The 57,671-nt window shown below is 43.3% G+C and carries 46 protein-coding genes (2 of these 46 running past the window's edge); 24 read left to right on the forward strand and 22 right to left on the reverse strand.

All coding sequences use genetic code 11. The annotated features are described in order from the left end of the window. From BDE36_RS06765 to BDE36_RS23965, 4 genes are all read left to right on the forward strand, one after another. A protein-coding gene (locus BDE36_RS06765; protein WP_141814254.1) for a hypothetical protein crosses the window boundary here: on the forward strand, positions 1–438 show its 3' portion. 78 nt of this gene lie to the left of the window's left edge; the window shows 438 of its 516 coding nt (coding positions 79–516); its start codon lies off the left edge, out of view; it ends in the stop codon at positions 436–438. 522 nt (positions 439–960) lie between these two features. Beyond that, positions 961–1,440, forward strand: a complete 480-nt coding sequence (locus tag BDE36_RS06770; RefSeq protein WP_141814255.1) for a MarR family winged helix-turn-helix transcriptional regulator — start codon at positions 961–963, stop codon at positions 1,438–1,440. Next, a complete protein-coding gene (locus BDE36_RS23960) occupies positions 1,406–2,746 on the forward strand; it encodes a PEP/pyruvate-binding domain-containing protein (RefSeq protein WP_211360912.1) in 1,341 nt (446 codons plus the stop codon). Before BDE36_RS06770 ends, BDE36_RS23960 begins: the two co-directional genes overlap by 35 nt. Before the next feature lie 22 nt (positions 2,747–2,768). Further along, positions 2,769–4,055: a PEP-utilizing enzyme gene (locus BDE36_RS23965; protein WP_211360913.1), complete on the forward strand. Its 1,287-nt coding sequence runs from the start codon at positions 2,769–2,771 to the stop codon at positions 4,053–4,055. Positions 4,056–4,183: 128 nt separating this feature from the next. Here BDE36_RS23965 and BDE36_RS06780 read toward each other — a convergent pair whose 3' ends face one another. Both BDE36_RS06780 and BDE36_RS06785 read right to left on the reverse strand, forming a co-directional pair. Further along, positions 4,184–4,666 (reverse strand): YdeI/OmpD-associated family protein, encoded by a 483-nt coding sequence (locus BDE36_RS06780; protein ID WP_141814256.1) that lies wholly within the window; start codon positions 4,664–4,666, stop codon positions 4,184–4,186. Between the two features lie 25 nt (positions 4,667–4,691). Further along, positions 4,692–5,720 carry a hypothetical protein gene (locus tag BDE36_RS06785; protein ID WP_141814257.1) on the reverse strand — a complete coding sequence of 343 codons (1,029 nt, stop codon included), beginning with the start codon at positions 5,718–5,720 and terminating at the stop codon, positions 4,692–4,694. Positions 5,721–6,073: 353 nt separating this feature from the next. Between BDE36_RS06785 and BDE36_RS06790 the strand changes: the two genes are divergently transcribed. Continuing rightward, positions 6,074–7,837 carry an NPCBM/NEW2 domain-containing protein gene (locus tag BDE36_RS06790; protein WP_141814258.1) on the forward strand — a complete coding sequence of 588 codons (1,764 nt, stop codon included), beginning with the start codon at positions 6,074–6,076 and terminating at the stop codon, positions 7,835–7,837. A 70-nt stretch (positions 7,838–7,907) separates the two neighbouring features. On the opposite strand, the gene BDE36_RS06795 is transcribed toward BDE36_RS06790, so the two are convergent. The 6 genes from BDE36_RS06795 to BDE36_RS06820 form a co-directional block, all read right to left on the reverse strand. Beyond that, positions 7,908–8,744 (reverse strand): SDR family oxidoreductase, encoded by an 837-nt coding sequence (locus BDE36_RS06795; RefSeq protein ID WP_141814259.1) that lies wholly within the window; start codon positions 8,742–8,744, stop codon positions 7,908–7,910. 284 nt (positions 8,745–9,028) lie between these two features. Next, complete coding sequence (locus BDE36_RS06800; protein ID WP_141814260.1) at positions 9,029–9,718, reverse strand: SDR family NAD(P)-dependent oxidoreductase; 690 nt, start codon at positions 9,716–9,718, stop codon at positions 9,029–9,031. Positions 9,719–9,729: 11 nt separating this feature from the next. After that, positions 9,730–11,016 carry a TolC family protein gene (locus BDE36_RS06805; RefSeq protein WP_141814261.1) on the reverse strand — a complete coding sequence of 429 codons (1,287 nt, stop codon included), beginning with the start codon at positions 11,014–11,016 and terminating at the stop codon, positions 9,730–9,732. Between the two features lie 53 nt (positions 11,017–11,069). Continuing rightward, a complete protein-coding gene (locus BDE36_RS06810; RefSeq protein ID WP_202618156.1) occupies positions 11,070–14,180 on the reverse strand; it encodes an efflux RND transporter permease subunit in 3,111 nt (1,036 codons plus the stop codon). A 60-nt stretch (positions 14,181–14,240) separates the two neighbouring features. Then, positions 14,241–15,272, reverse strand: a complete 1,032-nt coding sequence (locus BDE36_RS06815; protein WP_141814262.1) for an efflux RND transporter periplasmic adaptor subunit — start codon at positions 15,270–15,272, stop codon at positions 14,241–14,243. 234 nt (positions 15,273–15,506) lie between these two features. Further along, positions 15,507–17,780, reverse strand: a complete 2,274-nt coding sequence (locus tag BDE36_RS06820; RefSeq protein WP_141814263.1) for a glycosyltransferase — start codon at positions 17,778–17,780, stop codon at positions 15,507–15,509. Between the two features lie 177 nt (positions 17,781–17,957). Here BDE36_RS06820 and BDE36_RS06825 point away from each other — a divergent pair, with 177 nt between their 5' ends. The 10 genes from BDE36_RS06825 to BDE36_RS06870 all read left to right on the forward strand — a co-directional run bounded on the left by BDE36_RS06825 (position 17,958) and on the right by BDE36_RS06870 (position 28,137). Next, the gene (locus BDE36_RS06825) at positions 17,958–19,421 is read left to right on the forward strand and encodes a glycoside hydrolase family 130 protein (RefSeq protein WP_141814264.1); all 1,464 of its coding nucleotides are present in this window, start codon (positions 17,958–17,960) and stop codon (positions 19,419–19,421) included. A 147-nt stretch (positions 19,422–19,568) separates the two neighbouring features. Then, the gene (locus tag BDE36_RS06830) at positions 19,569–20,474 is read left to right on the forward strand and encodes an AraC family transcriptional regulator (protein ID WP_141814265.1); all 906 of its coding nucleotides are present in this window, start codon (positions 19,569–19,571) and stop codon (positions 20,472–20,474) included. A gap of 125 nt (positions 20,475–20,599) precedes the next feature. Further along, the gene (locus tag BDE36_RS06835; RefSeq protein WP_141814266.1) at positions 20,600–21,139 is read left to right on the forward strand and encodes a TetR/AcrR family transcriptional regulator; all 540 of its coding nucleotides are present in this window, start codon (positions 20,600–20,602) and stop codon (positions 21,137–21,139) included. Between the two features lie 51 nt (positions 21,140–21,190). Then, a complete protein-coding gene (locus tag BDE36_RS06840; RefSeq protein ID WP_141814267.1) occupies positions 21,191–21,427 on the forward strand; it encodes an acyl carrier protein in 237 nt (78 codons plus the stop codon). A 428-nt stretch (positions 21,428–21,855) separates the two neighbouring features. Next, positions 21,856–22,443 carry an RNA polymerase sigma factor gene (locus tag BDE36_RS06845; RefSeq protein ID WP_161987568.1) on the forward strand — a complete coding sequence of 196 codons (588 nt, stop codon included), beginning with the start codon at positions 21,856–21,858 and terminating at the stop codon, positions 22,441–22,443. Between the two features lie 2 nt (positions 22,444–22,445). Continuing rightward, positions 22,446–23,417: a FecR family protein gene (locus tag BDE36_RS06850; protein WP_141814269.1), complete on the forward strand. Its 972-nt coding sequence runs from the start codon at positions 22,446–22,448 to the stop codon at positions 23,415–23,417. Next, positions 23,395–24,315, forward strand: coding sequence for a hypothetical protein (locus BDE36_RS06855; protein WP_141814270.1), 921 nt, complete (start codon positions 23,395–23,397; stop codon positions 24,313–24,315). The genes BDE36_RS06850 and BDE36_RS06855 overlap by 23 nt, the downstream gene beginning before the upstream one ends. Continuing rightward, positions 24,312–25,598: a hypothetical protein gene (locus tag BDE36_RS06860; RefSeq protein WP_141814271.1), complete on the forward strand. Its 1,287-nt coding sequence runs from the start codon at positions 24,312–24,314 to the stop codon at positions 25,596–25,598. Before BDE36_RS06855 ends, BDE36_RS06860 begins: the two co-directional genes overlap by 4 nt. A 48-nt stretch (positions 25,599–25,646) precedes the next feature. Further along, positions 25,647–27,065, forward strand: a complete 1,419-nt coding sequence (locus BDE36_RS06865) for an alkaline phosphatase family protein (protein ID WP_161987569.1) — start codon at positions 25,647–25,649, stop codon at positions 27,063–27,065. 13 nt (positions 27,066–27,078) lie between these two features. Then, positions 27,079–28,137, forward strand: coding sequence for a lysylphosphatidylglycerol synthase transmembrane domain-containing protein (locus BDE36_RS06870; RefSeq protein WP_141814273.1), 1,059 nt, complete (start codon positions 27,079–27,081; stop codon positions 28,135–28,137). Between the two features lie 132 nt (positions 28,138–28,269). Here BDE36_RS06870 and BDE36_RS06875 read toward each other — a convergent pair whose 3' ends face one another. The 10 genes from BDE36_RS06875 to BDE36_RS06920 form a co-directional block, all read right to left on the reverse strand. Further along, positions 28,270–29,778, reverse strand: coding sequence for an alpha-amylase family protein (locus tag BDE36_RS06875; RefSeq protein WP_141814274.1), 1,509 nt, complete (start codon positions 29,776–29,778; stop codon positions 28,270–28,272). Positions 29,779–29,925: 147 nt separating this feature from the next. After that, positions 29,926–31,884, reverse strand: a complete 1,959-nt coding sequence (locus BDE36_RS06880) for a glycoside hydrolase family 97 protein (protein ID WP_141814275.1) — start codon at positions 31,882–31,884, stop codon at positions 29,926–29,928. Positions 31,885–31,926: 42 nt separating this feature from the next. Continuing rightward, positions 31,927–32,889 (reverse strand): BT_3987 domain-containing protein, encoded by a 963-nt coding sequence (locus BDE36_RS06885; RefSeq protein ID WP_161987570.1) that lies wholly within the window; start codon positions 32,887–32,889, stop codon positions 31,927–31,929. Positions 32,890–32,987: 98 nt separating this feature from the next. Then, on the reverse strand, positions 32,988–34,088 hold the full coding sequence (locus BDE36_RS06890) for a glycoside hydrolase family 43 protein (RefSeq protein WP_161987571.1): 1,101 nt from the start codon (positions 34,086–34,088) through the stop codon (positions 32,988–32,990). An 89-nt stretch (positions 34,089–34,177) separates the two neighbouring features. Beyond that, positions 34,178–34,876, reverse strand: coding sequence for a DUF6377 domain-containing protein (locus BDE36_RS06895; RefSeq protein ID WP_141814278.1), 699 nt, complete (start codon positions 34,874–34,876; stop codon positions 34,178–34,180). 160 nt (positions 34,877–35,036) lie between these two features. Further along, positions 35,037–36,962, reverse strand: coding sequence for a RagB/SusD family nutrient uptake outer membrane protein (locus BDE36_RS06900; RefSeq protein WP_141814279.1), 1,926 nt, complete (start codon positions 36,960–36,962; stop codon positions 35,037–35,039). Between the two features lie 11 nt (positions 36,963–36,973). Next, positions 36,974–40,381, reverse strand: coding sequence for a SusC/RagA family TonB-linked outer membrane protein (locus tag BDE36_RS06905; protein ID WP_141814280.1), 3,408 nt, complete (start codon positions 40,379–40,381; stop codon positions 36,974–36,976). Positions 40,382–40,587: 206 nt separating this feature from the next. After that, the gene (locus BDE36_RS06910) at positions 40,588–41,544 is read right to left on the reverse strand and encodes a FecR domain-containing protein (RefSeq protein WP_141814281.1); all 957 of its coding nucleotides are present in this window, start codon (positions 41,542–41,544) and stop codon (positions 40,588–40,590) included. A 127-nt stretch (positions 41,545–41,671) separates the two neighbouring features. Then, a complete protein-coding gene (locus BDE36_RS06915) occupies positions 41,672–42,235 on the reverse strand; it encodes an RNA polymerase sigma-70 factor (RefSeq protein WP_202618155.1) in 564 nt (187 codons plus the stop codon). 84 nt (positions 42,236–42,319) lie between these two features. Beyond that, positions 42,320–43,330, reverse strand: a complete 1,011-nt coding sequence (locus BDE36_RS06920; RefSeq protein ID WP_141814282.1) for an LLM class flavin-dependent oxidoreductase — start codon at positions 43,328–43,330, stop codon at positions 42,320–42,322. A gap of 149 nt (positions 43,331–43,479) precedes the next feature. Here BDE36_RS06920 and BDE36_RS06925 point away from each other — a divergent pair, with 149 nt between their 5' ends. The 4 genes from BDE36_RS06925 (at position 43,480) to BDE36_RS06940 (ending at position 46,956) form a co-directional block, all read left to right on the forward strand. Then, positions 43,480–43,884, forward strand: a complete 405-nt coding sequence (locus BDE36_RS06925) for an ester cyclase (protein ID WP_141814283.1) — start codon at positions 43,480–43,482, stop codon at positions 43,882–43,884. Positions 43,885–44,220: 336 nt separating this feature from the next. Next, positions 44,221–44,889 carry a DUF6266 family protein gene (locus tag BDE36_RS06930; RefSeq protein WP_141814284.1) on the forward strand — a complete coding sequence of 223 codons (669 nt, stop codon included), beginning with the start codon at positions 44,221–44,223 and terminating at the stop codon, positions 44,887–44,889. A 1-nt stretch (position 44,890) separates the two neighbouring features. Then, positions 44,891–45,523, forward strand: coding sequence for a DUF6266 family protein (locus tag BDE36_RS06935; protein ID WP_141814285.1), 633 nt, complete (start codon positions 44,891–44,893; stop codon positions 45,521–45,523). A 194-nt stretch (positions 45,524–45,717) separates the two neighbouring features. Continuing rightward, a complete protein-coding gene (locus BDE36_RS06940) occupies positions 45,718–46,956 on the forward strand; it encodes a BamA/TamA family outer membrane protein (protein WP_235904316.1) in 1,239 nt (412 codons plus the stop codon). Between the two features lie 37 nt (positions 46,957–46,993). Here the strand turns inward: BDE36_RS06940 and BDE36_RS06945 are convergent, their stop codons facing one another. Further along, entirely contained in the window at positions 46,994–48,682 is a 1,689-nt protein-coding gene (locus BDE36_RS06945; protein WP_161993416.1) for a TlpA family protein disulfide reductase, read from the reverse strand. A gap of 325 nt (positions 48,683–49,007) precedes the next feature. Here BDE36_RS06945 and BDE36_RS06950 point away from each other — a divergent pair, with 325 nt between their 5' ends. The 3 genes from BDE36_RS06950 (at position 49,008) to BDE36_RS06960 (ending at position 53,106) form a co-directional block, all read left to right on the forward strand. Next, a complete protein-coding gene (locus tag BDE36_RS06950) occupies positions 49,008–50,462 on the forward strand; it encodes a phytoene desaturase family protein (protein ID WP_141814287.1) in 1,455 nt (484 codons plus the stop codon). A 225-nt stretch (positions 50,463–50,687) separates the two neighbouring features. After that, entirely contained in the window at positions 50,688–51,959 is a 1,272-nt protein-coding gene (locus BDE36_RS06955) for a thioredoxin family protein (RefSeq protein ID WP_141814288.1), read from the forward strand. 196 nt (positions 51,960–52,155) lie between these two features. Then, positions 52,156–53,106 (forward strand): tetratricopeptide repeat protein, encoded by a 951-nt coding sequence (locus BDE36_RS06960; RefSeq protein WP_141814289.1) that lies wholly within the window; start codon positions 52,156–52,158, stop codon positions 53,104–53,106. Here BDE36_RS06960 and BDE36_RS06965 read toward each other — a convergent pair. Together BDE36_RS06965 and BDE36_RS06970 are read right to left on the reverse strand one after the other, a co-directional pair. Then, positions 53,103–53,849, reverse strand: coding sequence for a hypothetical protein (locus BDE36_RS06965; RefSeq protein WP_141814290.1), 747 nt, complete (start codon positions 53,847–53,849; stop codon positions 53,103–53,105). The genes BDE36_RS06960 and BDE36_RS06965 overlap by 4 nt on opposite strands. 83 nt (positions 53,850–53,932) lie before the next feature. Next, complete coding sequence (locus BDE36_RS06970; protein WP_141814291.1) at positions 53,933–54,937, reverse strand: LacI family DNA-binding transcriptional regulator; 1,005 nt, start codon at positions 54,935–54,937, stop codon at positions 53,933–53,935. 139 nt (positions 54,938–55,076) lie between these two features. Between BDE36_RS06970 and uxuA the strand changes: the two genes are divergently transcribed. Further along, positions 55,077–56,279, forward strand: a complete 1,203-nt coding sequence (gene uxuA, locus BDE36_RS06975; RefSeq protein ID WP_141814292.1) for a mannonate dehydratase — start codon at positions 55,077–55,079, stop codon at positions 56,277–56,279. 8 nt (positions 56,280–56,287) lie between these two features. Then, entirely contained in the window at positions 56,288–57,115 is an 828-nt protein-coding gene (locus BDE36_RS06980; protein ID WP_141814293.1) for an SDR family oxidoreductase, read from the forward strand. 68 nt (positions 57,116–57,183) lie between these two features. Here the strand turns inward: BDE36_RS06980 and BDE36_RS06985 are convergent, their stop codons facing one another. After that, on the reverse strand, positions 57,184–57,671 hold the 3' end of the coding sequence (locus BDE36_RS06985; RefSeq protein WP_141814294.1) for a glycoside hydrolase family 2 TIM barrel-domain containing protein. The gene runs 2,023 nt beyond the window's last position; only the last 488 of its 2,511 coding nucleotides appear in the window; its start codon lies beyond the right edge, outside the window; it ends in the stop codon at positions 57,184–57,186.

Here is a 57,671-nt window from a genome sequence, read left to right on the forward strand (position 1 = left end):
CTTCAGCTATTTAACGGACTTATAGCAACTGATGCGACTTATGCCAGGGCGTATTTTCAGTTGGGGATTATTAATTACTATTATATCAAGGATTATCAGGCTGCAGGTTATTATTTCAGCCAATGTATCGAAGCGGAACCAGGTTTTCCGGATGTATACGAGGATTTTATGAAGCTTCTTGTCTTCCTCAATATGGAAAAGAAGGCAAAGGTTATTGCTTCTAAAGCGATATTGGTCGCAGGAGTACAGCAAAGACTGATTTATCAGCAACTGGGGCTTCTTGAAGAAAAATGTCAAAATTGGAATGCTGCGCTCGAGTGTTATAAAAAGGCTTATGTGTGTTCTTTAGAAAAAGAGGACGCAGAGGATTCAAAAGCAGACATAGAGCGTGTGAGAGATAAAATTTCAAGGGAAGCTAAATTTGTATATAATTATTAAATTCAATGGCGCAGGTTAACCTGTGCCATTGAATATTTTCGAGCCGGGACCCGGTATACTCCCTGGGCCACCAATCATTCAATTCTTTTAAAAACCTTTCTACAACCTTTTCTACTGGTGCTGTAATATTCAGTTGTTTAGAGGTCCTTTTCATTGTTGGAACGCTTTTGTACAACATAACAATTAAACGGAAAAAAAGACTGCGTCGCTGCCTAGTTTGACGTTACTGATCCGTTAGGATTTAAGGATGAACTTTTTTTAATAGATCCGTTTTGAATATGGAATACGTATTGTTCAGAATCTGGCATTTCAATAATTCTTGTCAGATCTATATCAATATTAAACTCTTTATCCGAACCACAAGTATTCGGCGATCGGTTATAGATAACGAGGTTCACTTGTGCCGGATAGGATAAGAGTATATGCATCGGTCTTATCTTCCTTTGAAGACGGTTTTATAATTAAAATATAAATATTCCCTTTATCTTTGTAACTAAGATATTTTTTAAATAAGATAATTAGATGGAAAGCGAACTCCTCAAAGAAGTCAGAAGATTAAGTCAGCATTATGCCTTCAACTCGATTCAAATGCATGAGGCTGTTGCCCGTCGGGCTGGACTGTCAGGCACAGATCATAAATACTTAGGATTCATCATGGAGAAGGGGCAAATGACAGCGGGTGAGTTATCCAGGCTGACAGGCCTTACCACGGGGGCGGTTACTGGCTTAATCGACAGGTTTGAAAAGAAAAACCTGGTGAGGAGGAAACTGATTGCGAACGACAGGAGAAAAGTGATTATTGAGCCGATCACCGAAAATATAATGTCTCTCTTAGTGCCGCTATATACAACGTTTCGTGAAAAGTCGGCAAAGCTTATGGCGTCTTTTTCGGAAGATCAAATCAAAACTATTGAAACCTATTTTTCAGGAGCTATTGAAATAATGAAAGATGTAACAGCAGCTCTTAATGAATCAACTAATAGTCAAAGCAATGGGAAATAAAGCCTATACCCTTGGGTTCAAAGAAATAAACCAAACGAATTTACCATTAGTTGGCGGCAAAGGTGCTAACCTGGGAGAGTTGATGCGAATCGACGGCGTTGAAGTACCTGATGGTTTTTGTGTAACGACGAATGCTTACAAGCAGGCTGTTTCTTACAATCCTGTATTTGAGAGGCTGTTCCGTCAGATGTCAGCTTTGAAATCAGACGATCGGAAAGCTATAAATGAAATGGGGGAAGCGATCAGGAACGCCATTGAAGAGATTCCTGTTCCAAAATCAATCATGGACGGGGTCAGGAAGCATCTTGAAAACAACGACAGGCTTCAACCATATGCCATCCGGTCAAGCGCAACAGCGGAGGACCTGCCTGAATTTTCCTTTGCAGGCCAGCACGACACCTATTTGAATGTAATAGGTGAAGAATCCGTATTGAATCATATCCGAAAGTGCTGGGCCTCCTTATTTACTGATCGGGCTATTGTTTATCGCTTAAAAAACAAATTCGACTATTCAAAAGTGTATCTCGCTGTTGTAGTACAAAAAATGATCTTTCCAGACACGGCGGGAATAATGTTTACCGCAAATCCTCTCAATGGGAACAGGAAGATGTTAAGTATTGACGCTGGTTTTGGACTGGGTGAGTCGCTCGTGTCGGGGCTTGTAACTCCCGATAACTATACCGTTCGTGATGGGAAGATTACAGAAAAGAGAATCTCAGCCAAAACACTGGGAATCTATCCTTCAATGGGTGGAGGAACTGCGGAACAGCAAATTGCTCCCGAACAAATAAATGTTCACGCGCTGGAGGATGATCAGATATTACAACTGGAACGTATTGGCAGAGAGATCGAATTGCATTTCGGTAGTCCGCAAGACATTGAATGGTGTATTGCTAATGATTTGGTTTACATCCTCCAAGCCAGACCGATTACCAGTTTATATCCGGTTCCTCAGGCAGAAGACCAGAACAACCATGTCTATATATCAGTGGGACATCAACAGATGATGACAGACCCTATGAAACCATTGGGATTGTCCTTATGGCAGCATAGAGCAGCCCGACCAATGTTCGAGGCTGCCGGGAGATTATTTGTTGATGTCGCAGATAGCCTGGCTACGCCTGCAGGCAGAGAGAATTTATTGACTGCAATGGAGCAGCATGATCCGCTTATTAAAGAAGCGCTTATTGAAATTATAAAAAGGGAAGATTTTATAAAGGCGATACCCGACGAGGGAAAAGTGCCGGTTCCCGTCAAAGCTGAAAAGAATCTGTTGCCCGAAGATATTTTTATCGCAGGTAGTTGATGGTCCCGAAATCGTAGCGGCTTTGATCAGAGATGCAGAAGAATCGCTTGAAGCGCTAAAAAAAGATATTATAGCTGAATCTGGAACGGGGCTCTTTGATTTCATTCTTGAAGATATCAGGCAATCGAAACAACTGATATTTCACACACAGCACATGGGGGTACTCCTTGCAGCAATGAATGCATCATCGTGGCTCAATGACAAAATGCTCGAATGGCTCGGTGAGAAAGGTGTAGCAGACGTGCTGACACAATCCGTATCAAATAATATTACTTCCAAGATGGGTTTAGAATTACTGGACCTTGCGGATATGATTCGACCACATGAAGAAATAATAACGTACCTGCAGCAGGTAAAAACAAATGGCTTTTTAAATGACCTTCAGAGGTTCCCCGGTGGCGAGGATGTTCGATCAGCAATCGTAGCCTTCCTCGAAAAGTATGGGATGCGTTGTGCCAGTGAAATTGATATCACAAAAACACGCTGGAACGAAAATCCATCGATACTTCTTCCAATAATCCTGACCAATATTAAAAACTTTGAATACGGAGCAGCCAAACAAAAGTTTGAGAAGGGATTGCAGGATGCCTTGAAGAAAGAAGAAACATTATTGGAACGATTGAAATTACTGGCCGATGGAGAAAAAAAGGCGAAAGACACGAAGGGAATGATCGACCTTTTCCGGAATTTCGCAGGGTATCGCGAATATCCAAAATATATCATAGTCAGCCGTTTTTTCGTATATAAACAAGCTTTAATGAAAGAAGCTTTGGCGCTAACGAAAGCTGGCGTGATTTCAGATATCGACGATATATTTTATCTCACATTTGAGGAGTTTCGTGAAGTCGTTCGCACGCATATCATAGACAAAAAACTTATCCACCAGAGAAAGGAGGCTTTTGAGCACTATCAGAGGCTTACTCCACCACGCGTTATAACGTCTGAAGGGGAAACTGTTTCCGGTAAGTATAAACATGAAGATTTGCCTTCGGGGGCGATTCCGGGTCTCGGTGTTTCCTCTGGGATCGTTGAGGGACGGGCACGCGTTGTATTAAACATGGAAAATGCAGATTTAGAAGACGGTGATATACTGGTTACCTCATTTACCGACCCTAGCTGGACCCCCTTATTTGTTACGATCAAAGGCTTAGTTACCGAAGTCGGTGGCTTGATGACCCATGGGGCGGTAATTGCGCGCGAGTATGGACTACCTGCAGTTGTGGGAGTAGAAAATGCTACCAAGGTCATTAAGGATGGGCAGAAAATCCGTATAAATGGTATGGATGGATTCGTTGAGATCGATATATAAATGACAATTAAAACCTATGATCGACTTATAGCAATACTGGAATCTGGTAAGAATAACTGCAAACAATATCCTAACTGTAGAAAGCTGTTGGTGCGGTTCATTGAGATGAACACCGGCAAATCTTCTGGTCAGGGTTTTTCCCTTCCAATAAATCTGTTCTTGCCTAATAAAAATCCGATAGCCTTTTCAACGTTGTTTACTACGCTTGCTTCAGATTTCAAAAATGAAATGTAGCGAATGATCTCTTTTCGCGTTGAGGGAGAAAGGCTTTCGAATACCTCATTTGCCTCTTTGTTCCTGTTTAAGGCTTCTATGAGTTTAGGATGAGGGGATATAGTTCTGTCTTTGGGGTCATATTGAATAGTTATTTCGATGGTTTCTCCAATTCTTTTAGGCGAATTTGGAAGGATTGTCGTGTTAATGTATAGTCTCCATTCTCCGCTATATCTTACCAACGTTTGAATGTACTCCTTACCATTTACTGTTCCCGATACAGGAATTTGTCCTTTGCTTTTTTTCGCCTCGGAGAAAATATTTGCTAATATTTCCTCCGGTACATATACAAAAGGATTGATGCCTATGATGTCCAGCTTCGCTTTAAATGCTTGCATATCTTCTTACAGATTCAATTGCTGCTTATGATTTACGGCTAAAAACAAGCTTATTTTCCGTTAACACTTCCCCCGTCAGGTAATATTTATCCTTTCCTGCATCAAGAACTATAAACTTGTTTTCCTTGAAAAACTTTTCCTGGTATATTTCCCATTCACCAACAGAAATATCTGTAAGCTGATATACTTTATAGTAAACCTCTCTGCTGAATATATTCCTGCTATACAGGTAACAATAATTGTCCCGGAATTCTACCTTGTTGACAATATGATTCAAAAGTTTGGCGGTACGGATCGAAGGATATGCTATCAGGGCAGAGAACGAAAAGCCAATTACCACAGAAGCAGTTAAAATTGCCCAAAAGGTCATATTACTTGCAACTCCCCCCGCAATTATCATAAATAATAACAAAGCGATCCGAATCGGACATCCATAAAACAGTTGGTCCTTCACTTCTCTTTCCTGAGCATATAAGCCATAAGAAATGTTTTCGGCTCTGCTTTTTACTATCTTAGATTGCCCCCTTTCTTTGATATCAAGTTTATCCAGAATCAGTTCAGACTCGTCCCAATACTCATCAATAAAATAAAGTTTGCAGCCCGAGGCGTAAAATATTATATGCTCTTTCCCTTTGAGTGCGGCTGTGCCGACTTTGGGAAGCGGGATAATTTTAAGATCCTGAAGTTTAAAACATATCTCCCCCGCATCTCCTCCTGCAATAGCCGGCAACTTAAAAAAGCCCTTGTCTCCCCCGATTGTTATACCAGTGATAGTGCCTTTTAGGATTAACTTAGCCGCTTTTAAAGGTGTGAGTACAAATACGGTAAGAAAAACTATTCCCATTGACACACTAAATCCGATTTGTCCGAAATTAACGATGCCATTCTCATTCCATGAATCCCAGCAAGCCAGGAAAACAACAATTAATATTATTGGAAAACGAACGGTTGCAAACGACCTTATTTTCTTTTTAAGACTTGAAATTCCAGCTATACCGCTTTCATTGATTGTATAGTTCATATAATTGATTGATGCAACTTTTATCGAAGACATGAAATTATTTTTGCTGTCCTTCTATCACTCCTTTCGGACTTTATCATGTGATAAACTTTGTCCGTCTTCTGCTACAGTTGTGATGTTGTCCAAAGCGCGTAATCGGCTCCTCATTTAGGTTTCTGGGTTATTCTCCCAAAAGTAACAAATAAGGGTGAATTGTAGTAAATTTATAACTTCATTGCTCTGGAGCCGCTTCCACTATGGAGAGAGTTGTCGACGGTACACCGAAAGGATGAACTTCCCTTAGTGATTAAATTACTTTTCTTTATTTACTTTTTACTCACACTGTATAACGTGTTATTATCATTAAATTAGCCGGTAGTAAACCTAAATTCTTTAAAGTCTTTCAAATGAAGTTCCTAAGATTATTATCCCTTTCTATTGTTCTTTACATCAATAGCTATTCACAGTCAGCTCAAACCGCGCAGAGTGTAATATCGGATGCAAAAAAAGCGGTTGAAACCTACAATAAGGATATGCCCAAGGCCAATAATGTAGTTAAGGTGGTATATTTTCATGGCAAAGGACACAAGCTATCAGCTGGCTGGGAGGAGCGTTTAACGCGAATATTGACAGCTGTAAGTGATTATTACAGGGATGAGTTCGGTCGGTATGGTATAAAATCCGACGGAGTGAATTTCGATAAATCTGGCAACAAGTATGTCATCACTGTAGTTGAAGGGGACTTCGATTCGAAGAGCTATAATGTAAATTCGTCCGCTCAGTTGCAAACGGAAATATCAAATAAAACACGCGGAAAAATCGACTTTTCTGATGATCATATACTGGTAATTACCGGACTGTATTATATGAAAGATAAGGAAACCTACGTTTTTAACTCGCCTTATATGGGTACAGGGTCATCAGTGCGCGGAGTAAGCTTTGCCGCGGATTGTCCATTGCTGGATCCAAAGCTGCTTACCGATAAGGTTAATGCTATTAAGTTCTCTGAGCCGAACAAAGCAGATAGAGAATGCAGTGTCGCTGAATTTAACAGTTGGTACATCGGCGGTATAGCGCATGAAATGGGACATATGTTTGGCTTGTTTCACGACTTTGGTAATCCATTCGAATTGACGGCGTCATCAATATCTTTAATGGGAGAGTATGGTAGCCGCCATTTTAAGGGTGATGCCTGGGGCGACACCCAAACTTCTTATATTTCGGGAGCGGGAATATTGCAGCTACTTAGCCATCCCGTGTTTACCGGGTATTCTAAATACAAAAAGAGTGATGTAGAACTCTCACTCAACGATATTCATTGTAGCATTGCCGGTGACAGCATTTTCTTAAAAGCGGATCTTGCCAGCAATTTACCGCCCTATGCACTCTCTGTCTTAATTAGTCCTTTGAATAGGACAGAATATTTCAATGAAAGTGCCGTTTACTCCATTCCGGGTACCGGCCCGATTAGTGTACCCCTAAAGAAGTGGAACGAGGGAAACTACCGGATGTATTTAATCTTCATGCTTCCTAATGGAGTAGTGTACCCGTTTTTCAAACTTTTTGCTGTTGGGCAAAATAGTGCAGAGATCAAAGAACTTCCAGGCAGAAAGATAGTAGATGTGAAAGAGCTATATAGTCGCGTATCGGCAATGGAAAAGACGCCCGAAATCAAGAAAAAGCTCAGAATACTGGAAAGTATTATTAATCCCAGCCCATTCGCCGATCCGATCACCTATGGTGGCGACAGTCTTTACCTTTCGGATGCAAAGTGGGAAGTAGCCAATGTCGGATGGGAAAAACCCGCTCGTAATTATTTTACTATAGAATCCGAGAATGTTTTTTTTCTTGTAAACCGGGGTGAGATTTTTGAAAAAGGATTGTTTGCACATTCACCGTCAATTTATTCGTTCCGACTGGATAAGAAATGGACGCGTTTTTCAGCTATTATAGGCTTGAGAGATTATGCCCATCAGCAAGGATCGGCAAGGTTTACTTTAATCGGCGACGGTAAAGTACTTTACCAGTCGCCGATAATGAGAGTAGGCCAGCAGAGTCGGGTGGAGATCAGCATCAAGAATATCAGTAAACTCGAGCTGAAGGCCGAGGGTACTGAAGGACATAATTACAACTCCTGGGCTATCTGGGCAAGTCCATTGATTAGTCGATAAAAAAGTTTTGTTCTTGCTGCTCATTGCGCGAGAACATTGCTTGCCGACATAGGTACCGGAATGATTTATTTTAGCCAGCGGTATTATTATTCCCCTGAGCTTTAACCGAAACATCCTGCCATTTTTCCCAGGTCTCCATACGTTTCTGATATTGATCCTTCGCCCATTGAAGAGGCTGTTCACCCAAGAATATTCGTAAAGGCGGTTCCTCTGCATCGACAATTTGAAGTATTGCTTCGCTGGTAGCTGCGGGATCGCCCGGTTTGAAAGTTCCCCTTAGTTTGGCCCGTTCTTCCCTTAACACATCATAAGCAGGCTTCGGCGTGGCATGCACGGCAGAGCTGCCGCTCCAGTCAGTGCCATAACCTCCCGGTTCGATTAGCGTAACGAAAATGCCCATGCCTGCCACTTCTTTGCTTAATGATTCAGAAAAGGCCTCAAGAGCCCATTTCGAGGCATGATATAGACCCAGGCTGATGTTGGCTATAATTCCGCCGATGCTTGATACCTGCAGGATCCGCCCGTTTTTTTGCTCACGCATAAAAGGCAGTGCCGCCTGCGTAACCCATAAAGCCCCAAAGAAATTGGTTTCCATCTGATCTCTTGCCTCTTTTTCACTAATCTCTTCAACCATCCCAAAGAGGCCGTATCCGGCATTGTTAATTACAATATCTAATTTGCCAAAGTGTGTTCTTGCTTCTTCAACGGCTGCGAAGCAGGCGTCCCGATCCGTTACATCCAGTTGCAGAGGCAGCAGCAGGTCTCCGAATTCGCTTTTCAGATCAGCTAAGGCATCCACGTTGCGGGCCGTGGCTGCAACATTATCGCCACGTTGCAGAGCTGCTGTTGTCCATTCTTTCCCAAATCCGCGTGATGCTCCTGTAATGAACCATGTTTTCTTTTCCATAACTAATAGAAGATAAGAGTATAAAACTTATCGTTAGTAAATTGACAACAATGAATAACTAAAAACAGGAATTTTAGTTTTAGGTATGCTCAGAAAGAAAGATATTGTTTGGCATGGTTGCCGAGCTTTTGGCGGCTTCGACACATGTTTTGTTTCGGCGATGTTTATCGGAATTGGTTTGGGTCGCTACCTCGGTATCAGGCTGGGGGATGGGAACATGCTGTCAGGTTCCATACGGTAAAATAATCGGTGCCTGGCCTGGAAACAGCAGTGCTCGATTAAGCCTACAGCTGGTTCATCTTTATACTAATAGATTGTCCATTGAGAGTATAGGATTCATCGCTTGCAAAAAACAATGTCAGGTATGCAAGATCTTCAGCGTGTCCGGGAATTTCTTTATTGTTGATGTCTTGTGCTGTATTCTGGCTATCGATAATAATATGATTTGCCCTGATTCGATATCTCCTAAGAATGCGTGAAGATATCCGGTAAAGGCGTTCTGACTGAATACGATGACTCATTTCCATCGCGGTATCTTTTCCGGGGAAATTGATGGATATATTTACAATGGCGCCATCCAGTTCGTTCCGCTTTTCCCGTACAAAGCATTTGGAGGCTTCAAAATATTCTGTGAGAATGGAATTTCTCCAGTTTGAAGAAGGGAATAGAGATGCGTTAAGGAGGATTTTGTTTTTCGGCAGATATGGATTGTTAATCAGAGTATCAACACTTCCAAATTCTTCTTTCGCGAACCTGAATATCTCTTTCCAATTAACTTTGCCCGGGCGTGAAGTGTAATATAAAAAATGTCCTCCTTTGGCGTTGACTTCCTGCGACATCTTTGCCAGGATAGTTCTGTCATGCCCGCATGCCACTATATTAGCACCTTCCCGTGCCATCAGCATAGTTTGAGCAATCCCTATTTCCGTGGAGGCTTGAGTGATTACAACGGTTTTCTCATACATCCGGTTCATATATCTGCTATTTATGGAGCTAATTCACCTATGGACTTTTCGTAAACGGCTTTGTTTACTTTATATTCGATACGGGCATCAATAAGCTTACTGTAAGCTTGCTGCCAGATGGCCTGAGCCTCCAGAACATCTTTCCCAACTATTGTACCTGCTGTCAATCGATCTTGTGCCAGCTTCAAATTTTCTGTAGCTTGCTTTAGCGATAGTTCTGAGTATTTAATCTGGTTTGCAGATTGTTTTAGCTGCAGGTAAGCTCCCTGCACCTCAATATTAATAAGCTCCTTTGTTTCATCAAGCCGCGCCTGCTGAGCCGCAATTTTGTAGGATTGTTCCCTGACTTTTCCGGCCTTCTTCCCCCAATCAAAAACGGGGATGCTGATACTTGCCAAACTATAATAGGAGGCCATGAAGTTGGAGCCATCTTTTATGTTGACAGACTTTCCTGCGGTTGTTAGTCCGCTAGCTGCCAGGGCAATTGTTGGGAGGCGGTCGCCCTGAAGTATTTTCTGCTGAAGCTGTTCCGCTTCCAAGGCATTGGTAAGAGCTTTTATCTCGGGCCTGTTTTGCGTAGCATTTTCAGCCATCTTTTCGGGAAGCAGAAAATTACCGGATACTGAATCCGTGACGTCATAATCAGTATATCCAGGATTCCCTATTATTTGTGCCAGATTTAATTTAGCCAGCACTAAGCCGTCGCGGGCCTTATCCAGATTCAGGTTGGCTTCGTTTAAGTTAACCTGCACCTGCAAAAGGTCATTTTTATAGCTAAGTCCTGCATTAAAGGAGTTTTCCAGGTCTTTTCGTAACGCTTCAAGCATCGTTTTGAACCTGGTAGCCAGAACAATCTTTTCTCTCACCTGTACTATACGCCAGTAACCCTCTTCTGTCTGAAGCAGCACATCAGCTTCTGTAATTTTTTTTTGTTCTTTTGTAGCTTCGACTGCCTTACCGGCTGCAGCTTTGCCATTCTGTATTTTTCCACCAGCATAAACAGGTAAACTTGCATTAAGTGTTCCGCTGGCTATAAGCTCGGGGACAGCACCGTTTAACGCTCCTCCGATTGGTTTCCCTAGTTGAATGCCCATCACTGAAGCATCAAATGAAGGATAAGCGTTGGCATCTGCTGACTTTTTTGCTGCCCTTGCGGCCTCTAGCTGGAAATGTGCCGCTCTCACTTTCTTATTGTTCTCCATTGCCATTGCCCTGCACTGTTCCAGAGTATATATTTTACCATCCTGGCCCATTGTATTAAAAGCGATAAGGAGGGCAGTAAAAGTCAGAATTACTTTAGAAATCATCTTTTGTTGTTTTAGTAATCGTTTTAAATAACCACTTGGCTTCTCTTCATAAATCAGCGATGTACAGGTTTGTACTTTATTTCCGTGTCAGAATCCGGAAGCTCTGTACGATCATGAGGCTTTCTCACGAACATAAAGTAAAGCACAGGAATAATAAACAGTGTCAATATCATCGATACAATAAGGCCCAAAACCAACACACTGCCTAGAGGAGCCCACATCGGAGATTTTCCAACGATCATTGGAATTACCCCAACAGCAGCGGCCGCGGAAGTCAGAAAAATAGGCCTCATTCTTCTTTTTGCAGCTGCTAAAGCAGCAGCTTTTATGGTATAGTTATGGTCACGAACCAGTTCATCAGCATAATCTACCAGTATGATACCATTCCTCACTACGATCCCGATAAGACTGATAATCCCCATGAAGGCTGTCATTCCAAAAGGGTTACCTGTAATAAACAAGCCGAGAAATGCGCCGAGTAAGCTTAGCGGGAATGTCGCCAGAATAATAAGTGTTTTTCCTAACGTTTTGAACTGAAAAAGAAGCGTGAGCAAAATGAGAATAAGGCTTGTGGCCATAGCTATTGACATTCCCGGCAGGTTGTCGCCGCTTGATTCTGCATCACCCCCATAAGCGATCCGTATTCCTTCAGGGAGTTTTATTTTCTCTATTTCCGGTGTAGCCTCCTTGATGATTGTCGAAGCGCGAATGCCCAATTGCGCCTCTGATTGTACCGTCAATGTTCTTAGTCCATTTCTATGTGCAATTACACCTGTATGCCATGATGGATTTAATTCAGCAACCTCTTTTAAAAGCACTGTTCCCCCAGTCACAGTATTGAGGCGGAGATTAGCGAGATCGTTGAAGCTGCTCCGGTTTTGTGGTGCAAACCTGAGAAAAATCTCTACAGGTTTATCGCCTTCCCAGATCCTCGAAACAGGAAACCCTTTCAAGCCAGCACCCAATGTTTGGGTAATAAGCTGTGCGGGAACCCCCAGTCTCATTGCTACATCTTCTTTCGGTTTTAGCGAGAGACTAAAGTAATCGTCCATGTAATCAGTTCTCACCCAATTTGTTCCTTTGGATTTATCGAGTATCGTTTTAATTTGGTCTGCCACCCTCTTTTGATCGTTGATGTTTTCTCCGATCACTCTGACTGCAATTGGTGCTCCTTCCTGCATGCTTAGCTGCCGCAGATTAATGAATCCGTCAGGAATTAGTCTCTGCATCTTTGGCAGATACTTCTGAACGATTTCATTTACTGCTTCAGGGCTTTCAGTAGTGATAAAGATCTGTGCATAGCTTGTCCTTGGCATTTCAGGACTATACGTCATATTGAATCTTGGAGAACTGGTTCCAATAAAACTCGCAATACTCAATACCCTTTTATCTTTTTTGAGCTCTGCTTCCACAAGTCTTACTGCTTTATCAGTTTCCTTTAAAGATGTTCCAACCGGCATCCAAACTTCTGCGTTAAACTGCTTTGTTTCGCTAAGAGGAAAGAACTCCTGCTCAACATGGCTGGCCAGGAAAAGCGCCAAAGCTATTGAAACTATGGCACCCAGTAAAGTTAATTTAGGCACTCTGAAAGCGACTTCTATTCCTTTGTTAAATGTCTCCTGGACATAATCGAGTAACGACTTGCGGGTAACGTTACGTTTGGAGACTTCATGCTTCAGCCCCTTTTTTATGAACAGATAACAGGTAAGCGGGGTGATCAAAAAGGCGACCAGCATAGACACGATAAGAGCTACGGCCACGGTAATCGGAAGCGTGACGATGAAATCCTTGGCAATGCCGTCCATGAAGAGGGCCAAAGGTGCAAACGCGAAAATGATCGCCAATGTAGCCGTAAAGATCGGTAATGATAGCTGTGTGGCAGCCTGCCAGGCACCTGTCCATGGAGTAATGCCTTCATCTAGTTTTTCAATATAGTTGTCTACCACGACGATTGCATTGTCTACCACCATTCCTAAAACAATAATCAGAGATGCCAGACTCACCTGATGTAACTCAATACCCATTATATTGATCAGTCCGAACGTGATAATGATTGAAATAGGAGCGGCCACGGAGGCAACAGCAGCTACTCTAAAGGGCAGCAGCAGCATCACCACCCCAATCACCGCGAGAATGGCGATTCCGAACTCTTTCATGAAGTGTGATATACTTTCGCTCACTACTTCTGGTTGATCTACAATAATTTCAGTCTTAATGTCATCGGGGAAAGTACTTTGAATGCCCTTTATCTTTTCCTCGACTGTTCGCCCAAACTGTACGATATTATTGCCTGGTTGCATTTCAATAGAAAGAATCATGGTCCTTGCCCGCCCTACGCGTATATAGGAAGAAGGCTCTTCATAACGTCTTTCGATGGATGCAACGTCTCTCAAACGTACAACTTCTCCCGTCGGTGTTGTATAGATAATTTGTTCAGAAATTTCCTGCTGCGATTTAAGCTGGCTATTCGTATGTACTGGAATCGTACTATTATCAACCGTCATTTCTCCTGAATAGTTGGTCACGTTCTGCGCCTGAAGTACTTTTACTATATCGGAGATATTGAATCCATAGCGAGTGATTTTGTCATTGTCAACTGAAACATAGATCTGTTGCTTTTGTCCGCCCGCCCTGTTTATTTTTGATACTGTAGGTATGATCTTAAGCCCATCTTCGAGTTGATCCAGATAATGTTCAATTTCAGCATAACTTCTGGTCTCCGATGAGACCGTAATGATCTGAGCTGTAACGTCGCCGAAGTTTCCGTTTACAATCGGTCCTATCACACCATCGGGAAGAGACTGCCGCAATACAGTATTGATACCGTGCTGCAGTGTATTCCAGAATTTCTTTCTGTCTTTTATTGATGTGTGAAGGTAGACCGTAACAAACACCTGCCCGTCTTTTGTCTGCGAGGTAGTCTTCTTTTTATCGACCTCTTCAAAGGAAAACAGGTACTGCTCCAGCTTTTTTGTTACCTGCTCTTCTGTTTGAAGCTCATCAGCTCCCGGATAAAACGCAGCCACCATAGCCAGTGGCATATCCAGCTTGGGATTTTCTGCACGGGGCATGTTCATCAGGGAATAAACCCCCAGGACCATTAATAGTGCCGATATTACAAGCGTAACCTGCTTGTGTTTCATAGCGGCCTCTATGAAGTTCATTCTATGTTTCATTTAATTACAAATTGAATATTAGGGAAGAAGTAAATCGTTGCAGGGCGGCTAAAAGGAAATAGCAGCTCCGTCTTTTAGCCGGGTTTGCCCTGCCACGATTATTTGATCACCTTCGGCAAGCCCGCTGGTAATAGCAACTTCGCTATAACCTAAAGCATCGCCTACTGTTACTCTTCTTTTGGTAGCCTTTCTGTTGTTTCCAGCTATGAACAGATACGTAATATTGTCGGCGTCTCTTACAATCGACGATGAGGGTACGGCGATCATCTTTACCTGTTTCCCTGTGCTGATTCTGGCATCCGCAAGCATACCTGGAAGAAGCCTTCCGTCGCGATTGCCTAGTTTTATCTTGACGGTATATGTCCTTGAAACATTGTCAGCCTCTGGATTGATGATGTTTACTTTTCCGTTAACAGTTGTATTCAGGGTTGCTATAAAAACAGAGGCTTTCATGCCGTCGCTGATAGCGCCAACTTCGCTCTCGGGAACCGACACCTTTACGTACACCTCGTCTGTTTTTACGATCCTGAAAGCCGGCAATCCTAGCGCAGCAGAGCTCCCTGTTTCCACCATCTTATTACTTATGATCCCCGTCATCGGAGAATACAACTTGCTATCTCTGATGTGTTTCTCATTAATGCTTTTGTTGGCCCTTGCCTGTGCAACTTTTGTTTTGATGTCGATATAATCTTTTTCGGGCAAGCTTCCCTTTTTATAAAGACCGGTAAGACGCTGGTACATATCTTCAGCCTGTTCAAGGCTTGCTTTAGCAATGAGCAATGCATTGCTGTACTCGGTAGCATCTATAGAAGCCAGTAGCTGCCCCTTCTTAACATGTTGTCCTTCCTGCACCACCACGTTGTTTACAACTCCCGCAACAGCAAAGCCAATCTGGGCAGTGTTGTCAGGCTCTATCGTTCCCGGGTATTTCAATTCCTGAAACTGCTCACCCTGCTCTATTTTTTTAACGGAAACTTTTATTTCAGAAGAATGCTGTTCGGTTTGACCGCTGCTGCCGCAGGAAGTAAGGGATGATATAATAACCAGTATAAATGGGGTAAGTATCGAATTGATTTTCATTTTTTTAACTAATCAAATTAAGGAAGTGTATATAATTTTTAATCCATCTCAAGCATTATCAACAGATTTTAATTCGGCTCAAAATTAGAGGTATTGAATGTCTCTGAAAGTGTCGGAACACGGCAAAACTTTCCTCTTTCACGTCTTTTAGATATTTGCACGACATTGAGATGGAAAACTATACACTGCTTGCAATTAGTCAGATCCGGTATTATAAAGTCAAGATAACCTGCTTTAGTATGGTTCTATATGGTCCCGGGATGAAGATGGTATCAAACTAGTCTGGTGCGTTTTGTATTTTTCCCAGGTTAGACGGGCAATTAAGTAAGTAACCGTCGATTCTGCACCCTGGTTCAGATTTACGCTAGATTCTTCCAGCCCGTCGTAACAACCTCCTGTACTGGGATTGTAAACAATACGATGAAGGTGATTTTGTCCCAAAAACCAATTAAAGGCAATTTTCATTTTTTGCAGAAAGAATATTTCTCCAAAAAATCGGAAAAATGTGTCGAGGGCAATTATCGTGTACGCTACGTCAATTGGTTGTTCTCCAAACAGAGCCGACTTTCCTCCCTTGCTTAACCAGCTTCTATTTGAAATTATTCTGATACCAGCCCTATCATAAGTTTTATCGAGAAGAAAATCGAATGTTTTCCTGGCAATGTCCTTATACGTAACGTTTCCCGTTGCCAGATGTGCGCATAACAGAGCTTCCGGCAAGACACTATTCCCATAAGTCAAATAATGTTCATACCATTCCCAATCCGGCGTCGCTTTCTTTCTGTACATAGTAACTAGTTTTTGAGAGAGGCTATTTATCAGGGTCACAAGCTGCATGGATTCCTGATAGACATTCCAATGATAGAGTCCCTTAACCATAAACGCAATAGCTCTCGGTGAATTGGTTTTAGTGAGCATCGGTAATGTCTTTAGGAGGATATTCTCAGCTTCGATAATCAAAACCTGAGGCAAAGACCGCCCTTCAGAAAGCAGATAGCCCAACGCCCAGATGGCCCTTCCGTTAGCATCCTCGAGATTTACCTGCTCATTTTGTGAGGAAAATTCTTTATTGATGTCTACATAATTAAAGAAGGCGCCATCTGTTTTTTGACAAAAACGTATAAAGTCGAGGTAAACCGAAATGAGAGGAATATCTTTTTTTTCTTTTGTCAATTTATAATGCATAATTAGAGCTATCATAGCCCTGGAATTATCGTCTAATGTGTATCCCGAGTCAGGATCCGGATTATTGATCTTACAGAACTGAATGATCCCAAAATCAGTAGTGAGGTTTTTTATATGATCCAGCTTTATATCTGGCGTCCGGTATAGTAAAGAAACATTATCATCGATTTTCTTAAACAAGTTACCGTAGGCTATTGCAACATTCTGCCATGCACTTGACTGAATCTTTTTCAGTGCGTTACTGCCTAACGTTGTTTTTAAATCTTCGTCATTAAGAATACGGATCACTGCTTCTGCAAGTTGTTCCGGATTTTGAAAATCAATGAGTATGCCTGTGCTGTCACTAAGCATTTCGCGTGCATGAGGAATTGGAGTTGAAACAATAGGACATCCGCATCCCATTGCATATGAGAATGTGCCGCTTACTGCCTGAAATGGATCTTTAGAAGTAAATAAATAAATATCAGTGAGTTGTAATAATTCCAACAGGTCGTTTAGCGGTAAATACATATCTATAAACTTTACATGTTGTAGAAGATTCAAAGCCTTTGCTTTCTTCTCAAGCATTTTCCGGTATTTTTCTCCTTCCTGCTTTATGATAGTTGGATGTGTTTTACCAATTACGAGAAATAAAACGTTATTATGTTCCTTGATTATAGCAGGCAGGGCTTCTAAAGAGGTTTCGATGCTTTTTCCTGAGTTTATCAATCCAAAAGTTGAAAGGATAGTACGTCCGCCGAGTCCATACTTTGTTTTTAGGGCTTCTTTGTTTTTATGAGGAACCAAATGAATTCCGTGCGGAATAATGGTGATTTTTTCAACAGGGATAGCGTAATCACTAGCCAAAACGTTGGCCGCGTTGCGTGTCATCACTATGATGGATGAACATAGAGACGCTATTCTTTTTACATTCAACTTATGCCCTTCTAATGGGTTTGGCAATACCGTATGGAAAGTCAGGATTTTGGGTTTATTGATGTCTTCAAGAAGACGGAGAAAGTCCGTTTCGTGATCTGTATTGAAAAAACCAAACTCATGTTGAATCATGACGATTTGAATATGAGGATCTTTATTGATTTGGCTCGAAATAGAAGAAAATGAGGCTGAATCTAAAGTATTCAGTCTCTTGCTTACTTCTGCTGAATAGACGTGATGCTCCTTGCCCGACTCTAGTGCACACACCGAAGTGTTAAAAGAGTTTTTGAACTTATTGTTAAGGGCGTTTATCAGATCCTGAGAGTAGGTAGCTATGCCACATTCTTTTGGAGGGAAGGAAGTGAGGAATATGATTCCCGGTAGGTTCTTTTGTTTTTTGTTGATCATAATTAATTTTTCTGGTAATATCTACAAGTGAGAATGTCCTGTCTTTAAAGCTGCCAGCAGCCAATGCTTCGGATGATGAGAATGTCGAAAAGCATAGCAAGCTTAATGCTTGATAAACTGACTTTATTTGTCAAATGGTAAAATTAAATTATTTTTGCATTTGTTTAAATAATAATTATGTTACTCCCTGTTCGAAGACTTACACTTAAAATTCTACCCGATCCCAAGCGCGTAATCGCCCGTTTTTTCTTTAATGGAGAAGAAAGAGCAACACGTCTGATTAAAGAGATTCTAAAACTAGAAAAACACGAGGTTTTTGATTTAATCTCCCCTTTACTGCAGGAGTTTTCTAAAAGGCATCGGAATATTACAAAAATCCTACTTCATCATTGTAAAAAGGTGAAAGGTTCTCTGGTAAGTGCCGGTATTGATTATAAGTCTCTGGACTATTATACGAAACTTCTTATCGGCTCGTATTTTACCAATGAATACTCTATTGAATCCGCTGCTTTTTTTAACCCTTCAATCGTTCCCGATCCGGATCAGAGTAATCTCGAACAAGGGCAGCTCCGTCTGATTTTGAGTTTCAGAGCGGTAGGAGAAGGTCATATATCATCCGTCGTATTCAGGCGGGCATTACTTGATAAAGATAATGCAATTTCCGTGATCCCCTCAGGAAGTTACGTAAGTGAAGCCGAAACTATCAGAAATGCTATTTACAACAAGAGATTGTTCTTAACGAAGGCATCGGAGGCCGGTATAAATGAAAATTTCCTGGAGAATGTTGAGCAACATTTGGGGAGTGAATTCGGATACGAGGAGTTGAAATCCATTATACTGGAAGCAAAAATGCAGGATGGTACTGATGACGAGCTAATTCAGCAGTATGACTTGATCCTGGCTTTATCCGACAGTTACCGCGAATTGAGCTTTTCCAGGGATACCGATATCAGCGACCGGGTTATTTTTCCTATTTCAGAGTTTGAACAAAAGGGGATAGAAGATGCACGGTTTGTACGATTTATCAATGACGATGGCGGAGTAGTCTATTATGCAACATATACAGCATATAGCGGAACTCAAATTATGCCCAAGCTCCTTGAAACGACAGATTTTTATGACTTTAAAGTTAGCCCTCTCAACGGTACCGGGGCGCTTAATAAAAACCTCGCCTTGTTTCCCCGGAAAATAAATGGAAAATATGCAATGCTTTCCCGAATAGACGGATGGAACAACTATCTGATGTACTCTAGTACTATAAATGAATGGAACGAACCTGTGAAAATTCAGGCTCCAAAATATCCCTGGGAACTCAATCAAATTGGAAACTGTGGCTCACCGATAGAGACACCAGAAGGCTGGCTTGTCATTACTCATGGTGTGGGTCCGATGAGACGATATTGTATAGGCGCATCTTTATTGGATCTGGATTCGCCGGAAGTGGAAATTGGACGATTAAAAGAGCCTCTGTTGATTCCTAATTCCGACGAGCGAGAAGGGTATGTGCCCAACGTCGTTTACTCTTGCGGGTCTGTAATAAACAACAACGAATTAATTATTCCGTATGGCTTGTCAGACTATGGCTCGTCATTTGCCGCTGTAAACCTTGCTGATCTTCTGTGCAGGCTTAAAAAGGGATAACCGTAGTGTTGGGGGAGGAGAGCTTACTTTGGTAGCAAAAAACTGCTGCTGAATAATATGCTATTGCATGATTTAATGTTTTTCACCACTATTGTACTATGATATAGTAATGTCTTGAAAAAGAAAGTAGCAGTTTTAAAGCATTCCATGTTCCAGAAAAATACATCTCCTGGAAATTTTGCTCTTGATTATTTCTCTGTATTCAAATTTCATCTGAGCGAAGAAAAAAAAACTCAGGCAGATTTTCCGACAGAAAGCTTCCGCTCTGATTTTTTTTCCATTATACATGTAACATCAGGAAATTTGAGCGTTAGAATAGACCTGAACGATTTTGATGTTGCGACCAATGGGTTGTTTGTTGTTGTACCTTACAGCATCAAGCATATTATAAATTTTAGCCATGACTGTGTTCTGGAAGGGGTAAGCTTTACAGCTGATGTTTTATCGCGGATGAAGCTAAAGGAAAATTTGCTTGAGCAAATCGAGTTCTTTTCATCCCGAGATTTTTTCCCCTGGGCTCTTAGCCGGAGAGAAAGTAGCTTATTTAGTCAGTTGGTAAAAAGGATCCGGAAACGATGCGAGCAGTTGAATAATCATTCTTTTGGACTAGAACTGCTTGCAAATAGTATCACAGACTTCATTTACGAAATGAGCGAAATTGGAAAGTCGCGAATCAGGGATGGCATGATGACTTACGGCCGCAAGGAACAGCTTGTGATGAATTTCACCAGGCTCGCAAAGCAACATCACCTGACTGCAAGGAATTTATCTTTTTATAGCGACAAGCTTTTTGTTTCTATAAAATATCTTTCTGAAACTTCAAAAGAAATTACGGGAAAAACAGCAAGCCAATTCATTGACGAACTGGATATTATCGAAGCAAAACGCTTACTGGAAGATACGCCATTAAACGTTTCTGAAATATCTAATCATCTTAACTTTAGTTCTCCTGCATTCTTTAGCAAATTCTTTAAGCGGCTCACCTCTAAATCTCCTAAAAGCTACAGAAAGGCTTTTGCAAATGGTACTTTCCAGTTTGACCGAAACAACTGATACGATCTCCCGAAATATCAAAAAACGTAAAACGGACAAATTAACCCGCGTTTTGAAGCTTTTTTCAAAGCTTAACAGGTGCATTTTTGTTTGTGGACAGAAAAGAAATAATATTGAGGTCGATTATGGGACAGGTGTGCTATTTTGGATATACCAAAACCACCATAAAAGGGATTGCACAAGCTGCCGGAATGTCTGTGGCTACCCTCTATTATTATTTCCCGGATAAAACAACCGCTCTGCTCATAGCTTTTAGAAAGGAGCATGTTGTATACTACAATGATCTATCGCGGTTGTTAAAGTTTGACCATATGTCGGTGGCGCTATTCAAAGAAATAGTCTCGGCAAGATTAAATTTCGTCATGAGCTGCTTTCGTTATGACTATATCTGTCACACCAAAATGACGAATGTTAATGTCTTGATTTCTCAATGGGTGAAGGCCGCAAAGTATAAAGAACAGGTTGTTTTTGGGGGGATTTTGTCTTCATTACTGGTTTCCGCCAAGACCGAGAGGTGTTTTTTCTTCCAGCAAGCAGGTCTCCTGATAAAAGGACTCGATGACGTCGCTGGATGCAGTCGGGAACGTGAAATTTCAGCCATACTGAGAAGACAGCATTCTTTTTTAGTTGAGTTTATAGAGCGAGCTGAGTACGGACATCAATAGAACAGGGATGTCGGGGTTTATAATAGCTGTAAACAATCTTAATAAAGCGTTATGAAAAATAAAATTAGGACCATATTAAGCGAGGTAAGCGGATTACCCGAATCGAATTTTGCAGATGAAGCAAGGGATTTCACAGCAGCAGAAATTGATTCTATGGAAATGATGGAAGTTATAGTGAAGATCGAGGATGTCTTCAATACAACTATCCCCGAAAGCGATATCAGAAAGCTTACTTCTATTCGCCGGATAGAAAAATATTTAAGAGATATAGGAATAAGCTCCTTTTGAGGTATGCCGCTTATTTTGTTTACGCAATGCAAGCTATTCCTTTGTCATTTGCAAAAGCTTCTCTTTTAATTTTTCGGTCTCCAGCCAGTGAAAGCCGTTGTCGACCACTATTCCTTTTTTATTGGCTATCGCGTAATGAGGTATGCCATTTATTGGGATCTTTTTGACCGCATATTACTTGTCCTCCGTCACCCTATGTTGTTTAGTGTGGTTAAAGGTAATGAAAACCTCTGGATCGGTGTGTCAACAATATCCTAATGTCCGACGGCGAACTCTGGACGGATTGCAGCTATTCATTATTGTGCCTCAATCTCAAAGAGTATTGAAAAAGGTTATCCGCGAAATTTATGCTCATCTTATGTTTTTCCTTTGTAAGGGTATCTTTGCTTCTGTTTGTCTTACTATATATAATAATTTACACGAGGCGTGTGCAAGTACCAATAACATCAGAAGAAGATATCGTAAAACTCTTTAATAAGGGCGACAGACAGGCATTTCAATATGTATATAGAAAATACTATAAGCTGATGTTCAGATATTCCTGTTCAATAGTAAATGAAGCGGAAGCGGCCGACGAGATCGTACAGAACGTGTTTTTGCGAATACTGGAAAAGAACGGAACAATAACGATCTCCCGAAATTCGCTTGCAGCCTATCTGTTACGTTCGGTTAGAAATCAGTCGATGAACTATATTAACAGGAGGAAATTCGAGAGAGAATATCTGGAACGCCGCAACGCCGGTGAAACGGTTGCAAGCATACTTCCATCGGGAAGACTAGAGGAGAAAGAGCTGGAGAGGGAATATATAGAGGCGCTTAATGAGCTTCCCGAGCAATGCAGGACTGTTTTTCAGCTGAGCAGATCGGAGGAATTGACATATAAGGAAATTGCCGGGAAGCTAAATATTTCAGTGAAGACTGTAGAAACTCAGATGGGGCGGGCACTCAGGAAGCTGAGGATCAAACTCGCTGAATTTCTGGTTTTAGTAATGATACTAATCTGGTTAATTGAATAATAATGAGCGTTGACTTAAGAAATATAGACGATGCCCTACTGGCAAAGTATTTTCAGGGGGAAACAGCACCGGAGGAAAACCGTATAATTGAATCCTGGAGGGGTGCCAGCGCTGCCAACGAGAAGTATTTTCAAAATCTTCTTCCCATATGGCAAATGAATCAGAGAATACTGAGAGTAGAAACTCCAGATATCGATGGGGCCTGGAAACGATTTGAAAAGCAGGCAGATGCAAAAGGCTTATTCGGGAATAAAAGATGGTGGACGAAAAGGAAAATAAGTTTCGCAGCCGCCGCAGCCATAGCTCTCGCTTTTGGCTGGTTCGTGTTGTACTCTTTTTATGCTGACCGGCCTATTACATTAGCGAGCGGAAATCAGGTTATGGCAGATACCTTATCAGATGGATCGGTCGTAACATTAAACAAAAATTCTGCGCTGATATTTGCCGATAACCGGCGTTTAAAACAAAGAGAAGTCACGATTACTAAGGGAGAAGGATTCTTCAATGTGAAGCACAATACCTCCCGTCCCTTTATCGTCAGATATCGCGGATGCAAAATAACTGTACTTGGCACATCCTTTAACGTTCGCACTCATGATAAAGAGATAGAAGTAATCGTAGAGTCAGGATTAGTCAGCATAAGCAGGGGCTTCACATCTATACTGCTAAGGCCTTCGGAGAAAGTTTTTTTTAACCTGGACAGCGGGAGGCTGAAAAGGTCGCCGAATTCTGATCATCTCTATGATTATTACTTTTCCAAAGAGATAAAAGCGGATAAAACACCGCTGTGGAAGGTGGTCAATGTGATCAATAAAAAGTACAATAGCAAAATTGTAATCGGTTCAAAACAACTTAAAGACCGCCAGCTTACAACGGTTTTCAAGGACCAGCCGCTTCAGCAAATACTTGACGTATTATCTAAAACCTATAACCTTAAAGTAACCAGAAAGAATGATAGCATTATTCTTGAATAGATTTATTGTAATTTCCTTTATCTCCGCTTTCTCTATCTCTGCAGCGGCCCAGGAACCGCTGGAAAGAGAAGTGACTATTCATGCAGACCGACAGCAACTCAAAGCAGTGCTTACATCGCTGGAGAAAAAGACGAATTGCACTTTTTCCTACGAGAGTACTCTTTTTAACCCGGATAGTATCGTTAGTGTTGAAGCAGATAAATTGAACCTGAAAGAAGTTCTTCGACTGCTTTTTAAGGAGAAATTCAGTCTTGAAGAGAATAATAATTATGTCGTGATCTATTGCCGGTTGCCGGGCCTTACTGTTTTGAATCCCGATATTACAGAGGAGCGGCAGTTTAGATCGTTTAGTGGCTTTGTAGTTGACGACCGCACAGGTGAGCGTATCATGAATGCAAGCGTCTATGAAAGGCGGCTATTGCAGTCGACTCTTACCGACAGACATGGTTACTTCAGGATTCGATTCAGATCAGGGAACGAGCATCTTATACAGCTTACTTTGGCCAAACTTAACTATCGTGATACAACGATTAATATGCTGTCAACCGTACCGGTTAGCACAAGGGCCGAAAGCGACAAGCGTCTTTACAGAGATGAGCAAAAGAATGTTGAGAAGACAGGGCTTGGGGGCTTTCTTATATCCTCCCGTCAAAGGATGCAAAGTCTTAATATTCGCAACTTCTTTGCTTTCAGTCCCTTTCAGGTATCCCTGGCGCCTGGCTTGAGTACTCATGGTCTCCTGAGCTCTCAAATTGTTAATAAGTTCTCGATGAATATAGCAGGAGGGTATACAGCAGGAGTGGATGGCTTTGAAATAGGGGGCTGTTTAATGTTAACAAGAGAGACTCCAGGTACCTTCAGCTTTCGGGGGTATTCAACCTTACAGGAGGAAGGATGACAGGGCTTCAGGCATCGGCCGTGCATAATATGGTACTTGATACAGCGAAGGGAGTGCAGGTAGCCGGATTCATCAATCATACCGAAGGGCCTGTAAGAGGCATTCAGGTAGCCGGACTCCATAACTATGCACGAAAGCTGCAGGGGATACAGATCGGTTTGGTGAATATGGCCGATACCTCCGAAGGAGCCAGTATCGGCTTAGTTAATATTGTCAGGAACGGTCACTACAGGATCTCCATTGCGGCAAATGATGCGATGAATACGAACTTCTCCCTCCAAACAGGAACTTCCAGATTCTACAGTGCGATAAAAGCTGGTCTAAACATAAACCCATCCGAAAAAATGTATGCCTTTGGACTTGGAATAGGGAGGGAGTTTTTTCCGTTACGGAAGCTCTCGCTGCTAACCGGGATTGACTATATGATCGCAAATGCTGATGGTAGTTGGGACGGCCGCTGGGTAAGGTTTGAAACGACTCTTAACCTGAAGCTTTTCAATAGGCTTGAAGTGTTTGCCGGGCCTGTATTTAATCATTTCAGGTATAGTGGATCTTACGCCGCAGGCGGGTATAAAAATATAGTTCACGCTCCTGTATATAAAGAGCCTGACGAGATTTATACAAGCCAGCCTCCTTTAATGAATTCACACCCTCAAAGGAACTGGATCGGCTGGCAGGGAGGAGTTGCCCTTCGCTCGTCATTTAAGGCGCCCGTCCATCCCGTATCATCACTAACTGATAGGAACACTAACTGGTCTTTAGAAGTAGGCATCAGTGGTGGTATAGCCTGGGATTATCCGTATGGGTTTGCTTCGGGAGCAGATGTTCGGCTGATTAGACACTTAGGGGGAAATATCGACGCAATCTTTACTGCAGGTGTTGTGAGGCTCGCAGTAGCTTCTGGTGATATTAGTTCCAGGATTGCCATTTCTACGCCAGGAAAGGTTTATTATATTTCTTTTATTGATCGAACTTTTTTAGGCGTGCCTGTAAAAGGTGGAGTAAGAGCTTTACTTGGAAGGTCTTTTTATGTGGCGGGTGAAGCGGGTATTGGATTTTGTAATAGCGACGGGATAGTTTTTGAAGATCCCGAAACGCCTGAGGAAATAAAACACAAAGTCAATACATGGGTTCCCGGCAATACTTCCTTCGTGTATTCACCGTCCTTGGGTTTTGCTTTTCGTAATGGTTTGGATCTTGCATTTAAGTTTGAAGACTTTGCAAAGTATCCCGTTACCAAGCAGTTTGCCGTCCGGCTTGCTTATAACCTTAAAATAAAGTAAATTTTTTTCTCTTGTAAGGGCAGGCGATGTCTCATTTGTTTCTATTGTGTGCTAACAAAAAAACGTGTCGTGTTCTATCTGGTTGATGGAGCCCGGCCAGACATTCTATCCGGTTTAGTCGCTGGCGGGCTATTACCTAACTTTGCGAGGATCGCTGAGGAAGGAACATACCGGACGGCTACCAGCTGTTTTCCCTCCACAACCGGGCCTGCTTACTTGCCATTCTTAACGGGGCATTTTCCGGGTACGATAGGTATTACCGGGATCCGTTGGTTCGACAAGACAGAATTTAAAAAGTCGAGGGTTAACAGATATGCCATGCGTTCCTACTGCGGTCCGGAAGCAGCATTGTTCAATACCGATATGCCTGACGATAAGCCTACGCTGTTTGAACTTATGGGCCGGGCTTACAATTTGTACAATATGATCACACGTAGTGTGCCGGATGAGTTTGACCTTGGGAAAAAGGGAAAAAAATTGTTGTATACCCGTGCACACTTCCTGAAAAGGCACCATCCTGTAGATTTGCAGGGGCACCAGAGAATGATGGATATGCTGCGCTCTGGCAATGACTTTGATTTTCTGTTTTCTGTTTTTCCAAGTGTCGACTGGGACTCTCACTATTATCATTACCGCGATAATCGCACGGTTGAAGCTTATAAAATTGCCGATCAAAGCCTGGGCGAGGTAAGGGAATTTCTTGAAAAGAAGGGATGGTGGAAGGATACGCTTTTTGTTCTCACATCTGATCATGGGCTGACCCCAACACACAGTCACCTCGATCTGGGTGACTGGATGACGGCGCACGATCTTAAATCAGTCTATTATCCTGTGATATGGAAGAGGGCACCTAAATCTGCCGTTATGATCTCCGGCAACTCGTTCGGGAGTATTCATCTTCTTAACCATCAAGGTGCACATGTTCTGAGGGAACAAGAGCTAAAGCAGTGTTTTGGGGATGAACGGATGAAGGCTTTGCTCGGGGAAGATGCGGTCAACTTTATCGCTTACCGCGGCGAGGAGGAAAATTCCTTTTATGTCGAAAACGACAACGGCCGAGCCTGTATCAGGAAAAGTAAGGCAGCCTATTCCTATCATGCGGATAGCGGAGATCCTTTCAGCCTTGGCAATGATCTGATAACCAAGACTCATCGTGAAGCGCTCGAATCTACCTTCGACTCTCCTTATCCGGATGCCCTTGTGCAAATCGCTCAGCTTTTTCAAAGCCGTCGGGCTGGCGATGTGGTAGTTGGCGCGAAGCGTGGTTTTGATCTTCGCGATTTCTGGGAATACCCCGAACATCGGGGTTCGCACGGCTCCCTCGACAAGGATCATATGCTGGTGCCCTTGTTGTACAATCAGCGTGGCTGGGCTTCTCACCCTGCGCGCACTGCCGATATTTTTAATACCATCCTAAAATGGTCAGGCAGAAAAGTGATAAGTGGCGAAGGTGAATCATTGTTCTAATTTTAAATACCGTATGGAAAACGACCAGGAAAAGGATATAAAACAAGTATTTCAAAGGAAGCTGATTATTAAAGGATGCCTATGGTTGACCCTGCTGACGACCGCCTCTATCGCTGCTGTGTTCTTTTACAATAATACAGGCAGCATGTTGAACGCAATAAAACACATCAAACCTAAATTTATCCTTACCTGTATATGTATGGTTTTTGTCGACCTGATGCTTGGAAGCTGGCGGAATCATATTTTTGTCAGAAAACTATACCCCCGGTTGTCGCACTGGGTGAGTTTCAGGGCAAATGTGGCGAACATGTTTATGGGGGCAATTACTCCTTTTCACAGTGGTGCAGGGCCAGCTCAACTTTATGTATATAACCGTTATGGCGTAAAGGTGCTCGATGGTTTTATCATAAGCCTGATCAATATGGGCGCTACATTGCTTTTCATGCCTGTCGCCGGCTTTATTGCAATTCTCATCATGAACGACCAATTGGAAACTGGATTGGTACCTGCTCTGCTAAAGTATGGATTTACAGTGTTCTTCATTTTCTTGTTGACATTCGTACTCGCCTTCTTAAAACCAGTATGGGTAGGAAGAGGCATTCAATTGATGGCTTTCACACTGGGAAAGGTTTTTGTGAAGAAGAACGAGGCGCTGAATAGTTGGGCTGACAAATCTTTTGCGAATATCGCTAAGTACCAGGCAATATGCAGCAAGCTCCTCAATGACCATCCTTTTCTTTTTCCGATGAGCCTCATTATCACCGGAGCTTTGTATTTTAATAAGTATTGCATGCAGTATATTATTCTTCTTGGCCTGGGTATTCATACTTCTTTTGCACAAGTTGTGGCAGTTCAGATCCTGATTCAGTTTATGATCTATTTTGCCCCGAGTCCCGGTGGAAGCGGCTTTGCCGAAGCCAGTATCGCTATCCTTTTTTCAAGCATCGTGCCAGCCGACGTTATTTCAGTTTTTACGCTTTTGCAAAGATCTTTTCTGCTATTCTTTCCCGCCCTGGTCGGAGCATATGTAGTACTGTCACTTTTAAAAAAGCAGACTTTTAACGATCAATAGGCTACCCCGACATTCTGGGATAGCCTATTCTAATTCAAGAGGAAGTTTTTTCCATGTTCATCAGCTGGCACTTATCCAACAAAGAACTGCTCTTATTCTATTACTCCATCCCGTCATTTCGTTATTAGTATCTCAACGTTGAAAAAAAAGCACTAAACCAGGTTCTGATTTATCGCCTGAAGTTGCAGCCATCAAGCCTATCTCATCAATCAATGCACCGGAAATGATCACCTTATCTTCTTTAATTATGATCCTCTGTGTTACATCAATTGCTTTGTCCCCGGCTAAATCCTGAGCAAATATTCGTTTGAAGCCCGCCGAAGTTTTTAGCTCTAAAGTTAGCTCGTTAAAATGACCGAACACACCCAGTGGTTTATTCAGACTGTCTACCTTTAACAAAACGTTTGCCCGTGGGGTAATGTATTCCCTTTTTATTGTCCTGCCAATCGCTGCAACTGCTATGGCGCCATTGGGATATTTAGACGCGAGTATGTATGGTTGTAGAGTGTCGCCATCCTTCAACGTAATAACGGGTTTCTCAAGTCCGCGGGTAATTACCGCAGGTGCCGACATGGAATTGACATCGCCGGCTTTACGATCCATCCATGTTTCGTTTTTTTCCATCACCCAGTAGTCATGCAATTGCATCGTGTCGATATAAACCTCGTTCCTGTTTATTTCAAATGGCTCAGCTATCCGATGCCATCTCACCGCTCTAACCACTTCGTCACGCCTGTTTTTAAGATCACGTCCACTGGGTGGAAAAACCATATCCTGCACTCCGTTGGGAAGCTTGCCGCTAAATTCGTGTCTCATAACACCGATTGCACAGCCTGTTCCTGCTGCTATGTACGGCTCGTCCTCACAGTTGATAATACTTGTGGCTTTTCCTGGTGGCAGATGTGATAGTGCACTACCGATGCGTGCGATCGTATGAGGCACTGCGATAATATTTTCTACATCATAGGTTCGGTATAATTCGGCTTTGCCAAGAACTGAGGGGATAAGTGCATGTTCTATTTTTAGCTGCGGGGCAATTTGTTTTCCAAGGTCAGTTAGAAACCCACGCCATTCAGGGCTTCTGTCTTTTTCGCCCCAGTCAACTTTCCAGTATCCTACACCGGCTGTATCCATCCATTGAAGACGCTCCGTCCAGTACCCAACGCTATCTCCGGTTTTGTATTTTGGCGCTTCCTGTGCACATACCCATAGACCTAATCCTTTCCAGCCAGCTTTTTTGGCCTTATCTGATAAGATCTTTAAGCGCTGTGCCGGCTTTTTTCCGGCAACAGAGGGAAACCTGGTCGAGTCAACGATCAGGCTTCCGAAGTAACTTTTGTCATTGTTAAGCGGTGCATCCCATGAATCATCCAGGAGAAAATAAAGATCACGATTAACTTTCTTGAACATCCCGGCCCAGTGCTCATACGGACCCATGCCAAAAATATTCTTTTCATTCATTGCATTTCTCTGCGCTTCTGTCGACGAGAAACTGGTAACATACCCCTGTAAGTTCCAGGTACAGAAGTAATCCGGCGCTTGCGACGGCTTTTCGGGTATCAGAGATGTGATCTTTTTAGATGAACTACATCCAAATAAAAAAAAGGAGCAGGCTATCGCGGTGTAAATTATCTTGTTCATAAAGAATCGTTTATTAAGTTCCTCATAAGCCTTTTGGCTAAAGAAGAAATGACCGGACCATTTGCTAAATGTTATATCCGGTCATTTATTTAACGTTGTGTAACGGCCATATCTAAGTGTGAGCCTTCTTTTGAAAACCAGGGGCTCTTACTCCAAACTGGCAGCCCAGCCGCCATTTCGTACCATGGTAATCGTCATCTTATCTCCGGATTTAACTTCTTTTGTCTTCTTGCGGTAGTCCATTGCCTGGCGCCCCGCATTTATACCATCCTCAAAATAAGTCATGGTATAGGTCTTGCCTTTGGGTAAAAAGTCAAAGTTCAGTTCAACTTCACGGGTATCCTCTTTGCCGTTTACCATCCCGCCGATGAACCACTTTTGGTCTTTGCGTTTGGCAACTACGGCTATCTGCCCGGCATCGGCAATAAGCGCCTTCGTCTCATCCCATGTAGTAGGTACGCTGGCGATAAATTCGGTACAGTCGGCATTGCGATAGTATAAAGTAGGATTGTCGCATAGCATGGATAAACCGCTCTCAAAAACCACATACATGGCCAACTGGTTCACACGTGTGCCGATAGCGGCAGCATTAGGGCGATCGGCGCGGTAAACGTTGGGTTGCATGTTGATCATGGCACCCGGCGTGAAGTCCATTGGGCCAACAGCATTGCGCATAAAAGGCAGATAAGTGCTGTTATCCGGCGAGCAGCCCCCCATATTTTCCAGACCGCGTACACCTTCGTACGTTAGCAGGTTTGGATATTTATATTCCAGTCCCGACGGTTTGAAGGCGCCATGGAAATCAACAAATATTTCATTCTTTGCGGCCTCCTTCACTACATTTTCATAGTATTTCACCATCCATTGGTCACTGCGATCCATGAAGTCTATCTTTACACCTTTAATGCCCCACTCGTGGAAGGTTTTGAACACGTCCATATTATTGTGAACGGTCAGCCAGGTAAGCCATAGAATAATCCCAACTTTTTTTTCTTTACCATAACGAATCAGTTCTTTAAGGTCGACTTTCGGATTAGGGGTGTAGGGATCAGTGGTGCTTTTTGCCCAGCCCTCGTCCATTACGATGTACTTAACGCCATATTTCGAGGCGAAGTCGATATAATACTTATAAGTATCGAGGTTATAACCCGATACAAAATTCACATCCGGACCGTAAGGCGTTGCATCGTTCCACCACTCCCAGCTGGCCTGGCCGGGTTTTATCCAGCCAGGGTTACTTATGACACTTTTGGGTGCCAGTTTAAGGGTCATGGTGTTCTCCAGTATCTGCTTATCATCGCTGGTGATCAAAAAATAGCGCCATGGAAAACTCCGGGTACCATTGGTTTTGGCGATGTAGTCAGCCGTTTTAACGATCTTCTGACTACGATCGCCATCCGGACCGAACTCCAGGGGTGCCTTGGGGAAAGTCCCGGTGGCGCCATTCTCACCCGTTCCTTTCAGGAAAAGACCGGGATAGTCTGACAGGTCAGATTCGCTGATCAGTATCTTGTGTTTATTTTTCGTGTCGATCAATACAGGCAATGTTGACATCTTTTCTTCCGGTTTCCAGCTCATTGACGAGATATGCGTATACGGTTCTTCGGAGGATGTCTTAAAATCGCCGGTCTGCTGCAGGTTTAATACGTAGTCCTCCGGAAAACCAATACTAAAATCCTCCGTCAATACTTCAATATCACCTTTTTTGGAGGTGATAAAGCGGTAAGCAATGCCCTCATCATAAGCACGGAACTCCACCGAGAAATTGCCCTTAAAGTTCAGCAACAATGAATTGAAAACGCTTTTTACCGTTGAGAATTTCACAGGAACATACGGTTTGATCACTTCTTCGCCTTTTGTCTTTTTAGATGACGCCAGTTTAGGGTTAATGCCAAGCTTCCCGTCAGCAAGGCTTAGACCCAGGTGGTTTTTTATAAGCAGCTCTTTCCCATTGGCCGCCATGGAGTAATATATCTTATCACCGAGTGTGACCGACACCTTCAATTGCCCGTTTGGCGACGTAAGGTCGATTGGCTTTTGCGCTGCAAGGCGCCCGGATGCTGCTAAAAGCAGGAGACAGAAAGCAAATTTGTTGATGAACTTCATGTATTGATCTTAGTTGTGTGTATAGCTTTAAATTAATCTGTTCTAGTAAGCGCCAATTTCAGCCATATTTGAGAATTGTTCGCTATGCGTTGTAACGATGGTAAATTTGAGATAACGTGCCTCGATAAAATCCGGCAGCCATATTTTTTGTTGTGATTGTACCGCCTGCAGATGAATACCCGCAGCTTCTTTCCATTCATTATTATCCAAACTATAGCTGATCAGAACTGAATCTGCCTTACCAGCAACGCCACTTGCCTGCCTTTGGATAAAATTACATCCGTGAACAGTTGTTGTCATGCCCATATCAACAGTTAAATAGTGAGGTAGCCGGCTGCCGCTGCCTGTCCACTGTGAATGCCAGAACGAATTGATGTTATTATCAAACGCAAATATAGCCCGTCCGTTATTTGGCCCCTCGCCGCTGGATTCCTGTGTTGAAAAATCTATGACCGTCCAACCAGAGCGGTCATAATCCGGATAATTTGCAATATCCGGCTCGCACCTTACTAAGAAAAAGGTTGTTTTAAGATTCGCATTTGTCATATGGTCAGAGGTAATCGTGATCGGTATCAAATAGGTCTTAAAAAGTTTCAATCCTGCGCCCGTGGTTTTTATAGACAACTTCAGCGGCTCGGTCGCGAACGTGCCTTTCTTTATTACCGCCTCAGTACTACTTAACTGAAAAGATTCTGCCGGTGGTATTTCATAAGAAGTATGATTCGTTGAGTTATAGGCAGCGGCCATATCCTGGTCTACATGGAAAGAAACCTTGATATCGCTCTCCGGAGACCTCATTCCACCAATATTCGCTCCGTAAATCAGCGTCTGGTCTTCCGGTTTTTCTATTAGCGTCTTCACAACGGCGCTTTTTACCGCCTGGGGCATGTATAGCTGGTTATATAGTGATTCATCCTGATCGGGCAGGATAGTATCCTCTTTGCAACCCTGAAGGAAATAGCACATGGCTAGGAGTATAACTACTTTACTGTATGTTTTTTTCATGATTAATAGTTTTTGGTTATTTAGTTTATTGATTATTGGTCTGTCATCTGTCAAGCCTTCAATGGAAGTCATTGCGCTATCAGATTCTTGTTAAAAACTTATTCGCCTATAGGCTTAGGAATGTCCACGTTAGTGCCGATGGCGCTGCCAAAGTTTGGCGAGCCGTCGGTATTCCAGGTAAGTTTCTGCATTCGGCTTGTCCGTGCACCATTTGGCTGATTAGGCACACTTCGCGCATGATAGATAAACCAGTTTTCGGTTTGTATTACGCCCTTATCATCTGTCTTGCTGCTGGTAAAAAAACCGTTATGTCCCGGGCCATAAACAGCGGCATTGTCGTTTCGTACGAAAACCTGTTTTTTGTTGATCCAATCTGCCGCAATCAGAGGATTGCCGCCCGTTTTTAGTTGAATTTGAGCAAGGCAGTAGTTATCGCTGGTATAGCGGCTGGCGGAGAAAATAACAAACATGGGACTATTTGCATCCCGTTGTAAAGCTATAGGGCCTTCATTTACTCCGATGCCCATAGAGCTGGGCTCGTATTTTTCCCATACGTTCGTTGGCGATGATATCGGTACCCTTGGCCCGCTAAGCGTCCACGGATTCGACATTGGCGCTATATAGATAAGTTGCTTAAACCTCTCCGAAACGCTTTCCCATCCAGACCATATCAGGTAGTTTTTGTCGCCAATGGTAAGTATCGAGCCGTCTACAGCCCATTGATCATTGGTTGCATCAAATATCTTGCCCTTAAATGTCCATGTTCCCTGTGTCGGGTCGGCGTTTCCATTTTCGAGCACAAACATGCGGTTGCTATTATCAACACCACTTTGGGAGGCGGCGAAATAGATGTACCACTTTCCGGCAAGAAAATGAAGTTCAGGCGCCCAGATATCAGCAGAGTATTCGGTATTTTGCGCTGGTGTCCATACCACCTTATTTGCTGCAGTCGCAAGCTGTGACATCGCACGCGTTTTTGCAATGGCTATATCACCGCCCCGTGTAGACAAGAAATAATAGTAGCCGTCTTTTTGCGCTACAAATGGGTCCGCGCCATCTATTAAAGGGTTTTTGAAAGATTTCGCCTGTTGTACGGGTGGATCAACCTTATTAATGGTATCGTCTGTATTATTCTTTTTACACGACGGAGTAAACAGCGCGATCGAAGCAACTGATAATATTAGTAATATTCTTTTCATATAAATTGCAAAATACATATGCGTCTCATTGTTAAATTGTTAACGGCATCCAGATAGGAAAATCAAAACTCTTTCCATTTAAGGAGGTGCTATACTTTTCTAAAATGTTCACTGATGAACGATATAAAAAATTTAGTCGGCAACGCCGGCCAAACACTGCGGTCGCCGGTGAATTTGATCTCCATAATCTTTTGTTCAAACAATTCGGGTGGTATTAATGCCTTGCCTTTAATACGTGTTTTATAGGTGTACACGGTGTTAACGGTGTAATCAAGTATCTTAGCAATGGCATCAACGCTCGTTATCCCCAAACGTATCAAAGCGAATATGCGTAGTGTCGCCGTCAGCATTTCACCCTCTTTTAGCCATATCTTGTCTTCTGGCTTTAACAGGGAATTAATTGAGGCGACAAAGTCGGGGAAGAGTGTTAGGGTGATTTTGTCTAAGGTGCTGTAAATTAGATCTCTTTCTTTTTGTGTTTGTACATTACCCAGTAAATTTGCAGCATCCTGATACTTCCCTGATTTTATGTTATACTGTGCTTTGTATCTTACTCTATCCAACCTTTCTATGTAGGACGAGCAGGTTTTAAAAAAGAGTCCAGTCAGTTCTTCCTGTATGCGCGATGATTCCCAAAGCTTACCGTTCAGGTCCTCTAATTCTGTGTTCTTTTCTTGAATTATCCGGTTATCCATTTTAATGCGGATCATTTGCTTACGGAACAATACCAACTGAAAAACAAGTACGATGGTTACAAACAGGAGCATAACAAAGCCTATCCAAATCATATCCTTTTCGTGTTACTTTTCTTCTATCAGCCTGCTGGTTATCGGTGGTAGTACCGATAAAAAAAGATATCTTATCATCAGTTTACTTATAAGGATCGCTTGCCCGATATAGCGCCCTTTTTAAGCCACAAAGGAATAAAAAGGGCGCTGGGTTATCCCATTACCAGCCAGGGTTCTGAACCATTGATTTATTCCTGTCCATCTCTGATTGTGGCATAGGCCATAAATACATTTTCTTCGTAAAGACTCTGTTCTCAAATCGTGTCCGGTTGTAGAAATTGGTAGAGCTGAAGTCGTCTCCTGCGAGCACATTCATGCCGTACATTCCTCCGTTATCACCATACATCCGTCTTTCTTCAGGCCTTTGCGTATCTACCTTGTCGGAGAGCAACCGGCGGCGGGTAGTGAAATAACGATCGCCTTCGAAACATAATTCAACCTGACGTTCCCTGATAATATATTCCAGCTGTTTAGCCTTATTCCCTTTTATTTCCGGATATGTATCAAATATGCTGGGGAGGCCGGCACGTTCTCTGATTAAATCCCAGTATTTTTGGATGTCTGGATTGCCCGGGTCATATTCATTAAGAGCTTCAATGTAGTTGAGATATATTTCAGCTAAACGGATATAGGTGTGCTGACGCCAGGCGCCGAATTGGTTCCGGTAAGGATTGCTGTCGGGGTGGGTGAATTTAAGCATCAAATAGCCTGTTGTAGAGTGATCGGTGGAGCCTGATCCGGATACACCCGACGAGTACAATTCAACTCTGCCCCATCCATTCTTGTTCTTATTACTCGAATACACATTCCTGTCATCATTCGAAACCTGGGGCAAGGGCCGGCCGTTGTACACAATACTGGCATAAAAACGGGCTTCCCTGTTGGCGTACATATTCCATTCGCCAACGCGGTTCCCCCACGAATTCCCCGACCTGATTTCGTCCACATGGTCTCTTTTCCAGTTAGGATGTGCAGACTGAGCAAATCCCGTCTCCTGGTATGAGGACGCGGGATCTTCAATCGTCCTTCCGTTGTTCATGAAAAATGCATCAACGACCCGCTGAGTAGGGCCTAAACCGTTCCAACCGCCAGGCCTGGGAGTCATATGCCTTTCCAGCTCGGTTATGTCTCTGTCTTCTCTTGCAGTTCCCCATAAAACCTCACAGTTCCATTTTGCTAAATGGACGTCCCTGACCGATTTATAGGGATTGAAAGTTGCATCTCCGTTTTCATTATTCTTGTAAAGCCTGATTTCCTGTCCCGCCGGAGAGGATGCAGCCGCATCTATTACTGCCTTAGCAGCCGCAGCAGCCTGTCTCCACTTATCCTCACTATAGGTCGTACTGGTCAGTGGAGTGCCGTCCGGATTCTTAAATGAAGCATAATCAGGGTTTCCATTCCATTGAGGGCTCGCCGCCATCAGAAGAACCTGCGATTTAACGGCTTTACAGGCAACCTGATCGGCCTTACCCAGCCATTTGGGGCTTGATTTCCATGTGAATGGAAGATCAGCTGACGCTTCATCCATCATCTGGCAGATATACTCAACACAACGGTCATAAGGAGTTCTGGGGTATTTATTCCAGTCATCATCAAAAGTTGTTTCTTTGTCTATCAAAACAAAAGGACCGTACTGTCTGAGTAAGCGCCAGTAATAGTAGCCTCTCAAAAATTTAACCTCTGCTTTATATTGCTTCTTCAGCGATTCGCTTAGCTGGAAGTTCTTGTCGACATTGTTCTCAAAAACAAAGGAAGCCCTGATTGCCTGATAAAAGCTTGGCCAGGGGTTGTAGTAAACATTAGTAGGGGCCCAGTTGCCAACGTTGATGCTCGCCGTCTGATAACGTTCCCACACAACGTCTAATTCATCTGCCGCCCCGACCCACGGGAACCCACTATAAATGTTGATGTCATCCGGCAACTGAGAGTATACGTTATATAAATACGCTTCGGTTTCTTTCTGGCTTTTCCAGACTATATCCATTGTCTTCTGGTCGTCAGGCATCTTGTCTAAATAATCGGAGCACGAACTTGACGCCAGCAGACAAAAGGCAAGAACTGCGTTGATAATATGTTTGATTTTCATGTTAGTATATTTTAAAAGTCAACTCTTAATCCTACGTTCATTTTTCGCTGGAGGGGATAGGAATCTCCCCGGCCTTTTCCAAGTTCCGGATCCCACATTTTGAATTTGGAGAAGAGGGCCATATTACTCCCATGGAAATAAATGCGCAGGCCTTTCATTGAAAGCGGTTTCACGAAGCGCTTAGGAAAACTATAGCCTACTTCCACATCAGCCAGACGAAGGAAGCTGCCGTCATAGAGCCATTTCGTAGAGTTTCTGAAGTTATTATTAGAGTTGCCGATGCTCAGCCTGGGGTAGAAGGCATCCTGACGAGGATTATCCTCCGTCCATCTGTCGAGGGTTTGCACAAACAGGTTTCCTCTGTCGCCTCCTTCCTGAAACGGAACAAAGCCTTCACCTCCCAGCATATAGGAAACCCGGTCCTGTCCTCTGAAGAACATGCCCACATCAAATCCCTTGAACCCTACCTGGAATCCGAACCCATAAATGAGTTCCGGTATACCGGAGTACCCGATCGGTACTTCGTCATAAGCGTCGATGACGCCATCTCCGTTTACGTCCTGGTACCTGACGTCCCCAGGGCGAACGGTGCCAAATGTTTGGTTCGGACTGTTATCAATTTCTGCCTGGTCTTTAAAATAGCCTAAAGCGATAAGTCCGAACTGCTGGTCCAGTTTCTGTCCCGTCCGGTTTTGATAAGTATATTTCCAATCAGGTTCATCCTGCTCAAGAATTTTGTTTTTTGTAAAAGTTGCATTACCATATAAGCGCGTATTTACTTTACCAAACTGGTGATTTAGTTCGAGGGTACCGTCTATACCTTGATTCCTCATTTTCCCCAGGTTGGCAAATGGAGCCTGATTGATACCTACTATAGCGGGTAGTGAGTTGCGCTGTACCAGTATATCCGACCTCTTTTCATGAAAATAATCCACTTCCAAAGAAGCTGCACCTTTGAAAAATTCGGCCTGAATTCCAATGTTCGACTTCAAACCCTTTTCCCAGGAAAGATTAGCTACTCCATATTGATTTTCACCTGTTCCGTCGTACCAGGTTCCATCCCCAAACCTATAGCCGCCAAGTCCTCCGCCTACGATGGAAAGATATCCATACCTTTGATCCTGATTATTGATACGAGGAAGCGCTTCGGCGCCAACTAGTCCGAGAGAGCCCTTTAGTTTGAGCATGTTAATGATATCAGCTATTTTATGATCCTTCCAGAAGTTCTCGCTGGAAACCAGATAGCCTACGGCTCCGGCAGGGAAAAGGCCGAACCGCTGATTTTTCGGAAAGTTTTCAGATCCATTATATCCCAGATTGAACTCCGCAAAATACCGGTCGAGATAAGAATAAGTAGTTCTGAATGCAATGCCCTGCTTCCGGAAAGGCAGTGATGAAATAGCATTCCCAGCATTACCATCCCTATAATCCCGCTGATAATACATGGCCATAGCCCCAACACGGTGGTCAGCAAAGACCCGGTCGTAGTTGAGCTGGGCTTTCATTTCGATCGCGCGGTTGCTGCCTAAAGATTTGTCATAGCCCAGGTACTCATTGCCGATATAGGTCTGTACTAGTTCCAGATCGCCCGTCTCCGGATCACGCCCGTTGGCCAGGTAATAAGAATCCTTTTTATGCCTTTGAGTTAGGGTTTGGTTGTAGGCGTCGAATGAGAACGCTACATTGGCCGTTAATCCACTAAGGGCGGGCACCAGTTTTCCGATATCCTGGGTCAAACGGGTCTGGCCCAGTAACTGACTGCGGTATTCAGTTGAAAAGCCTGAGCCCATTAAACGTTCCGCCGGGTTTTCGGTGGTATTAGAAGCCGTTCCGGCCCAGACATAGTGGGTGCTTCCATCTTCATTAAGTCCCATTGGATATTGTAACGGTATGTTGATGGGGTTGGCAACATATGCCTTATTAAACAGATCGTTTGTACCAGTACCCGGATAATGTGAATCTATAAGATATCCTCCAAGTTCAATTTCTACTATAGTGGATTTAGTTAGAGAGACATCAACGTTTGTCCGGAAGTTATACCTGTCAAGGTTAATATTTGACTTATATGCACTTTGCGGATTGTCCCGGAAGTTTCCTGACTCCTGGAACGCACTTCCCGCTACAAAATAGCGCGCAACCTGACCCCCTCCGCGTACGTTCAAAGAGACAATACCATTATTAGAATTATCTTTGAAGATCTGGTCGAACCAATTGACGTCAGGGTAAAGATAAGGGTCGGCGCCTTCGGCCGTTTTTTCTATTCTTTCCTGCGAGTAGACCTGCTTTCCGGCAGCCTCATTATATAAGGTCATATAGTCTACCCCGCCGAGCAATTTTGGCATCCGTGTGAGCTTACTGATACCGTACTCGGCTTTCAGCCCAATGTCAGGAGTTTCCGAAGCCCGTCCCTTACGTGTTGTAATCAAAACGACGCCATTGGCAGCTCTCACCCCGTAAACAGCCGTTGCTGATGCATCCTTGAGGATAGACACACTTTCAATTTCCTCGGGATCGAGGTTTTCCATTGCCCGCTCCACTCCGTCCACCAGAATGAGGGGACTTCTGTTAGAGCCAAAGGTGGATATTCCCCGGATCCAGAAATTGGCATTGTCATACCCCGGCTCCCCGGAGCGCTGAACAGCGACAATTCCGGCCATCCGGCCTGCCAGCGAGTTGGTCAGTGACCTTGATGCCGTTTTCAGGTCCGCCACCCTCACTGTAGAAATGGAGCCGATCACGCTGGCCCGGCGTTGAGTACCCATACCAACTATAACCACCTCATCCAGCCCTTTCACATTTTCTTCCATCACAATATCAAGAGATAATGATGCCGGAACAATAGCTGTTACTGGTTTGAACCCGAGGTATGAAAATAGAAGTGTCTGACCTTTCGATGCCTGGATAATATAATACCCGTTGGCGTCCGAGCTGACTCCGGTAGTCGTTCCCTGAACTCTTACCGAAGCGCCGATAATTGGTTGCCCCTTCGAATCAAGGATTTTCCCTTTTACTGGCCGGTCGTCGCGCTGAAGGTTTTCACGGAGTTTATCCCGGCCTTTCGACTTTAATGAGATGTACTTGTCTGACAATGCATAGACAATATCCGTTTGAGCAAAGGCCTCATCGAGCAAATGTTGCACCGCTTCTTTGCGTGGGGTAACCTTTACACGCTGCTGAAGGTTAATGTCTTTCTCACTATAAATAAACAGATAATCGGTCTGCTTTTCAATCTCTGTAATTAACGTCGCCAGGGAAGTACTTCCATTGCTCTGGATGCTAACTTTAGCTGATTGAGAATAAACTGCTGCCGCACATAAATGTGCCGGCAGCAGGAACGAAAAAAAAATGGATAATCTCATAAAATATCCTGCCGTTAGTTTTTTGGCGATAAGGCAAAGGAGCAACGTATTATTTTTCATAATTTTGCTTCATAATTAAAGTGTTTGATATTACGGTTTCAATTGCTAAGTAATTGTAGTAGCTCACTTAAGTCAGGGATATGTTGGCGCATTCCCTGACTTGCTTTAGTTGACGAAAGTCACGAATCCCTTATATTCATCGTTATTAATTGGTTGTTTACTTGGTTATTTTGTTATCCTTCCAGCTGTTTATTATGCTCAGGAGCCTAATAAATTTCAATCTGGTGGTTCGTTAATCTGCGGTATTTAAACGGATATATCTGTTGCACCGCTTTTAAAATGCTCTCGATCTTATCATTCTCTCTGATTTTTCCAGATAATAAGCTTTTTGCCAGTTTGGGCTCTTTTATGACAAAATTAACTCCATACCAGTTGCTCATTTTGTTAACAATCCCACTTAACGGCATATCATCAAACTTGTAAATTCCGCTTTGTAAATATTGGATATCGTTTAACGAGGTCTTTCCTTTAATTAGTTTATTAGCACTCAAAACGCTGCTTTCTCCGGGTTTTAAGGTCATTTCCTCATTTTCGTTATATACTTTAACAGCTCCTTCCTGTAATGAAGTCTTAAACGACTTGTCACGAGAGTAGGCATTTACAACAAAAATGGTCCCAAGCACTTCCACCTTAAATTTACCTGTCGTTACAATAAAAGGTTGCTCTTTATTGCTGGTTACGTCGAAGAGGGCTTCGCCATCCAATTCAACGGAGCGGGTGTTTCCACTAAACTTCACAGGAATCCTTATTTTCGATGCCGGCGCTAACCATACCTTTGTGCCATCGGATAGTAATACTTCTTTTCTTGTGCCTAATGGCGCCTTGTATTCAGTGTACTTAACCTTTGTGTCTGTATTGAAGATATATTTTTTAAAAAGGAAGGACAGTCCCGCTACCATTAACACGACCGCAGCGTATCTGGCGAGCCTGGTACTAAGCCGACGAATTTTTGCGCCCCTGCGCATTTGCTTAAGTCGTAAGAAGCTTTTCTTTGCATACTCTTCATCACCGGTATTCTTCAGCATCTGCGCGAGAGAGTAGTTGTTTTGAATCTCAATGAACTGTTTTCGGAGTTCAGCGTCCTCTTTCATCTTTGCAAAAAGAATGTCCTTCTCGTCATCCGACAGCAATTCTGAAAAGTACCTGTGTAATAAATCTTCCATTGACTTACTGGTTATACGTCACTATGTCGAATGATATCCTAAAAACTACCAAACAGAATGAAAAAAATATTCATTTCGCTATTGCGTCAGGCAGGTGGGGCCGAAAACGCGTCGTTAAACTTCTAAATTATCCTATGATAAAAAGGAGGAGAGGCAAATAGTCTTTTAGTTCCTTACGCATTTTTTGCAATGCGATGGCGATTTGATTTCTCACTGTGTTGGGCGACAGTTCCAAATGAGAAGCTATCTCTTCATATTTCATGCCTTTCAGCTTGCTGAGGATGAAAATTTCCCTGCATTTATCAGGCAAGCGGCTTATTGCGTTATAAATAATAGTCTCAATTTCTTCATCTGACAGAGAGTCGTCAAATGAAGAGATAGCCAGTAATTTGAATTCAAATTCTTTCAGATAAGTACTTCGTATTTCTTCTTTCTTTGCTTCAACGGTCACCCGGTGCCGAAGGTGATCAATACACTTATTTTTGACAAGCCGGAATAGAAAGGCGTTAATATTGTCTATTGATTTTAGCGTATCCTTCCGTTCCCAGATATATAAGAAGCAATCTTGTACTATATTCTCGGCATCCGGCTCTGACAAAATATATTCTCTACAAAATCTTACCAGCTTGGGGTAATAAATCAGATATATTTCATCAAAACTTAGATTTCGCACTTGTTCCTTATCGATCATAACTGCTTTGAAGCGATAAAGGTAATAACTATTTCGAAAATCCCCGGTTCAGCTACCTGCAATTCAAATAATTAACAAGTGTCTTCAGGTAAACGGAATGATCTTTTCGCCAATAAGTTCTATTGAACGCATCAATTGCTCATGTGTAAGCCCGGCGTTATCCATCTGGAAGGTAAAGCGGTCGATGCCGCCAAGGGATTCACTGTGGCGCATAAGCTTTTCTGCCACCTGTTCGGGGCTGCCGACTAGCAAGACTCCTTGTGGCCCGATCAGATGATCAAAGCTCGCGCGGGTAACGGGCGGCCAGCCGCGTTCACGACCCAGTTTGGTCCACAGCTCGGCGTAGCCGGGATAATATTCGCTCACCGCACGCTCACCCGTTTCGGCAACGTATCCGGGGGAATGCAGGCCCACTTTTAATTGTTCAGGACTAAAGCCGGCACGTGCCCCGGCCTCGCGGTAGCGGTCGACCAGCGGCCGGAAACGGGAAGTGTTACCGCCAATAATGGCCACCATCAGGGGTAGTCCCAGCGATCCTGCTCTGGCAAAGGATTCAGGCGTTCCTCCAACGCCCAGCCAAACAGGCATCTTTTCCTGAAGCGGGCGGGGATAGACGGGGAGATTCGGGATCGGAGGCCGGAACCTGCCCGACCACGTAACAAATTCATTATCGCGAATTTGCAGTAGGAGGCCCAATTTCTCACGAAACAAAGCATCGTAATCGTTGAGGTCAAAGCCAAAAAGAGGATAGGCTTCTACCGACGAACCGCGGCCAACCACCATTTCGGCCCGGCCTTTGGAAATCAGGTCGAGCGTTGCAAACTGCTGGAATATCCGGACCGGATCGGCAGCGCTGAGCACTGTAACAGCGCTCGTCAGTCGGATGCGACTTGTGCGCGCTGCAGCCGCAGCCAGGATTACCGCCGTTGCAGAATCTAAAAATTCCTTGCGATGATGCTCGCCGATACCGAACACGTCAAGCCCGGCCTGGTCGGCATGAACAATGCGTTCCAATAGCTGTTCCATGGCATCCACGCTGCTGAGCATGTTCGTTCCATACATTGCCGAAGCAAAACTGTCTATTCCGATTTCCATAATGCAATATGCGCAGCGTCATCTATTTGGAGGTAATGGCTTGGTCATTTTTTGTATTCCCGTCCTTGCAAACAACAAAGTATATTCTGCCTGGAGGAACATGCGAACCATTTTTCATCGGTCTTGTTATAAACCAAAACGCTCATAAAATGGACTCATTGGCAACCAGGCACTTTTACCAACGATATATCGACTGCCTGAATAACAGATCGCTTGGAGACCTCGACCAGTTTGTGAGTCAAACGGTCATCTATAATCAAAATCAAATATCCCTCAAGGATTATCAGGAGATGCTTACCCAAAATTTCAGGGATATACCCGACCTGTATTTTCATGTCGATCTGCTTTTAACACAGGAGAATGAAATTGCATGCCGCCTAAACTTTAGCTGCACGCCTGTAACCGTTTTTATGGGCATACCCGTGCATGGCCAAAAGGTATCCTTTTCGGAGCACGTGTTTTATCGGCTGGCTGGCAACAAGATCAGCGAGGTTTGGTCTTTGATAGATAAGGATGCCATAAGAGATCAGATCAAAGGAGAATTCCTTTTTTAATTACTATAAGCTTTAATAATGTACTAAAAGAAGGGTGACCCCAGGGAGGCCAATATAGGTACACTGTCTGACAAACCCCAGATAAAACCCTGACCAATGCCGCATCATGTCAGCATCTCGTCAGTATCTCCTCAGCATCATGTCAGACTAAAGTCTGACGAGAGTCTGACATGATCCTAACAAGATGCTGACGAGATGCTGATAACATCCGGGTCTGGTCAGGTATTGGTCAGACATTTTATAGGGTCTTTATAAACCTTTACCCCTCTTTTTCTGTTTTATGATAAAGAGTTTTCTGCTTTTTAGTATGATGATTAAACCCTAACAAAAATCAAAATGGGAGAATTAGTACCCGGGGCCATTGGTCTCGTTTCCGGTAAGGTAGGCACCGTGATCGCCTCCAAATGGCGTGATATTCATTACCTGAAAGGGATCCTGAAGGCAAATAAAAAAAAGAAGGGCGATCAGGATAATATCAATTGTATCCGTTTTACAAAGATCCATGATTTTCTTTCCTTCATCCCGGACCTGGTGGAAGACGGCTTCAAACATCAGAATACCGGTCGCGCCTCAGCGTTTAACCTCGCATTAAGCGCTAATATCGGAGCCTTTTTGGGTGATAGCTCAGATCTTGATTATGCATCGATTCGGATTAGCACAGGAAGCCTGATAGGAGCCATAGCACCGGAGGTTACTTTTGAAGTGCCTGATTGTATCACAGTGAGGTGGGCCGATTTGGGGGATACTTATAATCAGGCTCCTTCTGACCGTGCCACTATACTGTTCTACAATAGCGATGGAGGAGGAGCAGTAATTAGTGAGGGTGTGGTTCGCCGCGGTGAACTACAGGCTGAGATACCTCTCCCGCCAGCATTTCATAGTAAACATATGCAAGGATATATTTATTTTACCAACGCAGCGGGTACTAAGAACTCTCAGAGTACTTATCTGGGATGTTTTATAGTGCCAGAAAGTGATACAGACGAACCTAATCCAGACAAATAATATGGCCAGAGTAACTAACTTAATGAATATAGCCGTTTCGGGAAAAGTGGGAAATGTTGTGTTCTGTAACGGCCCGGTACGTGGCAGTTATACTCGCACTTTGCCCAAAAAGAGCGAAGTACGCAGTGAGAAACAGTTGAATACGCAAAACAAGGTGGCCATAGCCAACCGTTTCCTGAACCCGCTCCGACCCCTGATAGAAGAAGTGTGGCAGAAAGACCGGTATACCCGAAAGACTGCATTCGGATCGGCTTTTAGTCATATGATGAAGCATGCTTTCAGAGGCGGATATATGGAGGAAGAGATCATTTATAGTGAAGTGCTGTTTAGCAGAGGCCTGCTGATCAAACCTGAAGGGCTTACTGTCAGTCGGGAAGGAACTCGTGTTGAGGTCGCCTGGGAAGAGAATGCCAGGTCGGGTGTGGATGCATTACCTGAAGATAAGGCTGTACTGGTGATTTACAACGAGATGAAAGAGATGTCTATCAGTATAAACGGTACGGCCGTTAGAGGGGATGGGCGTATGATTGCTGAACTTCCACCGGTTTATGGGCCTGACAAGCTGCATGCCTATCTCTTTTTCGTGAACCGTAACCGGAAGTGGTCTTCCGACAGTGTGTATGTGGCTTGTTAACACTTCCGGCGAAATACCGACGGCAGGAAAAGAGAAGAGGTCTACTTTGATTATTGAGCCGCTCATTTATTGTTGAGCTATTAAAACAATTCATAACTGTTTTGCTTCTTTATATACCTCTCGTGCTTTAAGCCAATAGAACTTTGGTAGCGGAGGGAAGGAGGAGTGTGTGCAGAGCAGGCTCTGTGGAAACCATGGGAAAAGAGAAAATTATATTCAGAAGCCTGCTTGTTGTATTGTTTATGTTACCTGCTGCATTGCTGGCTCAAAACGGACCCAACACAATCCCGCAGAACAGTACTGTGAAGGATACGGCCCGGCAGACCGACTTAATTGACATTGCGAAAGATTTATTTAACATTAAACCGCAAAAGATCAGGGAAGAACGGGATAAGAAGATTTATTTCTCTATCCTTCCTGTGAGTGGCAGCGCACCGGGAGGAAGCGGTCGTGCGTTAATTACCAGCACTACGGCTGGTATTTATTTAGGGCCTCGCAAAACTACTAATCTTTCAAGCGCCACATTTGCTCCATACTGGAACTTTAAAGGTCGGTTCGGTTTGCCCCTACGGAGCAGCATCTGGCTCCCGGATAACACCTGGAACATCCAGGGAGATATCAGGTTTATGGTATACCCTCAGTATACCTGGGGACTAGGCAGCAGTCATGCTTATGAAGACCGGACCCTTGTGGATTATAAATATATTCGTTTTTACCAGAGCGCCCTGAAACGGATCAAGCCTTACCTTTTTGCAGGCATGGGCTATTCCCTGGATTATCACTTTAATATTAAAAGTGACAATCCAGAGGTTGATTTGAAGAGTTTCACCGGGTACGAGTATGGCTTAGAGGGGAATTCTTTTTCTTCCGGGCTTACCTTCAATCTGCTGTATGATACCAGGAACAACTCAATTAATCCGCTGCCGGGCTCTTATGCAAATCTTTCCTATAGGGTGAACCCTTCTTTTCTAGGCAGCAATAACAGTTGGCAGTCGGTATACCTTGATGTAAGAAAATATATTCCTCTGAATCCTGAGAACAGGAATCAACAAAATACGATGGCTTTCTGGTCGTATTACTGGACGGCTTTAACAAACAAGGTTCCGTATCTCGATTTGCCGGGTATTGGATGGGACCCTTATAATCGATCGGGAAGAGGAATAGAACAGAACCGCTATCGCGGGAAAAGCCTTTTATATTTTGAAAGTGAATACAGGAGAGACATCACCAGAAATGGATTATTGGGATTCGTCGTTTTTGCGAATGTGAATACGGTCAGCGGATCAGGAACATTTCTTTCCTCTTGGCATCCCGCCGGTGGAACCGGCCTAAGGATTAAGTTCAATAAGGGGTCGAATACAAATATTGGGATCGATTATGGGCTGAGCAAAGGTTACAGCTCGGTGATGTTTAGTCTTGGAGAAGCATTCTGATGTTCTAATGCCGGATAGAAAAGGTCCTCCCCGCCCTTTAACTGCCAAGTAAAGCAGTGATATCTTCAGCAGTTTTAGAACTGCCGGGGCCTTGTGCGTCCTGGTCCCATACCTTACCCTGCTTGTCTACAAGCAGATGCCGGGGGACAGAACGGATGGAAAACGTTCTGTTCAGTTCTTCGCGCTGGTTATCGTTAAGCCAGTAATTTTCTCCTTCTATCGCGTGTAAAGCGATAAGTTTCTTCCAAAGAGGCTCTTGTGGCGAGCTGATGCAAAGGTACACGAACGCAACATCCTTCCCTCTGAACTTTTCCCGGAGTGTTTGTGAATTCTTCATTTCCATCAGGCAGGGTTGACACCATGTAGCCCAAATATCTATATAAACCACCTTCCCTTTATGCTTTTTTATCAAGTCATCAAACACCTTACCCTCCCTGAGAGAAGCGGCGTCGGCAATGACAGTGCCTGGCGGAAGCTTACTTTGGACATTACGTTTATACAAATTAGTATACTTCTTCAAGAAAGTCTCTTTGAACAAGCCTCCCTTCACCATACGTTTATACCGTTCTATCAGCGGCTGTACCGGCGCTATATCCCCCTTTTCCACTTTTTCCTGAAGCAGCCGGGTAAGGAATAAGTTACGCAGATCAGGGTCGCTAACTTTCGTTAAATAATTGTACACCAACCGCGTATCAATAATTCCCCCGTATTCGTTTGCATACGAAGACATAAGGCGGTCATTGAAAGCCTTAAAGTCCTTTTCCGTTTTTCTGACCGCTGAATCACTGAACTTAAGGGCGAGTTGCCTGTCTTCGGCCGATAGTTCCGGATGCTTTTCGAGTAGATAAACGGCTACTTCCTGGAACATTACTGTATAGTCGCTCTGCACCTTCTGCGCTGCCCTGGTCATCAGAAGATAATATTGATTAATAAAACTCTTGTACCGATCGTTTCCTAAAGCCAGAGGGTTCCATATTTTGATTTTGTTTTCATTGAGAAACGTTGTCAGTATCCTGCCTGTTGTCTTACTTCTGAATATTCCCTGGACCATTATATTCGCGGCTTCATAGCGCAGATCATTATCAGCCTGCTGCTGCAGGAAGGGATCTGCAGGATGCTTTTTAAAATACATATTGTTGAACAGTAAGGCAGCCTTAAGCCGATCTGATATATATTTCTTAAACTCACCATAAGTTTCAGCCTTTACAGAGTCAAGCTTACCGTAATCAAACACTACAGAGAAACCGGCAGAACTAAGAGATCGCTGATATGCCTCTTGCTGGGAATTGGCGGTCGCTATATTGCCCTTAAAGGCGACTGAACTATTCCTGTAGTCAGCGGATAAGTAAAAATTGAATTCCATTGGCTCTCCAGGCTTTACATAGAATTCATGGGTAATCAATCCGCCGAAGTACACTTCACCCCGGATCTTTTGTCCCTGAAGGAGCTGGATTTGTTGATAGGGTCCGGGAATGGGCACCTTGACTGAATAATTACCAGAACTGTCCCTTTTCAGCGGGATAACAACGTCCTTGCCGGTAACAAGATCCGTATACCCAAATGCAAAAGCGTCTGTCAACGCTCCCTGCAAAGCGAGCTGTTTTATGTTCCCGCTTATGGTTACCTCCCGCAATTTTGAAACCGGGGGCGTTCTGATTGTTTTTCCCGGAAAGTCCTTTTTCTGAGCTGTAGAAGGTAATGTAAAAACCGTCAGGCATAAAAGCATCAGGAAATGCTGGAAAGCTATCTTATGGTTTTTTGTTTTATTCTTACAAATTGATAAGTTGTGTGAGTGGATTGTACCCCCAGGTTTATGATTAATTAGCATGATAATCCGGTCCAGATTTGTATTGGACAAATATAAGAGTATCAAACAACACTCTCGTGTCAATGCTATTTATATTTATGCATCAAGGGGGAGAGTGTTCGGTATGCTCATCCAGAAAAGGACGTAACATCCAAAAAGTTGAAACCTTTTTCGATAAGGAGCTTTTTTATTTCAGGTATCTTTGGGTCGTAGGAAGGGCAGCAGAGCTTTGAAAACAAAGTATATGGCTTTAAAAAGTGGCAAACCTGATTTTGATGCGATAGTTGTTGGCTCGGGGCCAAATGGACTGGCCGCGGCCATTACGCTTCAGCAGCAGGGCCTCTCGGTTTTGTTGCTTGAGGGGAAGAATGAAATAGGCGGCGGACTAAGATCTTTGGAGCTTACACTGCCGGGTTTCATTCACGACGTCTGCTCGGCTATACATCCGATGGCCCTGAGCTCTCCGTTTTTCAAGTCATTGCCTCTTGATGGGTACGGCCTTGAATTTGTTGCACCTGGTAATGCCGCTGCTCATCCCTTTGACGACGGATCGGCGGCTATATTAAACCAGTCCATAGAAAAAACTGCATCTTCTTTAGGGAAGGATGGACCGGCCTATATCAGGCTTATGGAGCAGGTTAGTCACGACTGGTCTCTGATTGGCAAGGACCTACTCGGTCCTTTAAGCTTTCCCTCCCATCCGCTTGCTATGGCAAGATTCGGTTTGAAGGCTTTGCCTTCGGCCTTAAGTCTGTCAAAGATGTTCTCAGGCAAACATGCAAGAGGCTTATGGGCCGGTATGGCCGCACATTCGATACAACCACTTTCCAATATAGCCACTTCGGCTATAGGGCTGGTGCTGATGGCGACAGGTCACTCGGCTGGGTGGCCGATTCCCGTAGGCGGGTCTGTTTCCATAGCCAATGCTTTGGCATCGTATTTTCTTTCTATAGGAGGAAAGATCCAAACTAATTTTTTTGTTAAATCGCTGGATCAGATCCCGTCATCACGTGCGATATTATTCGACGTGACGCCGCGGCAGCTGCTGCAGATTGCGGGACACCGTTTTTCGTTCGTTTATAAGTGGCAGCTCGAAAAGTACCGGTATGGGATGGGAGTTTTCAAGATAGACTGGGCACTTGACGGTCCTGTTCCATTTACCGCTTCCGAATGTCTGAGCGCCGGTACCGTTCATCTGGGCAATACGATCGAAGAGATTGCAGCCGGTGAACAAGGGGCTTCGCGGGGTAAGCTGGCAGAGAAGCCGTTTGTGTTATTAGCACAGCAAAGCCTGTTTGATGCTTCACGCGCTCCGGCGGGCAAACATACAGCTTGGGCTTACTGCCATGTGCCTCATGGCTCCATGGCTGATATGACCGATACGATAGAGAAGCAGGTTGAACGTTTTGCCCCCGGTTTCAGAGACCGGATCCTCGCAAAACATACGATGAATACTGCGGAGATGGAAGAGTATAATCCGAACTATATCGGAGGAGATATAAATGGAGGGATCCAGGATATCAGGCAGCTATTTACCAGACCTGTGCTGCGCTATTCACCGTACCGGACTTCAGAAAAAGGATTATATATATGTTCTTCATCAACTCCTCCAGGCGGCGGCGTACATGGAATGTGTGGCTATCACGCTGCAAAAAGGGCACTTAAAGACGTGTTTGGCCGGAAGCCGGTTATCAGCTGAATGAATGATTGTGATTAATACGTGCTACTTCTAATATAATTTGGATCTTTATATTAAAGGATCTAAATTAGTATTATAGATACTGTCTGTTCACTATTATCGATATCGTGAAACCGCCTTGTTAATTGCCGGCAGTACTTCTGATGAGCGACCAATATATACCAGGCCGGATCACTTCGCCCGGAGATAGTTAATTGAGAAGTTACTTTATAAACACTTATTACAATGAAAAAGATATCGATAATTATTGCCGTTTGTCTAAGCTGCTGTGGCTATTTGCATGCTCAAACCGCTGTTCCCGGGGGGATTGATTTTGTGAAGGGGCTTACCTGGGCGCAGATAAAGGAAAAAGCGAAGACTGAAAACAGGTATATTTTTGTAGACGTCTTTACTACATGGTGCGTGCCCTGTATTAAAATGGACAAGGAAGTGTTTACCCAGAAGAAAGTGGGTGATTTCTTCAATAAAAACTTTATTAATGTTAAGGTCCAGGCTGACAAAGGAAAGAATGACTCTGATCCAGTTAAACGTTGGTACTCCGACGCTGCGTATATCGCTGCAACATATAATATCGACAGCTATCCTACCTATCTTTTTTTTAATCCGCAGGGAGAAATTGTGCATAGGACGACAGGTTTTACGGAAGCCGATAAATTTATTGCAGCAGCCACAACGGCAAAGGGGACGTACTTTAGTCAAAAAATGCGGTTTGACGCAGGAGAGCGAAATCCCGACTCCCTTTTAAAGCTGATAAAATCGGCACAACTGGTGAACGATGTTAAGCTTATCCCCATCGCAATGAATCAGTACTTATCGACTCAGAAGGATTTGTTAAGCGACGAGAACATAAAATTTATCTCTGAGGCTACCAATAACACTACAGATCCCGGCTTCAAGATATTGCGCACCCACCCTGTGGAGGCGGATAGAGTTTTGGGAAAGGGGAGGAGTGCCGAGATCGTTAAAATGATATTGTTTGATGAAGTTGCTTTGCCATATCTCAGGACAGATGCCTCTGTTACCAAATACGGTGGAGGTATGGTAGTTTATGGAGGTAAACTAAAGGATACAGTAGACTGGGCAGGGTTGAAAAATAAATTAACTACTGAGTACCCAGACCTGTCAGAGAGTGTTATGGCCAGTTCAAAGCTGCATTATTATGAGAGCTTGCCTGATTGGGTGAAGTATACTGAAGCTGTATCGGAAGCTGAAGGGATAATGAATAAGAGCGTATTAAATAACTCGGCATTCATCATTTTCTCACAGTGTGAAAATGATGAATGTATAAAAAAAGCGCTGGGCTGGGCTGAAAGACTTGTGCTAGCAGGCAATAAAGATCCTGAGTATCTGTACACCTATGGCAGTTTGCTTTATAAATCAGGCCGAACTAAAGAAGCTACTGAGGTTTTTGAGAATGCAGTTAAGTCAATGGGCAATCAGGGTGAGGGATTTGCTAAACAATTGGAAAAGATGAAGAAAGGTGAAAAGATCTGGTAAGGGTTTGTGAATTGTCATAGATTCCCTGTATTTTTAGCTGTTGTAACCGAATAGACCGAAGGCTAACCGTTTCGTTTTTAATATTGATCAATGTACTATGAATCCTAAACTCTTCACTTTCTTTGTTTTAATAAGTTGTTTTTTTGCAAGTCCATCTTTGTTTGGACAGGATCTTACCCGGGTTTTTTCCATGCTTATGGAACGGAAACCTGATTCGGCGCTGGCTCTTAGCAGACAGATTGTACATGACTATCCAGAAAGCGCTAAAGCATATTACGCACTTGGGAAAGCAACCCTGATGAAATCTGGTCTGCCAGCGGCTATACCAATTTATGAGAAATTACTTGATCTCCCCTCTTCTGAATCGGACGTTAAAGAGTCTGCCATGTTTGATTTGAGCGCTTGTTATTATGGTGTAGGCGACTATGGAAAAGCCAGAGCCAAAATGGCTGAATCTGTTCGGCTAAGTAAGGGTAAAAAGAATGAACCACACGTTAAACAACGAGCCAGGATTTTAGGCTTTGATTCTCTCTATACATCCTGGACTGTCAGAGAGACGGCGCATTTTGTTTTCCATTTTCAGGAGGGTGTTAACAACATAGATGGTTTTATTGCACGTAAAGAAAAGGCCTTTGATGTAATTAATTCGTTTTTTCAAGCTAAACCGCTTAAGAAAATAGATTATTTTGTCTGGTCTGACGAGACAGAGGCTTCAAAAATGCTAAACAGGCCTCTTGCATTTACCGAACCTGACGTTGCCCTCACGCATACATCTGCAATCCATACCGTTGGCCATGAGATGACACATTCGATATGCCGTTTTGCTGTCGCTCCCACCAGGGTTCATAAATTAATTTGGGAGGGGGTATGTGTATACTTTGATCAATCAAGAAGAAGCAGTATTCAAACTTTAAAAAAGCTCGGTTTTAACTCGCTGATTGCAGGTGTGTGGAAAAATGAAATCCGTGCTGGTACCGATATTATTTATCCTTTGGGCGGCGAACTGGTTAGAAGATTGATTGATAAATACGGACGCGACAAATTTATGCTGCTGTTGGCTGATCAGTCTTATGACAGTGCGGTCAAAATTTATGGGAATGATCTGGCGGTGGTTCTCTCAGAGATAGAGCATGATCTGAAGAATTAACGAATAAATTGATATGATTTTTCGTCGATCGGGGCGGTAAGAGCAGGATCAAGACCTCCTGGCCAGCCTCCCTCTTTACTTGAAAAAACGGCATGATCTTTTCCGAGTACGATGGCAGCCCTGGCAAGGAGGTTTGTTGTAAAACCGACTCCTTTAAACTCTTCACTGTTATTTAACTTGAGTTTATATCCCATGAGCAACTCATTCATTACTTTTTTTCGTGTTTCAATATCAGGTTGGGTTCGTAATTCTATTTGGCTAAGGATCATCTCAATAGAAGAAAGAGAGATAATATAATTCCCTTTTTTAAGGCTCGCCCCTTGTTCCTGTAACGCCGAACTATTGTCAATTTTTCTGGAATAAACTTTTAGCATTTCCGGATATGCATCCGCTCTGTTGAAAAGTTCTCTAATTCCATTGAATTCCTGAACTAATCTCTCCGTTCCCGTTAGTATATTATTAAACGCATAAATATTATTAAACAGAGGATACCTTAAACACGTGTTAACAAGTTCTTCTGTGGTTAGCGTGGAGAGTATTGAAGGTGGAATCTGACAAACACTGATCTTTTCCTGAGCATTTACTAGCTTTTCCCACTCCGTTGTACCGGGCTTTATCGGATAGTCGTAACCAAGTATAATTTCGCCTTCAGAGCTGGTTTCGTTCAGTGGAACCTCTTCTTTTCCACATGACAATGCGAATAAAAGCATGAAAACGCCGGTAATGCTGAATACTGTTTTCATAGCATAAGGGTTTGATTGGTATATATAAAGTTAGGTATTATTTTACAGGATCCACAAAAAGAAATATTTTGAGGGAGAGATTGTTACCTTGTTGTTGACTCGCGGACGATGAGCTCTGTTTCGAGAATAATTGATGACGTAATGTCAATGTTCTTTAGGAGATGGTCGACCATTGTTTGAGCGACTGCTTCTCCCATTTTAATTGCCGGACAATGGATGGTTGTTAAAGGCGGTGAAACGCTTCGTGAGATTATATCATCGTTAAATCCTGCGATAAGGATATCTTCAGGGACTTTTAATCCATGGTTTTTTAAGACGTTCATGCAGCTTACTGCTGATATGTCGTTGGCTGCAAAAACGCCGTCTGCTTTTAATTTGATAATGCTATCTGCCGTCTCTTCCCCGGTATTTTCGTCGAGGTTTGTTATTATTAACAGGTCCTCGTTAAACGCTGTATCACTTTCGTTAAGTGCACGTAAATAACCCTTAAACCTGTCGGCGTAAACATTGATGTAATGGCTGCCTGAGATATGAACGATTCGTTTTGCGCCCTGTTGAAGTAAATGCCTGGTAGCCCGGTAACCGGCTTCTTCGTTATCTATACAAACGGAGGGAATGGATCCGGAAGGAACACGGTCAAAGAATAAGACAGGTATGTTCTTTTCGAAGAAGATGTTTAAATGCTCTATATCTTTTGTATTACCGGATAGCGAAAGGAGTAAGCCATCTACACGGTTGGCAAACATTGTGTTTACGTTCCTGATCTCTTTCTCCCTGCTTTCGAGCGATTGTGTGATAATTAGATTGAAACCAAAGGTGTTGGTCACTTTTTCAATGCCCGCGAGAACGTCGGCTACGAAATTACTGTTAAGGCGTGGAATAATAACACCTATAGTGTTGGTCCTTTTTGTTCTTAATCCGACAGCAAAAGAATTCGTTTGGTATCCCATTTCTGCTGCAGCTTCTGTTATTCTTCTTTGAGTGTCGGGGCTCACTGTATGATGTCCCTTCAGTCCCCGGCTTACAGTGGAGGGCGCGATGTTAAGATGCCTGGCAATGTCGTAAATGGTAATTTCCTTCGATCTCATATAGTAAGGACAAAGTTAATATCATAATTTGTAAAATGGCTAAAACAATCGATTGTTATTGCTATTTTAAATTCCTAGCTTTGTTCATAGATAGAAAACAATCGATTGTTATAACCTTTCTTATTTATATAAAATCAATATGGCATTAGAGAAAACCTGGCGATGGTTTGGAGGTAATGATACTATAAGACTGTCGGAATTGCGGCAGTTTGGCGTTGAAGGGATCGTTACCGCTCTTCATCACATTAAGGGCGGGGCGGTATGGCCTGTAGAGGAGATACAGGCGGTAAAAGATGAGATCGAACGTCACGGAATGCGGTGGAGCGTAGTCGAGAGTCTGCCTGTATCCGAAGAAATAAAGATTTGCAGTCCTAAACGGGAGGAGCTTATCGAAAACTATAAGATTTCTCTCAGAAACCTGGCGGAATGCGGGATTGACACCGTTTGTTACAACTTCATGCCCGTGCTTGACTGGGCAAGAACAGATCTTCATTATATGAACGAAAATGGTGCAGAATCGATGCTGTATCATCACGAGACTTTTGCTGCGTTTGATATTTTTATCCTGGGCCGGCCCGCTGCAGAAAGGGACTATCCTGCTGACGTGATAGCCGGGGCGAAGGTCATTTTTGAGAGTATGAGCGAAGAGGAGCGGAATAGACTTGCTTACAATATCATTGTTGTGACTCAGGGTTTCATTAATGGGACGGTTGGTAATGTGAGTAACTACAAGCAGATTTTCCTCGATTACCTGAGTCGCTACAACTCCATCAACAGAGACACATTACGACAGCATCTCTCCCGGTTTTTAGCCGATATATTGCCGGTCGCCGAAGAGTGCGGTATTAATATGTGTATCCACCCTGACGATCCGCCCTTTCCGCTACTGGGTCTCCCGCGAATAGCGAGTACTAAGGAAGACTTTGAATGGATATTTAGTGAGCATCCTTCATTGAATAACGGACTTACGTACTGCAGCGGCTCCTTGTCGGTAAGAGAGGATAATGACCTGGTAGCTATTGCGCGGGCGTTTGCCGAAAGGATCCATTTTGTTCATCTGAGGAATATTAAAAGAACCGGAGACAGAAGCTTCTATGAATCTGCTCATTTAGACGGGGTAGCAGACATGTATAGTATTCTGAAAGAGCTCCTTGAAGAACAGAAGAAAAGAAAAGAGGAGGGAAGAAAAGATACCCGAATGCCATTCAGGCCGGATCATGGATTAAAGATATTGGATGACTTCAATCGGAAGAGTAATCCCGGATACCCTTTGGTAGGTAGAATGAAGGGTTTCTGCGAAATATCAGGACTGGAAATGGGAATAGAAAAAGCTTTAAAATAATAAATATAATGACAAATGAACGTAACTCACTATTTGATATTAGTGGAAAAGTAGCAGTAATAACAGGGGCGGGAGGAGTATTAGGCGGAAGCATCGCCTTAAGCCTTATGAAGGCCGGCGTTAAGGTTGTGGCAACGGACATCCGTCAGGAAAACCTTGATGCGCGTGTTGCGGAACTTAAGCAAATCCATCAGGATGTTATCGGCGTTGTAAGTAATGTCCTTGATCTGGATAGCCTGAAAGAGCTGGCCGGTATTGTGAAAGAAAAGTTTGGTAGAATAGATATTCTGGTTAATTGTGCAGGAGGGAATGTTCCGGGAGCGACGCTGAGAGAGGATCAGAATGTTTTTGATATGAAGATTGAAGACTGGGAAAAAGTGACAAATCTAAATACCAATGGTACGGTATATCCTTGTCTTGCTTTTGGAGAGGTGATGGCTGCGCAAGGTGCGGGAAGTATTATAAATATATCGTCGATGGCTACTTATTCGGCTATTACGAGAGTCCCGGGATATTCTGTTTCTAAATCAGGTATAAATATCTTCACTCAATGGCTTGCCACCGAAATGGCATTGAAATTTGGTGAGAAAGTGAGAGTGAATGCGCTTGCTCCGGGGTTCTTTATTGGCGATCAAAACCGGGCCGTTTTAATTAATCCGGATGGATCATATACCGAAAGGAGTGTTAAAGTACTGGCGCGCACTCCTATGAAGCGGTTTGGGGATATTTCTGAGCTTAATGGTGCTATTCAGTTTTTATGTTCAGATGCGGCAAGTTTCATCACAGGAGTAATTCTGCCCGTCGACGGCGGCTTTACGGCATTTAGCGGTGTTTAAAAAGGATAAGTAAACAGCCATAGCCGCCGGTAGTGAATGGAGGCCGGTGACTGTGGCTGTATAATTCTTTACTTTATTTTTAATTCTGTTTGAACTGGTTTCAACCAGGGGGCAGAAAAACTAACGTTCACTTTTTCACCTGGTTTGCCGTTTACCCGGATATAGGCAATAAGTTTTCCATGGTATACCCTTTGCCTGTTGTCGGTGTAATCTGACATATCCGAATTGTTGCCAGCTTCGAGGCCCAGCAGTTTTGCCGGACCAGCTACACGGCATGTAACTTCATCATCCGACAGTATTACCGGCACGCCATCCTCGTCGACCACCTGTAATGCTATCTGAGCTACCCCGCCGTTAGCGGTCAACGTCTTTTCTTCAGAGATTATCTTCAATGCGTATGCACGTTTGGAAGAACGGATGCTATAGCGGCATGTTTCCTTTTCCTTTTCATCGAGCCCGACCACCTCCAGCTTTCCACTGGAATAGGGGATGTCCCAATGAATGATACCGTGCTCATTATTTTGAGCTTTAGCGTCGCCTATGGGGGTTCCGTTTA

This window comes from Arcticibacter tournemirensis (assembly GCF_006716645.1).
Lineage (GTDB): Bacteria > Bacteroidota > Bacteroidia > Sphingobacteriales > Sphingobacteriaceae > Arcticibacter > Arcticibacter tournemirensis.

Excerpts from the sequence above, each read along its gene's own strand:
- BDE36_RS06860 (WP_141814271.1), top strand. The coding sequence starts at position 24,312 with ATGACAGGGCTTCAGGCATCGGCCGTGCATAATATGGTACTTGATACA.
- BDE36_RS06910 (WP_141814281.1), bottom strand. The coding sequence starts at position 41,544 with ATGGAAGATTTATTACACAGGTACTTTTCAGAATTGCTGTCGGATGAC.
- BDE36_RS06905 (WP_141814280.1), bottom strand. The coding sequence starts at position 40,381 with ATGAAAAATAATACGTTGCTCCTTTGCCTTATCGCCAAAAAACTAACG.
- BDE36_RS06970 (WP_141814291.1), bottom strand. The coding sequence starts at position 54,937 with ATGAGATCGAAGGAAATTACCATTTACGACATTGCCAGGCATCTTAAC.
- BDE36_RS06920 (WP_141814282.1), bottom strand. The coding sequence starts at position 43,330 with ATGGAAATCGGAATAGACAGTTTTGCTTCGGCAATGTATGGAACGAAC.
- BDE36_RS06875 (WP_141814274.1), bottom strand. The coding sequence starts at position 29,778 with ATGAACAAGATAATTTACACCGCGATAGCCTGCTCCTTTTTTTTATTT.
- BDE36_RS06930 (WP_141814284.1), top strand. The coding sequence starts at position 44,221 with ATGGGAGAATTAGTACCCGGGGCCATTGGTCTCGTTTCCGGTAAGGTA.
- BDE36_RS06915 (WP_202618155.1), bottom strand. The coding sequence starts at position 42,235 with ATGATCGATAAGGAACAAGTGCGAAATCTAAGTTTTGATGAAATATAT.
- BDE36_RS06790 (WP_141814258.1), top strand. The coding sequence starts at position 6,074 with ATGAAGTTCCTAAGATTATTATCCCTTTCTATTGTTCTTTACATCAAT.
- BDE36_RS06880 (WP_141814275.1), bottom strand. The coding sequence starts at position 31,884 with ATGAAGTTCATCAACAAATTTGCTTTCTGTCTCCTGCTTTTAGCAGCA.
- BDE36_RS06815 (WP_141814262.1), bottom strand. The coding sequence starts at position 15,272 with ATGAAAATCAATTCGATACTTACCCCATTTATACTGGTTATTATATCA.
- BDE36_RS06965 (WP_141814290.1), bottom strand. The coding sequence starts at position 53,849 with ATGAAAACAGTATTCAGCATTACCGGCGTTTTCATGCTTTTATTCGCA.
- BDE36_RS06900 (WP_141814279.1), bottom strand. The coding sequence starts at position 36,962 with ATGAAAATCAAACATATTATCAACGCAGTTCTTGCCTTTTGTCTGCTG.
- BDE36_RS06940 (WP_235904316.1), top strand. The coding sequence starts at position 45,718 with ATGGGAAAAGAGAAAATTATATTCAGAAGCCTGCTTGTTGTATTGTTT.
- BDE36_RS06840 (WP_141814267.1), top strand. The coding sequence starts at position 21,191 with ATGAAAAATAAAATTAGGACCATATTAAGCGAGGTAAGCGGATTACCC.
- BDE36_RS06800 (WP_141814260.1), bottom strand. The coding sequence starts at position 9,718 with ATGAACCGGATGTATGAGAAAACCGTTGTAATCACTCAAGCCTCCACG.
- BDE36_RS06895 (WP_141814278.1), bottom strand. The coding sequence starts at position 34,876 with ATGATTTGGATAGGCTTTGTTATGCTCCTGTTTGTAACCATCGTACTT.
- BDE36_RS06780 (WP_141814256.1), bottom strand. The coding sequence starts at position 4,666 with ATGCAAGCATTTAAAGCGAAGCTGGACATCATAGGCATCAATCCTTTT.
- BDE36_RS06805 (WP_141814261.1), bottom strand. The coding sequence starts at position 11,016 with ATGATTTCTAAAGTAATTCTGACTTTTACTGCCCTCCTTATCGCTTTT.
- BDE36_RS06950 (WP_141814287.1), top strand. The coding sequence starts at position 49,008 with ATGGCTTTAAAAAGTGGCAAACCTGATTTTGATGCGATAGTTGTTGGC.
- BDE36_RS06890 (WP_161987571.1), bottom strand. The coding sequence starts at position 34,088 with ATGAAAAGAATATTACTAATATTATCAGTTGCTTCGATCGCGCTGTTT.
- BDE36_RS06925 (WP_141814283.1), top strand. The coding sequence starts at position 43,480 with ATGGACTCATTGGCAACCAGGCACTTTTACCAACGATATATCGACTGC.
- BDE36_RS06785 (WP_141814257.1), bottom strand. The coding sequence starts at position 5,720 with ATGTCTTCGATAAAAGTTGCATCAATCAATTATATGAACTATACAATC.
- BDE36_RS06870 (WP_141814273.1), top strand. The coding sequence starts at position 27,079 with ATGGAAAACGACCAGGAAAAGGATATAAAACAAGTATTTCAAAGGAAG.
- BDE36_RS06885 (WP_161987570.1), bottom strand. The coding sequence starts at position 32,889 with ATGAAAAAAACATACAGTAAAGTAGTTATACTCCTAGCCATGTGCTAT.
- BDE36_RS06960 (WP_141814289.1), top strand. The coding sequence starts at position 52,156 with ATGGAACGGAAACCTGATTCGGCGCTGGCTCTTAGCAGACAGATTGTA.
- uxuA (WP_141814292.1), top strand. The coding sequence starts at position 55,077 with ATGGCATTAGAGAAAACCTGGCGATGGTTTGGAGGTAATGATACTATA.
- BDE36_RS06945 (WP_161993416.1), bottom strand. The coding sequence starts at position 48,682 with ATGCTTTTATGCCTGACGGTTTTTACATTACCTTCTACAGCTCAGAAA.
- BDE36_RS06955 (WP_141814288.1), top strand. The coding sequence starts at position 50,688 with ATGAAAAAGATATCGATAATTATTGCCGTTTGTCTAAGCTGCTGTGGC.
- BDE36_RS23960 (WP_211360912.1), top strand. The coding sequence starts at position 1,406 with ATGAATCAACTAATAGTCAAAGCAATGGGAAATAAAGCCTATACCCTT.
- BDE36_RS06830 (WP_141814265.1), top strand. The coding sequence starts at position 19,569 with ATGTTCCAGAAAAATACATCTCCTGGAAATTTTGCTCTTGATTATTTC.
- BDE36_RS06980 (WP_141814293.1), top strand. The coding sequence starts at position 56,288 with ATGACAAATGAACGTAACTCACTATTTGATATTAGTGGAAAAGTAGCA.
- BDE36_RS06855 (WP_141814270.1), top strand. The coding sequence starts at position 23,395 with ATGATAGCATTATTCTTGAATAGATTTATTGTAATTTCCTTTATCTCC.
- BDE36_RS06850 (WP_141814269.1), top strand. The coding sequence starts at position 22,446 with ATGAGCGTTGACTTAAGAAATATAGACGATGCCCTACTGGCAAAGTAT.
- BDE36_RS06825 (WP_141814264.1), top strand. The coding sequence starts at position 17,958 with ATGTTACTCCCTGTTCGAAGACTTACACTTAAAATTCTACCCGATCCC.
- BDE36_RS06770 (WP_141814255.1), top strand. The coding sequence starts at position 961 with ATGGAAAGCGAACTCCTCAAAGAAGTCAGAAGATTAAGTCAGCATTAT.
- BDE36_RS06810 (WP_202618156.1), bottom strand. The coding sequence starts at position 14,180 with ATGAACTTCATAGAGGCCGCTATGAAACACAAGCAGGTTACGCTTGTA.
- BDE36_RS06820 (WP_141814263.1), bottom strand. The coding sequence starts at position 17,780 with ATGATCAACAAAAAACAAAAGAACCTACCGGGAATCATATTCCTCACT.
- BDE36_RS06795 (WP_141814259.1), bottom strand. The coding sequence starts at position 8,744 with ATGGAAAAGAAAACATGGTTCATTACAGGAGCATCACGCGGATTTGGG.
- BDE36_RS06935 (WP_141814285.1), top strand. The coding sequence starts at position 44,891 with ATGGCCAGAGTAACTAACTTAATGAATATAGCCGTTTCGGGAAAAGTG.
- BDE36_RS06835 (WP_141814266.1), top strand. The coding sequence starts at position 20,600 with ATGGGACAGGTGTGCTATTTTGGATATACCAAAACCACCATAAAAGGG.